The organism is Yinghuangia soli, from assembly GCF_021502675.1.
Lineage (GTDB): Bacteria > Actinomycetota > Actinomycetes > Streptomycetales > Streptomycetaceae > Yinghuangia > Yinghuangia soli.
This window is the reverse complement of record NZ_JAKFHA010000015.1, coordinates 115,283-170,168: the sequence shown is the minus strand read 5'-3', so window position 1 is coordinate 170,168 and position 54,886 is coordinate 115,283. Positions and strand designations below refer to the sequence as shown.

The 54,886-nt window shown below is 73.1% G+C and carries 55 protein-coding genes (1 of these 55 only partly in view); 23 read left to right on the top strand and 32 right to left on the bottom strand.

Going from position 1 to position 54,886, the window contains the following annotated elements; genetic code table 11:
- From LZ495_RS24350 to LZ495_RS24330, 5 genes are all read right to left on the bottom strand, one after another.
- Window positions 1–194: the 5' portion of a dihydrofolate reductase family protein gene (locus LZ495_RS24350; RefSeq protein WP_235054989.1), read on the bottom strand. 367 nt of this gene lie to the left of the window's left edge; the window shows 194 of its 561 coding nt (coding positions 1–194); the start codon lies at window positions 192–194; its stop codon lies off the left edge, out of view.
- Between the two features lie 64 nt (window positions 195–258).
- Window positions 259–1,008, bottom strand: a complete 750-nt coding sequence (locus LZ495_RS24345) for an SDR family NAD(P)-dependent oxidoreductase (RefSeq protein WP_235054988.1) — start codon at window positions 1,006–1,008, stop codon at window positions 259–261.
- Between the two features lie 217 nt (window positions 1,009–1,225).
- A complete protein-coding gene (locus LZ495_RS24340) occupies window positions 1,226–3,979 on the bottom strand; it encodes a helix-turn-helix transcriptional regulator (protein WP_235054987.1) in 2,754 nt (917 codons plus the stop codon).
- A gap of 9 nt (window positions 3,980–3,988) precedes the next feature.
- Complete coding sequence (locus tag LZ495_RS24335; protein ID WP_235054986.1) at window positions 3,989–5,080, bottom strand: IS630 family transposase; 1,092 nt, start codon at window positions 5,078–5,080, stop codon at window positions 3,989–3,991.
- Window positions 5,081–5,357: 277 nt separating this feature from the next.
- Window positions 5,358–5,786, bottom strand: coding sequence for a MarR family winged helix-turn-helix transcriptional regulator (locus tag LZ495_RS24330; RefSeq protein WP_235055026.1), 429 nt, complete (start codon window positions 5,784–5,786; stop codon window positions 5,358–5,360).
- Window positions 5,787–5,939: 153 nt separating this feature from the next.
- On the opposite strand from LZ495_RS24330, the gene LZ495_RS24325 reads away from it, so the two are divergent.
- Window positions 5,940–6,845: an alpha/beta fold hydrolase gene (locus LZ495_RS24325; RefSeq protein ID WP_235054985.1), complete on the top strand. Its 906-nt coding sequence runs from the start codon at window positions 5,940–5,942 to the stop codon at window positions 6,843–6,845.
- Window positions 6,846–7,003: 158 nt separating this feature from the next.
- Here the strand turns inward: LZ495_RS24325 and LZ495_RS24320 are convergent, their stop codons facing one another.
- Window positions 7,004–7,411 carry a DUF302 domain-containing protein gene (locus LZ495_RS24320; RefSeq protein WP_235054984.1) on the bottom strand — a complete coding sequence of 136 codons (408 nt, stop codon included), beginning with the start codon at window positions 7,409–7,411 and terminating at the stop codon, window positions 7,004–7,006.
- A gap of 164 nt (window positions 7,412–7,575) precedes the next feature.
- Between LZ495_RS24320 and LZ495_RS24315 the strand changes: the two genes are divergently transcribed.
- From LZ495_RS24315 to LZ495_RS24300, 4 genes are all read left to right on the top strand, one after another.
- Window positions 7,576–9,747: an MMPL family transporter gene (locus LZ495_RS24315; RefSeq protein ID WP_235054983.1), complete on the top strand. Its 2,172-nt coding sequence runs from the start codon at window positions 7,576–7,578 to the stop codon at window positions 9,745–9,747.
- A gap of 108 nt (window positions 9,748–9,855) precedes the next feature.
- Complete coding sequence (locus LZ495_RS24310) at window positions 9,856–10,125, top strand: metal-sensitive transcriptional regulator (RefSeq protein ID WP_235054982.1); 270 nt, start codon at window positions 9,856–9,858, stop codon at window positions 10,123–10,125.
- 102 nt (window positions 10,126–10,227) lie between these two features.
- Complete coding sequence (locus tag LZ495_RS24305; protein ID WP_235054981.1) at window positions 10,228–10,953, top strand: hypothetical protein; 726 nt, start codon at window positions 10,228–10,230, stop codon at window positions 10,951–10,953.
- A 47-nt stretch (window positions 10,954–11,000) separates the two neighbouring features.
- Complete coding sequence (locus LZ495_RS24300) at window positions 11,001–11,789, top strand: class I SAM-dependent methyltransferase (protein WP_235054980.1); 789 nt, start codon at window positions 11,001–11,003, stop codon at window positions 11,787–11,789.
- A 6-nt stretch (window positions 11,790–11,795) separates the two neighbouring features.
- Here LZ495_RS24300 and LZ495_RS24295 read toward each other — a convergent pair whose 3' ends face one another.
- The 5 genes from LZ495_RS24295 to LZ495_RS24275 all read right to left on the bottom strand — a co-directional run bounded on the left by LZ495_RS24295 (window position 11,796) and on the right by LZ495_RS24275 (window position 20,785).
- Window positions 11,796–12,620 (bottom strand): class I SAM-dependent methyltransferase, encoded by an 825-nt coding sequence (locus tag LZ495_RS24295; protein ID WP_235054979.1) that lies wholly within the window; start codon window positions 12,618–12,620, stop codon window positions 11,796–11,798.
- A 134-nt stretch (window positions 12,621–12,754) separates the two neighbouring features.
- A complete protein-coding gene (locus LZ495_RS24290; protein WP_235054978.1) occupies window positions 12,755–15,031 on the bottom strand; it encodes a molybdopterin oxidoreductase family protein in 2,277 nt (758 codons plus the stop codon).
- A gap of 111 nt (window positions 15,032–15,142) precedes the next feature.
- The gene (locus LZ495_RS24285) at window positions 15,143–15,694 is read right to left on the bottom strand and encodes a hypothetical protein (protein WP_235054977.1); all 552 of its coding nucleotides are present in this window, start codon (window positions 15,692–15,694) and stop codon (window positions 15,143–15,145) included.
- 116 nt (window positions 15,695–15,810) lie between these two features.
- Window positions 15,811–19,173, bottom strand: a complete 3,363-nt coding sequence (locus LZ495_RS24280) for a S1 family peptidase (RefSeq protein ID WP_235054976.1) — start codon at window positions 19,171–19,173, stop codon at window positions 15,811–15,813.
- Window positions 19,174–19,411: 238 nt separating this feature from the next.
- Window positions 19,412–20,785, bottom strand: a complete 1,374-nt coding sequence (locus tag LZ495_RS24275) for a pyridoxal phosphate-dependent decarboxylase family protein (protein ID WP_235054975.1) — start codon at window positions 20,783–20,785, stop codon at window positions 19,412–19,414.
- Window positions 20,786–20,922: 137 nt separating this feature from the next.
- Between LZ495_RS24275 and LZ495_RS24270 the strand changes: the two genes are divergently transcribed.
- From LZ495_RS24270 to LZ495_RS24260, 3 genes are all read left to right on the top strand, one after another.
- The gene (locus tag LZ495_RS24270) at window positions 20,923–22,284 is read left to right on the top strand and encodes an aminotransferase-like domain-containing protein (protein ID WP_235054974.1); all 1,362 of its coding nucleotides are present in this window, start codon (window positions 20,923–20,925) and stop codon (window positions 22,282–22,284) included.
- A 152-nt stretch (window positions 22,285–22,436) separates the two neighbouring features.
- Window positions 22,437–22,805, top strand: coding sequence for a GNAT family N-acetyltransferase (locus LZ495_RS24265; RefSeq protein ID WP_372498641.1), 369 nt, complete (start codon window positions 22,437–22,439; stop codon window positions 22,803–22,805).
- A 114-nt stretch (window positions 22,806–22,919) separates the two neighbouring features.
- The gene (locus tag LZ495_RS24260) at window positions 22,920–23,270 is read left to right on the top strand and encodes a hypothetical protein (protein ID WP_235054972.1); all 351 of its coding nucleotides are present in this window, start codon (window positions 22,920–22,922) and stop codon (window positions 23,268–23,270) included.
- A gap of 82 nt (window positions 23,271–23,352) precedes the next feature.
- Here LZ495_RS24260 and LZ495_RS24255 read toward each other — a convergent pair whose 3' ends face one another.
- Together LZ495_RS24255 and LZ495_RS24250 are read right to left on the bottom strand one after the other, a co-directional pair.
- On the bottom strand, window positions 23,353–24,255 hold the full coding sequence (locus tag LZ495_RS24255; RefSeq protein WP_235054971.1) for a 3-hydroxybutyryl-CoA dehydrogenase: 903 nt from the start codon (window positions 24,253–24,255) through the stop codon (window positions 23,353–23,355).
- A gap of 122 nt (window positions 24,256–24,377) precedes the next feature.
- Window positions 24,378–24,983, bottom strand: a complete 606-nt coding sequence (locus LZ495_RS24250) for a TetR/AcrR family transcriptional regulator (RefSeq protein WP_235054970.1) — start codon at window positions 24,981–24,983, stop codon at window positions 24,378–24,380.
- Between the two features lie 93 nt (window positions 24,984–25,076).
- Between LZ495_RS24250 and LZ495_RS24245 the strand changes: the two genes are divergently transcribed.
- The 4 genes from LZ495_RS24245 (at window position 25,077) to LZ495_RS24230 (ending at window position 28,743) form a co-directional block, all read left to right on the top strand.
- Window positions 25,077–25,898 carry an SDR family oxidoreductase gene (locus tag LZ495_RS24245; RefSeq protein WP_235054969.1) on the top strand — a complete coding sequence of 274 codons (822 nt, stop codon included), beginning with the start codon at window positions 25,077–25,079 and terminating at the stop codon, window positions 25,896–25,898.
- A gap of 95 nt (window positions 25,899–25,993) precedes the next feature.
- Entirely contained in the window at window positions 25,994–26,488 is a 495-nt protein-coding gene (locus LZ495_RS24240) for an SRPBCC domain-containing protein (RefSeq protein ID WP_235054968.1), read from the top strand.
- A 150-nt stretch (window positions 26,489–26,638) separates the two neighbouring features.
- Window positions 26,639–27,913: a hypothetical protein gene (locus tag LZ495_RS24235; RefSeq protein WP_235054967.1), complete on the top strand. Its 1,275-nt coding sequence runs from the start codon at window positions 26,639–26,641 to the stop codon at window positions 27,911–27,913.
- Between the two features lie 245 nt (window positions 27,914–28,158).
- Window positions 28,159–28,743 carry a hypothetical protein gene (locus LZ495_RS24230; protein ID WP_235054966.1) on the top strand — a complete coding sequence of 195 codons (585 nt, stop codon included), beginning with the start codon at window positions 28,159–28,161 and terminating at the stop codon, window positions 28,741–28,743.
- Window positions 28,744–28,764: 21 nt separating this feature from the next.
- Here LZ495_RS24230 and LZ495_RS24225 read toward each other — a convergent pair whose 3' ends face one another.
- On the bottom strand, window positions 28,765–29,412 hold the full coding sequence (locus LZ495_RS24225; RefSeq protein WP_235054965.1) for a hypothetical protein: 648 nt from the start codon (window positions 29,410–29,412) through the stop codon (window positions 28,765–28,767).
- A 109-nt stretch (window positions 29,413–29,521) separates the two neighbouring features.
- On the opposite strand from LZ495_RS24225, the gene LZ495_RS24220 reads away from it, so the two are divergent.
- Entirely contained in the window at window positions 29,522–30,178 is a 657-nt protein-coding gene (locus tag LZ495_RS24220; protein ID WP_235054964.1) for a PhzF family phenazine biosynthesis protein, read from the top strand.
- A gap of 41 nt (window positions 30,179–30,219) precedes the next feature.
- Here the strand turns inward: LZ495_RS24220 and LZ495_RS24215 are convergent, their stop codons facing one another.
- Window positions 30,220–31,647, bottom strand: a complete 1,428-nt coding sequence (locus LZ495_RS24215; RefSeq protein ID WP_235054963.1) for a dihydroorotase — start codon at window positions 31,645–31,647, stop codon at window positions 30,220–30,222.
- Between the two features lie 137 nt (window positions 31,648–31,784).
- Here LZ495_RS24215 and LZ495_RS24210 point away from each other — a divergent pair, with 137 nt between their 5' ends.
- The 6 genes from LZ495_RS24210 (at window position 31,785) to LZ495_RS24185 (ending at window position 38,296) form a co-directional block, all read left to right on the top strand.
- Window positions 31,785–32,990, top strand: a complete 1,206-nt coding sequence (locus LZ495_RS24210) for a CaiB/BaiF CoA transferase family protein (RefSeq protein ID WP_308268621.1) — start codon at window positions 31,785–31,787, stop codon at window positions 32,988–32,990.
- A gap of 165 nt (window positions 32,991–33,155) precedes the next feature.
- Complete coding sequence (locus tag LZ495_RS24205) at window positions 33,156–34,415, top strand: MmgE/PrpD family protein (RefSeq protein ID WP_235054962.1); 1,260 nt, start codon at window positions 33,156–33,158, stop codon at window positions 34,413–34,415.
- A complete protein-coding gene (locus tag LZ495_RS24200) occupies window positions 34,412–35,248 on the top strand; it encodes an HpcH/HpaI aldolase/citrate lyase family protein (protein WP_235054961.1) in 837 nt (278 codons plus the stop codon). The genes LZ495_RS24205 and LZ495_RS24200 overlap by 4 nt, the downstream gene beginning before the upstream one ends.
- Window positions 35,249–35,417: 169 nt before the next feature.
- Window positions 35,418–36,107 carry an alpha/beta hydrolase gene (locus LZ495_RS24195; protein WP_235054960.1) on the top strand — a complete coding sequence of 230 codons (690 nt, stop codon included), beginning with the start codon at window positions 35,418–35,420 and terminating at the stop codon, window positions 36,105–36,107.
- Between the two features lie 127 nt (window positions 36,108–36,234).
- Entirely contained in the window at window positions 36,235–36,594 is a 360-nt protein-coding gene (locus tag LZ495_RS24190; protein WP_235055024.1) for a cupin domain-containing protein, read from the top strand.
- A 175-nt stretch (window positions 36,595–36,769) separates the two neighbouring features.
- Complete coding sequence (locus tag LZ495_RS24185; RefSeq protein WP_235054959.1) at window positions 36,770–38,296, top strand: AMP-binding protein; 1,527 nt, start codon at window positions 36,770–36,772, stop codon at window positions 38,294–38,296.
- A 67-nt stretch (window positions 38,297–38,363) separates the two neighbouring features.
- Here LZ495_RS24185 and ligD read toward each other — a convergent pair whose 3' ends face one another.
- From ligD to LZ495_RS24170, 3 genes are all read right to left on the bottom strand, one after another.
- Window positions 38,364–39,272: a non-homologous end-joining DNA ligase gene (gene ligD, locus LZ495_RS24180; protein ID WP_235055023.1), complete on the bottom strand. Its 909-nt coding sequence runs from the start codon at window positions 39,270–39,272 to the stop codon at window positions 38,364–38,366.
- A gap of 113 nt (window positions 39,273–39,385) precedes the next feature.
- A complete protein-coding gene (locus LZ495_RS24175) occupies window positions 39,386–40,231 on the bottom strand; it encodes a hypothetical protein (protein WP_235054958.1) in 846 nt (281 codons plus the stop codon).
- Window positions 40,232–40,355: 124 nt separating this feature from the next.
- On the bottom strand, window positions 40,356–40,856 hold the full coding sequence (locus tag LZ495_RS24170) for a GNAT family N-acetyltransferase (RefSeq protein WP_235054957.1): 501 nt from the start codon (window positions 40,854–40,856) through the stop codon (window positions 40,356–40,358).
- A 311-nt stretch (window positions 40,857–41,167) separates the two neighbouring features.
- Between LZ495_RS24170 and LZ495_RS24165 the strand changes: the two genes are divergently transcribed.
- Both LZ495_RS24165 and LZ495_RS24160 read left to right on the top strand, forming a co-directional pair.
- A complete protein-coding gene (locus LZ495_RS24165) occupies window positions 41,168–41,848 on the top strand; it encodes a TetR family transcriptional regulator (protein ID WP_235054956.1) in 681 nt (226 codons plus the stop codon).
- A 113-nt stretch (window positions 41,849–41,961) separates the two neighbouring features.
- Entirely contained in the window at window positions 41,962–42,249 is a 288-nt protein-coding gene (locus LZ495_RS24160) for a hypothetical protein (protein ID WP_235054955.1), read from the top strand.
- A 65-nt stretch (window positions 42,250–42,314) separates the two neighbouring features.
- Here the strand turns inward: LZ495_RS24160 and LZ495_RS24155 are convergent, their stop codons facing one another.
- The 3 genes from LZ495_RS24155 to LZ495_RS24145 all read right to left on the bottom strand — a co-directional run bounded on the left by LZ495_RS24155 (window position 42,315) and on the right by LZ495_RS24145 (window position 45,096).
- Window positions 42,315–43,403, bottom strand: coding sequence for a porin PorA family protein (locus tag LZ495_RS24155; RefSeq protein ID WP_235054954.1), 1,089 nt, complete (start codon window positions 43,401–43,403; stop codon window positions 42,315–42,317).
- 113 nt (window positions 43,404–43,516) lie between these two features.
- On the bottom strand, window positions 43,517–44,560 hold the full coding sequence (locus tag LZ495_RS24150; protein ID WP_235054953.1) for a serine hydrolase domain-containing protein: 1,044 nt from the start codon (window positions 44,558–44,560) through the stop codon (window positions 43,517–43,519).
- A 215-nt stretch (window positions 44,561–44,775) separates the two neighbouring features.
- Window positions 44,776–45,096, bottom strand: a complete 321-nt coding sequence (locus tag LZ495_RS24145) for a nuclear transport factor 2-like protein (protein WP_235054952.1) — start codon at window positions 45,094–45,096, stop codon at window positions 44,776–44,778.
- Between the two features lie 209 nt (window positions 45,097–45,305).
- Here LZ495_RS24145 and LZ495_RS24140 point away from each other — a divergent pair, with 209 nt between their 5' ends.
- The gene (locus LZ495_RS24140; protein WP_235054951.1) at window positions 45,306–45,839 is read left to right on the top strand and encodes a GNAT family N-acetyltransferase; all 534 of its coding nucleotides are present in this window, start codon (window positions 45,306–45,308) and stop codon (window positions 45,837–45,839) included.
- Between the two features lie 263 nt (window positions 45,840–46,102).
- Here LZ495_RS24140 and LZ495_RS24135 read toward each other — a convergent pair whose 3' ends face one another.
- From LZ495_RS24135 to LZ495_RS24085, 11 genes are all read right to left on the bottom strand, one after another.
- Complete coding sequence (locus LZ495_RS24135; RefSeq protein WP_235054950.1) at window positions 46,103–46,318, bottom strand: hypothetical protein; 216 nt, start codon at window positions 46,316–46,318, stop codon at window positions 46,103–46,105.
- A 95-nt stretch (window positions 46,319–46,413) separates the two neighbouring features.
- Window positions 46,414–46,761, bottom strand: a complete 348-nt coding sequence (locus LZ495_RS24130) for a hypothetical protein (protein ID WP_235054949.1) — start codon at window positions 46,759–46,761, stop codon at window positions 46,414–46,416.
- Window positions 46,758–47,672, bottom strand: a complete 915-nt coding sequence (locus LZ495_RS24125) for an MvdC/MvdD family ATP grasp protein (protein ID WP_235054948.1) — start codon at window positions 47,670–47,672, stop codon at window positions 46,758–46,760. The genes LZ495_RS24130 and LZ495_RS24125 overlap by 4 nt, the downstream gene beginning before the upstream one ends.
- A gap of 1 nt (window position 47,673) precedes the next feature.
- Complete coding sequence (locus tag LZ495_RS24120) at window positions 47,674–47,892, bottom strand: hypothetical protein (protein ID WP_235054947.1); 219 nt, start codon at window positions 47,890–47,892, stop codon at window positions 47,674–47,676.
- A 107-nt stretch (window positions 47,893–47,999) separates the two neighbouring features.
- Complete coding sequence (locus tag LZ495_RS24115) at window positions 48,000–48,533, bottom strand: DUF6328 family protein (protein ID WP_235054946.1); 534 nt, start codon at window positions 48,531–48,533, stop codon at window positions 48,000–48,002.
- Window positions 48,530–48,853, bottom strand: a complete 324-nt coding sequence (locus LZ495_RS24110) for a plasmid stabilization protein (RefSeq protein ID WP_235055022.1) — start codon at window positions 48,851–48,853, stop codon at window positions 48,530–48,532. The genes LZ495_RS24115 and LZ495_RS24110 overlap by 4 nt, the downstream gene beginning before the upstream one ends.
- A 5-nt stretch (window positions 48,854–48,858) precedes the next feature.
- Window positions 48,859–49,101, bottom strand: coding sequence for an EF-hand domain-containing protein (locus LZ495_RS24105; RefSeq protein WP_235054945.1), 243 nt, complete (start codon window positions 49,099–49,101; stop codon window positions 48,859–48,861).
- Window positions 49,102–49,227: 126 nt separating this feature from the next.
- Window positions 49,228–50,451, bottom strand: a complete 1,224-nt coding sequence (locus LZ495_RS24100) for a DegT/DnrJ/EryC1/StrS family aminotransferase (RefSeq protein WP_235054944.1) — start codon at window positions 50,449–50,451, stop codon at window positions 49,228–49,230.
- Window positions 50,452–50,455: 4 nt separating this feature from the next.
- Complete coding sequence (locus tag LZ495_RS24095) at window positions 50,456–51,028, bottom strand: hypothetical protein (RefSeq protein ID WP_235054943.1); 573 nt, start codon at window positions 51,026–51,028, stop codon at window positions 50,456–50,458.
- Window positions 51,029–51,174: 146 nt separating this feature from the next.
- On the bottom strand, window positions 51,175–52,026 hold the full coding sequence (locus tag LZ495_RS24090; protein ID WP_235054942.1) for a nucleotidyl transferase AbiEii/AbiGii toxin family protein: 852 nt from the start codon (window positions 52,024–52,026) through the stop codon (window positions 51,175–51,177).
- A gap of 92 nt (window positions 52,027–52,118) precedes the next feature.
- The gene (locus tag LZ495_RS24085) at window positions 52,119–53,078 is read right to left on the bottom strand and encodes a helix-turn-helix transcriptional regulator (RefSeq protein WP_235054941.1); all 960 of its coding nucleotides are present in this window, start codon (window positions 53,076–53,078) and stop codon (window positions 52,119–52,121) included.
- A gap of 197 nt (window positions 53,079–53,275) precedes the next feature.
- On the opposite strand from LZ495_RS24085, the gene LZ495_RS24080 reads away from it, so the two are divergent.
- Entirely contained in the window at window positions 53,276–54,763 is a 1,488-nt protein-coding gene (locus LZ495_RS24080; RefSeq protein WP_235054940.1) for an MFS transporter, read from the top strand.
- Window positions 54,764–54,886 lie beyond the last annotated feature (123 nt).

Here is a 54,886-nt window from a genome sequence, read left to right as displayed (position 1 = left end):
GCTCCGGCGCGGCCGGACCAGGCGGACGCGAAGTTCTCGTAGGTCTCGCGGCCCATGAGCAGGGTGTCGGCGGCGAAGAGCTGCTTGGTGGCGAAGCGTTCGAGGTCGTCGCTCCAGTAGTCGAAGGACCACTGGTCCAGCTTCTCGATGTCGCCGTCGAGGGAGATGTAGGTCGAGTTCACGATCTTGCGCATGGCTGCGGAGCTCCTTGCGGGAATGTGCGGGAGTGTTCGGGTGGGAAGAGAAGCGGGCGGGGCGTCAGTCGCCGTGTGCGCCGGCGCTGATGTTGACCTGGGTGGCGGTCATCGTGCGGGCTTGGTCGGACGCGAGGAATGCGGCGACCCGGCCGACGTCGGCGAGCGTGGCCGCGCGCTTGAGCAGCGTGGCGTCCACGAGCGCCTGCTTGTACGGCTCCTGCTCGGGGCCCTCGGGGAATGTCTCGGGCACGCCGCCGGTCAGCAGGCTCAGCACCCGGACGCCGTGCGGGCCGAGTTCGACCGCCCACTGGCGGCGCAGCGCCTCGACCGCGTCCATGGCGATCTGGACGGTGCCCAGGCCGGGGATCTTGGCGCGGTAGTCCGAGCCGCCGAAGAACAGCAGGACGCCGGAGCCCTGCTTGGCCATGTGCCGGGCCGCGGCCTTGGTGGTGGTGAGTTGCGCGGTGAGGGTCCGGGCGATCGAGGTGCCGAAGTCCGGTACGGAGATCTCGGACAGCGGCTGGAAGATGGCGTCCGCGACGATCAGGTTCACCGAGATGTCCAGGCTGCCGGACCGGCCGGCCACGGCGTCGGCGTGGTCGTCGACCGCGCTCGTGTCGTGCGCGTCCAGCACCGCGGTCTCGACGTGGCCGCCGGCCTCGCGGATCCGGCGGGCCACCGCCTCCAGCGGTGCGGGCGTGCGGCCGACCAGGAAGCAGCGGGCGCCTTCGGCGGCGAAGGCCTGGGCCATCGCGCCGCCGACGGCACCGCCTCCGCCGTAGATCACAGCTGTCTTGTCGCGCAGCAGCATCGGGCCTCCATGAGTCCATGCGTTCTTGGTTCGGGTGGGATGCCATGAACGCTAGGGAGGCAGTCGGGGGCGGGGCATCGGTCGATCGACTGGCGCTGCCAGGGTGGGCGACTGGCGTTGCCGGGGGGGCGACTGGCGTTGCCGGGGTGGGCGACTGGCGGTGGCGCGGTCGGTCAAGTCGTCCGTGCCGGTGCGAAGTACGGACGGGCCGGTCAGCTCACCCGTTCGGGAGCTCGTGGGCAGCCACGAATCGGGCGAGCTCGGCGCGGCGCGAGACGCCGAGCTTCGGGTACGCCCGGTAGAGGTGGTGCCCGACGGTACGCGGGCTGAGGAACAGCCCTGCGCCGATGTCCTTGTTGCTCATGCCGGTCGCGGCGAGCTTGACGACCTGGTACTCCTGCGGGGTCAACCGGGCGAGCGGGTCGTCGGAGGCCTGGCGCCGGTGCGCGGGTTCGCCCAGGGCGGCGAGTTCGGCGGCGGCCCGGGCGGCCCAGCGTGCCGCGCCGACGTGTTCGAACGCGGTCAGCGCGGCGTCCAGTTCGGCGCGGGCCTCGGTGCGGCGGCGCCGGCGGCGCAGCCATTCCCCGTGCAGCAGGCGGGTGCGGGCCTGCTCGTAGCGTCCGCCGTGCCGGGTGTGCTGCTCGGCGGCGGCCCGGAAGTACTCGTCGGCGGTGTCCGCGTCGGTCTCCGACAGGGCACGGCAGCGCAGCGACAGGGCCGAGGCCAGCGGGCTGCCGGCGTGTTCGGCCCAGGTGTGCAGGCGTACGAGCGGGCCGGCGGCGCGGTCCGCGGTGTCGTTGCGCACCGCGGCTTCCAGCAGGTCGGGGACGGCCCGGACGAGCATGTCGTGCGCGACCGGGCCGGTGCACACCGCGTGCAGCGTGTCGACGGCTTCGGCGTACCGGCCGGCCGCGAGGTCGAGGAGGCCGAGGCCCCAGGACGCGATGGCTGCGCCGACCGGGTGGCGCTGCGCAGCGACCGGGATGGCCTCGGCGGCGAGGGCCCGGCAGCGGTCCTCGTCGCCGAGCAGGGCCGCGGTCCACACGCCGACCGTGCGCAGGACCGCGACCTCGGTGTCCATGCCGAGTTCGGTGCCGAGCGCGACGCCTTCCTCGACGCCGGCTTGGGCGTCGACCGCGTCGCCGCGCAAGGCCCTTCCGAGGGCGACGAGTTCGAGGGAGTACGGTATCCACAGCAGGGCGCCCGCGGCGCGGGCCTCGTCGAGCATGGTCTCCATGACGGCGAGTGCGGCGTCGTCGTCGGCGAGCATGAGGGCGCTGAATCCGGCGACGATGCGGTGCAGATAGTCGACGGGTTCGGCGGTCGCGGCGCGGATCAGCGCCCGCATCGGGGCGGCCGCCTCTGCGGGGCGGCCGGCGAGGAGTTCGCCCCAGCCGATCTGCGCATCGGCGGGCAGTGTCAGCGGGGAGCCGGAGGGCAGCTTGAGGTCGCGCAGGAGGCGGACGCCTTCGGCGACGAGGTCGGCCGCGGCGCCGTCGCGTCCGGCGCCGACCACCTCGGTGAGGATGGACACCGCGCCTTCCGGGTCGGTGTCCAGGACGACGCGGGCTGCGTCCAGCGCGAGGGCGGCGTCGGCGGCCGGGGAGGTCCTTTCGTACTCGACCTGGGCGCGCAGGTGCATCGCGGCGGCGACGGTGCCGGGGTCGGCGGTGAGGGTGATGACCTCGGCGGCCAGGCGGGCGGCGCGGTCCGGGCGCCCGGCGTCGTAGGCCGCGTGTGCGGCCTTGGCCATGCGGCGGGCGCGGGGGTCGGCGTCGGGGCTGAGGCGGGCGGCGTGCTCGTACGCGGCGGAGACGGCCATGGCGCCGCCGCGCTTCTCGGCGCGGCGGGCGGTGCGTTCGAGTTCGGACGCGACGTCTTCGTCGGGTTCGGCGGTGGCCACCGCGAGGTGCCAGGCGCGCCGGTCGGCGTCTCCGGCTGCGGCCAGTTCGGCGGCGAACGCGCGGTGTGCGGCGATGCGTTGGTGATGCGTGGCGCGCTGGTAGGCGGCCGAGCGGACCAGCGGGTGCCGGAACGCGATGCGGCCGGCCTCGGCGGTGACCAGCCCGGCGGCTTCGGCAGCGTCCAAGGCGGTCCCGTCGGCGCCGAGGGCACGGGCGACGCGCAGCACGGTGTCGAGGGGCGCGGTGCCGTCGGCGGAGGCGGCGAGCAGCACCAGTCCGGTGTCGGCGGGCAGCGCGGATATCTGGGCGCGGAAGGCGTCCTGGACGCGGCGGGTCGCGGGCAACGGCCCCACTTCGTGGACCTGTTCGGTGGTTCCGGCGCGCTGCGCGGACAGCCGCGCGGCGCCGAGTTCGAGAAGGGCGAGCGGGTTGCCCTGGGCTTCGTCCAGGACGCGTTCGCGGACCGGCAGGGCAAGTCCGGGCAGGGCTCCGTCGAGGAGTCCGCCGGCCGCGTCGCGCGGGAGTGCGGGGAGGCGGAGCCATTCGATGCCGGGGGTGGGGAACGGGACCGCGGTCTCGCGAACGCCGAAGACCATGGCGATCGGGTCGGCGCGGAAGCGGCGGGCGGCGAAGAGGAGGGCCTCGGAGGAGCCGCGGTCCAGCCATTGCACGTCGTCGACGATGCAGGCGACGGGGGACTCGGCGGCGAGTTCGGCGAGCAGGGTGAGGGTGCCGGCGCCGATCAGGAACGGGTTGGCGTCGCCGGTGTCGGCGAGCCCGAACGCGCCGCGCAGCGCCTCGGCTTGGGGTGCGGGCAGCTGCGGCAGGCGGTCGAGGAACGGGTAGAGCAGCAGGTGCAGGGCGGCGAAGGGGAGTTCGGCCTCGGACTCGAAGCCGACCGCGTGCAGGACGCGCATGCCGGTGCTGCCGCCGACCGCGTCCTGGATCAGCGTGGTCTTGCCGATGCCCGCCTCGCCGGCCACGACGAGGGCACCGCCCTGGCCGGCCTTCGCGTCGGCCAGCAGGCGTTCTATGCGGTCGCGCTCCGCGTCCCGTCCCAGCAGCATGATCACAATCTAGTGACGTGAGTCGGAGATTCGTTGGCAGTAGGTGGCGACTTTGTCGAGGATGTCGTCGGCGGTCTTGGTCCAGGCGAAGGGCCGTGGGTGGTCATTCCAGTCCGCGAGCCAGGTGCGGATGTCGCGTTCGAGGGCCTGGACGGAACGGTGGACGCCGCGCTTGAGCTTCTTCTGGGTGAGTTCGGCGAACCAGCGCTCGACCAGGTTCAGCCAGGACGACCCGGTCGGGGTGAAGTGCAGATGGAAGCGCGGGTGCGCGAGCAGCCATTTCCTGACCGCGGGGGTCTTGTGGGTGGCGTAGTTGTCCAGGATCAGGTGCACCTCGAAGCCGGCGGGCACTTCCCTGTCGAGTTTGGCGAGGAACTTCTTGAACTCGACGGCGCGGTGGCGGCGGTGCAGGGAGCCGATGACCTTGCCGGTGGCGACCTCGAGTGCGGCGAACAGCGTGGTGGTGCCCGCGCGGACGTAGTCGTGGCTGCGGCGTTCGGGGACGCCGGGCATCATCGGCAGCACCGGCTGGGAGCGGTCCAGCGCCTGGATCTGCGACTTCTCGTCCACACACAGCACCAGCGCGCGCTCGGGCGGGTCCAGATAGAGCCCGACGACGTCGCGGACCTTGTCGACGAAGAACGGGTCGGTCGAGAGCTTGAACGTCTCGGCGCGGTGCGGCGCGAGGGCGAACGCCCGCCAGATCCGGGAGACCGCCGACTGCGACATGCCGGTTGCCGCGGCCATCGAACGGGTCGACCAGTGCGTCGCGTTCGCCGGCTTCTCCTCCAGCGTCTTGACGATCACCCGCTCCACGTCCGCGTCGGTGATCGTCCGCGGGACACCGGGCCGCGGCTCGTCGGCGAGCCCGTCCGGACCGCGCTCGAGGAACCTGCGCCGCCACGTCCGGACCGTGTCCGCGGCCACACCCAGGCGCCGCGACACCTCCAGGATCGAGTGCCCGTCCGCGCACTCCAGCACGATCCGCGACCGCAACGCCAACGCCTGCGCCGTCGACCGACGGCGCACCCACCCCTCAAGCACAGCCCGCTGGGCATCCGTCAACGACAACGGCGGGATCTTCGGACCCGGACGACTCATACCCAACCAACGACGAATCTCCGACTCAGGTCACTAGGTCGTGTCTGTCGGATCTTGGTGCCGCTCGCGGTGTTCGGTGCCGTGCATCGCAAGGCGCAGGGCCGACGCTCGTACTCGGTCGTACTCGCAAGGCCCCGCAACGCCGCGAGGGAGCGCAGCGACCGAGGAGGGCCGCCAGGCCCGGATGCGGTGCCGGGCGCCGTGAGCGGTATCAAGATCCGGCAGACACGGCCTGGTGCGGCGGCCGGGGCGGCTCCCCGGATGCGGTGACGAGTAGTCAGTTCGCGTCGACCTCGACGTCGTCGAAGAGATCGAGCATGCGGCTCAGGACCTTGACGCAGGCCGTGACCTCGGCATCGGTGAGGTCGCCGCCGACCTGGCGCAGGAGTGCGTGCTCGCGTGCGGTGACCGCGCCGATGGCGGCCAGGCCGGGGTCGGTGAGCCGGATGAGCAGCGAGCGCTGGTGGGCCGGGTTCGGGATGCCCTCGACCAGCCCGTCGGCGGCCGCGTCGTTGACCATGCGCTGCACGAACTGGCGGCTGAGGGACTGGGCGCGGCCCATCTGCGGAACGGTCATCGGGCCGTGCTCGCGGAGCAGGTCGAGGACGGCTCGGACGCCGACGGACAGTCCTTGGCGCGGCGCGTCCTGCTCGACCTTGCGTTGGACGCGCCGGTACAGAGGGCCGACCAGGTCGAACACCTCCATGAGGCGGGGGGCGAGGTCGTCGGGGGCGAGCGGCTCGTTCGGCGGCTTCGGCGGTTGCGCCCTGGGTGCTCGGCGCGGTCGGTCGTGGGAGGTCACCACAGCATAATGACACCTAGGTTGCCATCTTGCCGAGGAGATGACACCTTGGGTGTCATGAGCCACGTCTTGGACACCACGAACCCGCCCACTGCGCCGACCGGCTTGCCCGCCGGCACGTCCGCACCGATCCCCGGCACGTCCGACCTCTTCGCCTTCGCGAGCGCCGACGGCCCGCTCGTCTACCGCGACGCAGGCCAGGGCCCTCTGGTCGTCCTGCTGCACGCCGGTTTCCTGGACCACACCATGTGGGACGCGCAAATAGCCGAGCTGGCACGCGAGTACCGCGTCATCGCCCCGGACGCCCGCGGGCACGGCGGCTCCGCCAACGCGTCGCAGCCGTTCCGGCAGGCCGACGACCTGGCCGCACTCGTCCGCCACCTGGACGCCGGGCCCGCAGTCCTGGCCGGCGTGTCGATGGGCGCCATGATCGCGATCGACACGGCGATCGAACACCCGGACGTCGTCCGCGGGTTGGCCCTCAGCGGGCGCGGCGCGCAGGAGCCGGACTATTCCGACCCGTGGAGCAATCGCGTCCAGGCCGCGCAGATGGCCGCACTGATGGCGGGCGACATCGAGGGCTGGATGTCGAACTTCCTTCTGTGGGCGTCCGGTCCGCACCGGCTGTTGGACGAGGTCGACCCGGCGATCGTGCAGCGGCTCGCCGCGATGGCCGCGCGTACGCTCGCGAAGCACACCCCGGGCGAGACGGACCACACCGTCCTGGTGACCGACACCGTCGCCCGCGCAGCCCGTATCGCCGTGCCGGTCCTGGGTCTGGACGGCACGCTGGACTCCCCCGACCTGATCGCGACCGTACGGCAGTTGCTCGGCAGCGTCGCCGACAGCCGGACCGTGGACATCCCGGGCGCGGCGCACTACCCGAACATGGAGCAGCCCGCGGCCTACAACCGCGCTCTCCTGGACTTCCTGCACGAACTGGACGCGCCGCCCGGCGCATAGGCGCCCGCGCCGCTGCGCTCAGGATGACGCCCCCCAGCGCAGCGCCCGGCCACGGACTTTCGACGCGAAGGGCCGACGGTGTGGATTGCCACCCGTCGGCCCTTCGGCTTGCCCGCGGTGCTCCTGGGCCGCTCGGCCGCGTGCGCCGGGGCGCGCGGCTACTGCGCGTCGCCGGCCGCCTCGACCACTGCCGCCAGTGCGGCGTCCAGGCGGGTGGCGGCTTCGTCGGCGACCGGGCGCAGGGCGTCGAGGCCGGTGAAGGTCACCATCGTGGCCGGGTCGATGGCCTGCACGAGCGTGCCGTCGCCGTCGCGGCGGACCACGACGTTGCAAGGCAGCAGCAGGCCGATCGACCGGTCGACACCGAGGGCGCGGTGCGCGAGCGGCGGGTTGCAGGCGCCGAGGATCAGGTAGTCCTCCATCTCCTCGCCGAGCTTGGCCCGCAGCGTTGCGGTGACGTCGATCTCGGTGAGCACGCCGAAGCCCTGCGCGGCGAGCGCTTCGCGGACCGTCGCCACGGTGGCGGCGAAGTCGGTGTGCACGCGGACGGTGCGGTCGTAGCTCATGGCGTTCTCCATCTGTCGTTCTGCCGTTCTGTCGTCGGCTCGGCTTTGCTGCCGTGCTCCGGTCGCGCCCAGCCGCCTCCGCGCCACGCATTCGTATACGGGTGGGGGTATGCGCTACCGTCGAGTACACATTACCCCCGGGGGTATATTTCTGGAGGCAGTACATGACCGTCGGCGGACAGATACCCGACACCGAAACCGGAGTCGGCCTCGCCAAGACACCCGCGGCGCGGCAGGCGGCAGCCGGATCCACGGCGGGCCCGGCGCCCGGCCCGTCCGGAGGCAGCCCGTCCGGCCCCGGCTGGTTCGGGCGCCTGGGACTGTGGTCCGCGGCACACCTGCGACTGGTCGTCGTGCTGTGGGTGGCGGTCGTCGCCGGGCTGGGCGCGTTCGCCCCGCAGGTGACGAGCGCCCTGGCCGGGGCCGGCTGGCATGCCGAGGGCAGCGAGTCCGTGCAGGTCAGGGACCTGGCCCGGGAGCACTTCGGGGGCAACGCGTCCACCGCGCTGCAGGTCGTCGTGCATGCCGACCGCCCGGTGTCCGACCCCGCGGTGCAGGACGTCATCGGCCGCGCGACCGCGCTGCTGACCGCGGACGCCCGCATCACGGGCGTCGTACCGCCGCAGCCGGGCGCGACGGTCAGCCCCGACGGCCGCACGGCGATCCTGCTGGCCGGGGCGGGTGCCGGCGCCGACGACATGGTCCGCGCCGCGGACGACCTCAAGGGCCCGCTCGGCGCGCTGTCCGGCGGCGGCATCGAGGTGACCGCGACCGGCTCGTCCGTCATGTGGAGCGACTTCAACACCGCGAACCACGACGCCATGATCAAGTCGGAGATGCTGTCCTGGCCGGTGACGATGGCCATCCTCGTGCTGGCGTTCGGCTCGCTGGTCGCCGCGGGGCTGCCGCTGCTCCTGACGCTGGCCGGCCTGGCCGCGTCCGCGGGCGCGCTGGTGCTGCTGGACCAGGTGACGCCGGTGTCCATCTGGGCGATGAACTTCGCGATGATGTTCGCCCTCGCGCTGGGCATCGACTACGCGCTCTTCCTGGTGGTCCGCTTCCGCGCCGCGCTCGCGCGGCACGGGGACGCGGTCCGGGCGGTACGCGAGACCATGGACACCGCGGGCAAGGCCGTCGCGCTGTCCGGGGCGACCGTGCTGGTCAGCCTGTCCGCGGTGATGCTCGTCCCGGCACCTGCGTTCCGCACGATGGCGCTCGGCATCATGCTGGCGGTCGTCTTCGTCCTGGCCGCGACCCTCACGTTGCTGCCGGCGATCCTCGCCAAACTGGGTTCCAAGGTGGACGCGGGGGCGCTGCCGTGGAGCAAGTCCCGCGGCAAGGAAGCCGGTTCGACGGTTGACGCAGGTGCGTCGGGCTCTCCGCGCTTCGCCGCCTGGGCCGACCGGCTGTGGCGGCACCCGGTTCGCTACGGCCTGCCCGCCCTGCTCGTCCTGCTGGCGCTGGCCGCGCCGCTGGCGGGGCTGCGTACCGCGATGCCGTCGATCACCGTGGTGCCCGAGGACGCATCCGCGCGGGTCGGGTACACGACGGTGCAGGAGGCCTTCGGGCCGGGCACGCCCGGCATGCTGCAGATCGTCGTGCCGACCGAGCAGGCCGCCCAGACCGCTGCCGACGCGGCGTCCGACCCCGCCCTCGGCGACACGCTCGACCGACTGCGGGCCGGGCTGCCCGAGGACGCCCTGGTCGGCGGCGCGGCCGCGGAGAACCTCGACCTGCAGACCGCATTGGATGCCAAGACGCCGCTGGTGATCGGCGTCGTCCTCGGACTCGGCTTCCTGCTGCTGGTCTTCGCACTGCGCGCACCGCTGGCCGCGCTGCTGGGCACCGTGACGAGCCTGCTGTCCACCGCGGCGGCGTTCGGCGTCGCGAAGCTGGTCTTCCAGGACGGGCATGGCGCTTCGCTGCTCGGGTTCACCCCGCAGGGGTTCCTGGACGGCTGGGCGCCGGTGTTCTTCTTCGCGATGATCTTCGCGATCGCGATGGACTACACCGTCTTCCTGCTCGCCTCCGCCAAGGAGCACTACGAGCGCACCGGCGACCCGCGGCGCGCGGTGACCGGGGCGCTGGCCGACTCCGGCCGCGTGGTCTTCGCGGCGGCCGCGGTGATGGTCGCCGTGTTCTTCACCTTCGCATTGTCGGGGCCGCTGCCGCCCAAGGAGATGGGCATCGTGCTGGGCACCGCGGTGCTGCTGGACGCGGCGCTGATCCGGCTGGTCCTGCTCCCGGTCCTGCTGCGGCTGACCGGCAACGCGGCGTGGTGGTGTCCGGCGTGGCTGCGCCGGATCCTGCCCGACGTGCGCTTCGCGCACGACTGAACGGGGATTCCGGGGGCGGGCGCACGATGCGGCCCGCCCCCGCCCCCGCCGTTCGCATACCCCCCGGGGTACCATTGCCCCGATGCTCCACGAGGAAAGGCCGTCGCCATGACCGTCGTCGACGAAGAGGCCAGCCGGGCCGTCCTGAACCGCCTGCGCCGCGCCCAGGGGCAGCTCGCCGCCGTCATCGCCATGGTCGAGGCCGGGCGCGACTGCAAGGACGTCGTGACGCAGCTCGCCGCGGTGTCCAGGGCGCTGGACCGGGCCGGCTTCAAGATCATCGCCAGCGGCATGCGCCAGTGCCTGTCCGAGACGGCCCCGGACGCCGCTCCCCTGTCCGAAGCCGAACTCGAGAAGCTGTTCCTCTCGTTGGCTTAAGGGCCCGACCGACCACCGACGCCGAAGCCCGGGGCGCCGATCCAGTCTCCGCGCAGGGGTAACCGAACGGGCGTAAGGCGCTTGCGGCTACCGTGCCTCCCTATGAGTGAGCAATGGACGGCGCCGGGGGACGGCGACCAGGTGGAGAAGGTGCCGACGGGCGGCGGCGGGGGTGCGGCCGGCGGCCCGCGGCGCGGTGGGTCCGGGGCCGGGGCGATGGCCAACGGGGTGATCGGGGCCCTGGTCCTGGTTCTCGTCGCGATAGGGACCTTCTTCTGGGTCAGAAGCACCGATGACGATGAAGCCGGCAAGTCGGGCTTCACCGCGCAGGAGTTCTTCGGGGACGACGGGGCGCGCAGCATCCAGGACGGCCAGTACCTGCAGCTCGCCAAAGACGACGCCGAATGCGCGGAGGGCGCGGAGCCCGGGCTTGCCGTGCTGCTGGACGAGGTGACGTGCGAGGGCGTCCTGCGGGCCGTGTCGGTCGACGCGGCCAAGAAGTACGTCGTCTCGGTCGCGGTCGTGTCGTTCGGCAACGAGACCGACGCGCAGCGAATCGCCGGGCTCATCAAGTCGGGCAACGCGGAGAAGGCCGGCGGCGTCCGCGCGCGGTTCCTCGTCCCGCCGCCTGCGTCCGGCGCGGTCTACCGGCCCGACCCGGGCAACCGTGCCACCGCCGTCGCGAACGGCCACTACGTACTGACCGTCGAGATCGCCCGCTTCGACGGCTCTCCCCTGGATGCCGCCGACCCCGCCGCCGCAACGGTCGGGCGCGACCTGATGTTCGTCCCGACCGACCACATCGTCGCGCTCAAGCTGCGCGACTGACCGCGCTACCGACGCGGGAGGGTGTGGCAGCCACATAGCGTGGGCGCATGGAACAGCATGAAGTCTCTTCTCTGAGCTCATCGTTCGGCTCGGCGGCGGCTGCGTACGCCGAGCACCGGCCGGACTACGCACCCGATGCCGTGCGTTGGGCGCTCGACCCGGCACCGAGGTCCGGACCCGTCCTGCGGGTGCTGGACCTCGGCGCCGGAACAGGCAAGCTGACCGCCGTACTTGCGGCCTCCGGCGTGGATGTCGTCGCCGTCGAGCCGGATCCGGCGATGCGCGCCGAACTGAGCCGGGAGCTGCCGGACGTCCGCGCGCTCGCCGGCAACGCGGAGAACATCCCGCTGCCCGACGGGTCCGTCGACGCCGTGGTCGCGGGCAACGCGATGCACTGGTTCGACATGGCCGCTGCGGGGCCCGAGATCGCCCGGGTCCTGGTGCCCGGCGGCATTCTCTCCGGGTTGTGGAACGTCCTGGACGACCGGGTCACGTGGATCACCGGTCTCGCCCGCGTCGCCGGGAGCGCTGCCGTCGGCCCGCGGGACACCGTCGGCGCCTGGCGTGCCGCGACCGCGGACCTCTACCTGCCGCGGACCGGCGCCGCGCGGTTCGGGGCAGCGGAGCAAAACGAGTTCGCGCACAGGCAGCAGCGCACCGCGGACTCGCTGGTCGCGGCGCTGGCCACCCGCGCGGGCATGCTCGTGATGCCGGACGCGGAACGCCGCTCGGCACTGGCACGCATCCGTGCCTACCTCGCGGCCCGGGAGGAGACCGCCGACGGGGAGTTCACGCTTCCCATGGCGACCGGCGTCCTGCGTACCCGCCGGCTGTAGCCCGCCTCACGACGTGGGTGCCACCGCCCGCAGGGAGTACAGCAGCGGCAAGTGCGTGTCGCCGTACGGGAGGCGGTAGGCGCCGTCGGGGCTCTGCGGCAGCAGTCCGCGCGGGTCGAACTCCGCGGAGACATGCTCGGTCAGCCGGTCGATCCGCAGACCCGCGCCGGCCGCGGCGGTGACGATCTCGCCGAGGGAGTACGGGTATTCGACCACGTCGTGGTCGGCCGTCTTCAGCGCCGGGTCGGCATAGCTGCCCGACTCGGTGGCGCGCTGCGGTTCGCCGCCGCCGTACGGCCAGTCCGCGACGAGCGGTTCGAAGCTCGCCAGGGTCTGGTACGCGGGGTGCAGGTCGACCAGGACGAGCATGCCGCCGGGGCGCAGGGCCATCGCCGCGCCGCGCATCCAGCCGTCGAGGTCGCCGATCCAGCACAGCACTCCGTACGTGGCCACCACCAGGTCGAAGCGGCCGGCCAGAGAGGCGGGCAGGGCCTGGGTGTCGGCTTCGATGAACTCGGCTTCGAGGCCTGCACGTTCGGCGAGGTCGCGGGCACGGGCCACGGCGACCGGGGAGAAGTCCACACCGGTGACGCGGGCGCCGCGGCGGGCCCAGCTCAGGGTGTCCATGCCGAAGTGGCACTGCAGGTGGAGCAGGTCGCGGCCGGCCACGTCCCCGGCGAGCTCCACTTCGGTCGCGAACAGCGGCTCGCGGCCGGCCAGGAAGGAGTCGACGTCGTAGAAACGGTCGTCGGGAGTACTTCCGTGCACGCGGGCACGCTCGTCCCAGAGCGAGCGGTTGGCAGGGGTGGCGGCGGGCTGGTCGGAGTGCATGGGAGCAGTCTCCCCCGACCGCCCGGAACGCGGCGAATGGAATAGCTCGCGGGGCGGCAGCCGCACGGGATGCTGTCCCGTGCGACCGCCTATCGGCAACCGGGCCCGGCGGCCCGGCACAAGCAATCAGCCGGTCAGACCGGGGTCACCGTCACCGGGATGCCGTTGACCGCCGCGTTGCCCGAGACCGGGTCGACGAACGTCCCCGGAGCCAGGACGTTCGAGTTGACGCCGGCGTGGGCGCGGGCCGTGGCCATGCGGGTGCCGGGCTCGTCGTGGCCCCAGCCGTGCGGCATGGACACGACGCCGGGCATCATCTCGTCGGTGATCTGGACGGCGACCTGGATGCTGCCCTCCTGCGAGGCGACTTCGGCCGCTTCGCCGTCGGTGAGGCCGGCGCGGGCGGCGTCGTCCGGGTGGACGAGCAGGGTGCACTTGTTGGTGCCGCCGACCAGCGCGGGCACGTTGTGCAGCCAGGAGTTCTTCGAGCGCAGGTGGCGGCGGCTGACCAGGAGCAGGCCGGACGGGTCCGCGGCGCGGTCGACGTGGGCGCGGAGCCGGGGCAGGTCGGCGGTGATGTATGCGGGGGCGAGTTCGACGAAGCCCGATTCGGTGTGCAGGATTTCGGCGACGCGCGGCTCCATCGGGCCCAGGTCGATGCCGTTGGGGGCGGCCTTGAAGTCGCTCAGCGTCATGCCGCCCTCGACGCGCCCGTAGCGGTCGCCCCACGGGCCGGTGCGGATCGACAGGTCGATGATGCGCTCGGGGCCGCCGCTCTCGTACTGCGGCAGGACTTCGGCGGGGTCGAGGCCGCACAGGCCGACGAGGGCGCCGAACCACATGTCGTCGAGGGCGGCGACGTCGACCTCGTCCCACTTCTGCCCGGCGAGGATGCCGGCCAGCCGCAGCACGATCTGCCACTCGGCGGGGCGGTCGGGGTCGGCGGGCGGCAGGACGGGCTCGGACCACTTGCCGGCGCTGCCGACCGCGAAGTTCCACATGAGGTCGTCGAAGTGCGGGGTCTCCAGCGGGCCGGCGCCGGGCAGGATGACGTTGGCGTGCCGGGTGGTCTCGTTGATCCAGTTGTCGATGCTGACCATCGCGTCGAGCTTGGGCAGCGCGTCGCGCAGCCGGGCCGCGCCGGGGGCGCTGACCGCGGGGTTGCCGGCGATGGTGACCAGGGCGCGGATCCGGCCCTCGCCCTCGGTGTCGATCTCCTCGGCGAGGCAGGATGCGGGGACCTGGCCGAGGACCTCGGGGGCCTGGCGTACGCGCGAGTGCCAGCGTCCGAACGGCGCGCCGTCGGCGGCCTTGCTGTGCTGGGTCAGGGTGGCCACCGACCAGTTCACCGGCTTGGGGAACATCAGGCCGCCGGGGGTGTCGAAGTGCCCGGTCAGGATGTTGACGACGTCCACGAGCCAGCTGGCGAGGGTGCCGAACTCCTGGTTGCAGAGCCCGATCCGGCCGTACACGACGGCCGAGCGCGCGGCGGCGATCTGGTGCGCGAGCTCGCGGATGCGCGCGGCCGGGATGCGGCAGGCGCCGGCGACCGACTCGGGCGTCCAGTCGGCGGCCAGCTCGCGGAGCGTGTCGGTGCCGGCGATGAGGGCGGCGGACGGGCCGAGGTCGACCAGGTCGTCCGCGAAGAGCACGTGGACGACGGCCATCAGCAGGGCGGCGTCGGTGCCGGGCACGATCGGCAGCCACTCGTCGGCGGCGTCCGCGGTGCCGGTGCGCCGCGGGTCGATCACGACGACCTTGCCGCCGCCGCGCCGGATGCGCTTGATCTCGCCCATGATGTCCGGGCAGGCGAGCAGCGAGCCCTGGGACGCCTGCGGGTTGGCGCCCATGACCACGAACAGGTCCTCGGTGCGGCGCAGATCGGGGACCGGGATGGTCCACATGCCGCCGTACATGAGGAGCGACGAGACGTTCTTGGGCCACTGGTCGACGGTGCCGGACGAGTAGATGTGGTGGATCTTGGCCATCGCGACGAGGATGCCGACGTAGCGGGCGAGCGCGACGTTGTGCGCGAGCGGGTTCCCGAAGAACGCGGTGAGCGCCTCGGGCCCGTGCTCCTCCAGAACGGGGCGCATGACGCGCTCGCACTCGGCGAACGCCTCGTCCCAGGTCGCCTCCCGCCACGTGTCACCGGTGCGGATCATCGGGGTGCGGAGCCGGTCGGGGTCCTCCTGCAGCGCGCCGAGCGTCGTGCCCTTGGGACATATGTGCCCCTTGCTCCAGACGTCGTCGCGGTTCGGCTTGATCTTGTGCACGCGGCCTTCGCGCACCTGTATTTCGAGCCCGCACATGGCCTCGCAGAGATGGCAGGTGCGGTGGTGCACCGTAGTGCCGCCGGTGGCATCAGCCGCCGCGCCGCTGCCGGTTTCCTCGACCCGTGCCGTACCCATGCGCCGACCGCCCTCTCTCCTTGCTCCGCCGAAGCGTCGCGACTATGGCAGAGATCGCGAACGGGAAGAAGGGCGACAACCAGTTTTCGTCAGACTGATCGCGCGGTACGGCTACGACGCGCAGAGGTTGCGACGGATCGCCTCGACCAAGCGGACCCCCTGATCGCGCGACAGCATGACGTCGTCGTTGGTGCCCACGCTGAGGATCGCCATCGTCAGAAGCTGCTGCGGGTCCCTTTGATTCGCCAGCGCCTTGCAGACCGTGAGGCTGTTGGACAGCAGCGAGACCCGGCTGGGACGCCGCCCGCCGAGGATGCCCGGGTCGATCGCGTCCAAGTCGGCGAAGTACGCCTCGACTGCGGCAAGGCTGGGGGCCGGCACACCGGCGAGGTCGGCAGCCTGCTGGATCGCGGCGGGCGAATCGGGGATCGACGCAAGAGGGGGACGCGAAGGGGTGAGACCCGCGGCAGGGCTCGCGGCGGTGTCGGCGGGTGCGGTCGCCGGTGCGCTTGCGGGTGTCCCCGCTCCGGTGGCACTCGGGGACGCGGCGGCAGGCGCAGCACCGGCCGACGCGTCCGAGCCGGACTCACTTCCGTCGCCGCATCCGGTGACCGCGAACGGCGCGGCAAGAGCAAGGGCGGCGAAGGCGAGGCGGGTGCGCATGGGTGGTCCTGGGGCGGTCGGCGGGCGGAGGGTGGGGCTGCGCCCCCGCGCATCCCGGCCGGAACCGTACCGTTGGCGCAGGCGGGTCTCGCTGTCGGGGTGCGGCTGAGGGGGTGTCAGGGGTTGACCGGGTCCCGGACGTAGGAGACCTGGCCGAACCAGCGGCGGACCGTGTCGGTCAGGATCCACATGCCCAGGCCCGCGACGACAGCTGCGGCGACGACCAGGAGCAGTCTCGGTGTGTCGGGGTTGTGCTCGACGCCGTACATCGCCAAGGACGTCGTGGTCACCGCGGTGGCCAGGAACTGGGCCGGGAGATCCGAGAATTCGGGTCGGCCTGGCCAGTGCCGCGCTTGGAGGGCCGCTTCGATGGTGACCAGCATGACCATCGGCGGGAACACCCACGCGGGCTTGCTGTCGGAGTACGGGCCGGTGAAGTAGAAGGTGTCGCACGCCGCGTACGCGACCAGCGCCAGGTAGCCCAGTGCCAGCAGCGTGAGCAGTGCGCGGGCCGGGCCCGGACGCGGGGAAGTGCGCGAGACGGGCCGGTAGCCGTGGGCGGGCGCGGCCCGGGGTGCGCGGTGGCGGTGCGGTGCGCCGCCGTGGCGCGGGCCGCCGCGGCCGGGGTCGGACGTTGCGGACGAGCGGTCGCGGGCGGAAGAGCGGCCGGACGCGCGGGCCGCGGAGCCGGCGGAAGCGGCGGAGGTGCGCGATCCCGCGGAGCCGCGCGCGGCGGTCGACGGGCGCGACGACGCTGCACCGCGCGCCTCGTTGCCGGTGGTCCGCGTTCCCGAGGGCGCGCGGGTCGCGGTGTCGGTGCGGGCACCACTGCCGGTTCCCGAGGAGCCGCTGGACAACGTGCCCTGGCCTGCGCGGGCACTGGGCCTCTGGCCGGAGCCGCGGCCGGCCCGGGTGCTCGAATCCGACCCGGACCGCGTACTGGATCCGGACCCGGTGCCCGATCCGGCCCCCGGCCCCGCCCCCGCCCTCGCCGCCGGTTCGCTCCGGCGGGCTGCCCCCTGGGCTGCGGCCAGGTCCGGGCTCCGCAGGTCGGCCGTGCGGGACAGCGCGGACAGCGCATCAGGCCGCCGCAGGTCCGCGGTCCGGGTGGTGTCGTGCCGCGGATCGGGCGAGCGCGGGTCGCGCGATTCGGGTTCGGGGACCGGTCTGGGGATGCCCTCGCCCGGCCGCATCGGCGCGGCGACGCGCACGCTGCCGCGCGGGCGCGGGACGAAACCGCCGTCGGGAGCGGACGGCCGGGACTCGGCGGCATCCGGCGCAGCGCCGGCCTCATGGTCGCCCTGGTATCCGCCTTCGTACCCGGTCCCGTACCCGGTTCCGTATCCGCCCGCGACTCCCCCGCGCGCCGCGGCCAGCCGCAGCAGGGCCGCGTCGACGGCGTTGGTCGCCCACGCGGCCGTGTCCGCGCCGATCGCGCCGTACGAGGCCCGCTCGACGACCGCGTCGCGGCACAAGTGCAGCCAGGTGGCGGCGCGTTCGGTGGAGCACTCCTCGGGCACCCACTCCGCGATGGGCAGCAGCAGTTCGGGGGCGGACGCGACGGCCCGGGCGGCCGCCGAGATCAGTTCCGGCTGGGTCGCCGCGGTGCGCACCAGGACCGACAGGGCCCGGTAGCGCTGGGCCGCGGACAGGTAGGGCTTGGGCAGCAGTGCGGCCAGGAACGTCCCGTCGCCCGACGCCTCGACCTCCGCGACCAGTGCCGCGCCGAGTGCTTCCGGCCCGATCGCGCCCCACCGCGCCCCGTCCCCGGAGGGGTACGCGGCGGCGAGGATCTCCTCGTAGGCGGCCAGCACCGGGGCCTGCGGTTCGGCGATGTCCCAGCGGCCGCGGTGGTGCACCTCGAAGCCGGCCCGGACCGCGCCGATCGCGTCGTCCGAGCTGCGGGCGCCGACGAGTTGCTGCACCGCGAGGAGGGTGCGCAGCAGGCCGGAGTCGACGAGCCCGGAAGGCATCCGTTCGGCGGCGATGCGCCGCACGTGGTCTTCCTCGCGGGCGAGCAGCACGTCCAGGGGCCGTTCGTGCACGGCGAGTGCGGGGTCGTACTGGCTGAGCACGTCGGCCAGCGCGGCCATGTGCAGCGAGGCGACGGGCAGCCCTGCGCCGTCGTCGGACGGCACCAAGTAGCGGCGGTTTCGCGCCGGTTCGGGGATCGCGCGGCCCGGCGAGTCGTCGTCGATGCCGGCGTCGCGCAGCCTGCGTATTCGGTCCGCGAAGGCCTTGGCCGCGCGCGTGTAGAAGCCTTCGGCGCCTACGTCGGCGTACGCGTCGGCGGTCTCCAGGTGGAACGACTCGCCGCGGCCCATGACCGTGCTGCCCGACCAGGCCTCGCGCAGCCGCGGCCACCAGTCCTCGCGGCCGCGGACGACGAGCAGCACGCGCACCGGCTGCCCGGAGCGGCGCGTGCCGAGCACGTCGAAGAGCGCGTGCAGCTGGTCGACACGGGCCTCGGCCTCGTCGACCACCAGCAGCAGGGGCTGCCGGACGGTGCTGAACAGCGCGTACCCGGGCTCCTCTTGACGGGGCGTGTCGGCCAGGAAGCCGCCCGTCCAGGCGGCCCGACCGCGGACCTCGCGGCTGAGGTGGCCGAGGAGTTCGTACGCCATGCGGGTCTTCCCGGAACCGTCGCCGCCGGTGAGCGCGGCCACGTCGGTGCGCCGCCCGTTGAAGCACCAGGCGCGCAGGGCCTGCATGGTGGCCGCGTCCCCGGACATGGGCACGACCGCCGCGGCGGGGTTCAGGAAGTACGAGGCGGACAGGTGCGGGTCGGGCTGGTCGGCGAGCAGCGGACCGAGGTCGGCGGAGCGCAGGCGCGGGCGCATGCCGGACGCATCCGCCACCGCGTCCGCGAAGCCGGGGGCGCCGAGCAGCCGGAACGCCGGGAGTACGAGGAGGGTTTCGCCGCGCCAGTAGTCGGCGGCGTTGGTGGCCACGCCCACGATGGCGTCGTCGCAGTAGACCACGGCACCCGACATGCCCTGCCACAGGTCGAAGGAGACCTCGTCGGGTTCGTCGAGTTCGAAGACGTACATCCCGGAGCGGGCCCGGCCGCGCGGCGCGATGCGGCCGTCGAGGCTCTTGGCCTGCGCGGCGGACCGCGGGCCGCCGGGGACCTTGAGGTGCAGCGCCTGCGGGAAGCCGATCGTCGTGCACACCGGGCGCTCGCCGGCGTGGTCGCAGGTCAGCGCGGCCCAGCGGGCGATGCCGAGGCCGGCGCCGAGGACGACCGGGTCGCCCTGCAGCAGGGCGACGTCCACGGACGGGTCGGTCCACAGCACCGCGGCCTCGTGCTCGGCGCCGCCCTCGAGGGCGCGGATGACGACGGGTCCGGCGTCCCGGTTGGGGCAGGCGACGTGCGCCGCGGCCAGCACCAGGCCGGGCGCGATGAGGCATCCGGAGCCGCGGACTCCGGCGCGCGGGTTGACGACTTCGACGGTGCGTTGCGGCGGCGTGCTGCCCATCCCCGCGCGGTTGTGCACACAACCCCCCCGATCGACGCACGAAACCGACGCCCGAAAACCGGAGACCAGTCTGCCGGATGCGGCCGATAAACGGTCTTGTTATCCGGCCATATTCCTCCGCTACGGCTTGATCATGTCTGCTGGCTTGATCACGTCCATGATCGCGTGCGGCGAAGTGCCGTGCCCCCGAACCGCCTTCGGGCGGGCCCAGGGCACGGCTCCAAAGGGCCTGAGGGGCCTACAGGGCTTTGCGCAGGGCGGCGATGATGCGCGCGACGTCCTCCTGGCCGGTCCGCCAATTGCTGAACGCGGCCCGCAGCGCCGGCACTCCGTCGAGCACCGTGGGGGTGAACAAGGCCTCGTCGGAGGCCCGTTCGACCAGTGCGGCGAGGCGTTCGGCGGTCGGCTCGTCGGCGAGGGTGAAGCACACCACGTTCAGGCGCACCGGGGCGAGCAGGCGGAGCGCGGGTTCCGCGGCGACGGCCTCGCCCAGCGCGCGGGCGGCGGCGATGTCGCGTTCGACGATGTCGGCGTGCCCGGCGCGGCCGTACGCGCGCAGCGTGAACCATGCGGCGAGGGCCCGCAGGCGCCGGGAGTTCTCCGGGGTCAGGTGCACGAAGTCCGGTTCGTCGCCGAGCGGTCCGAGGTAGGCGGCGGCGTTCCGGAAGACGTCGGTCTGCAAGTCGCGGCGGCGGGTGAACTGCACGGCGCTGTCGTACGGGACGTTGAGCCACTTGTGCAGGTCGACGCAGACCGAGTCGGCGGCATCGAGGCCGGCCACGAGGTGGGCGTGCTCGGCGGTCAGCGCGGCGAAGGCGCCGAAGGCGGCGTCGACGTGCAGCCAGAAGTCGTACCGGTCCTTGAGTGCGGCGATGGCCCGCAGGTCGTCGAAGTCGACGGTGTTGACGGTGCCGGCGTTCGCGACCACGATGCACGGGCCGCCGGCGGCGGCCAGGGCGGTTTCGAGGGCGGCGACGTCGACGGCTTCGCGGCCGGGCAGCGTGGCGACGGTGGTCAGGCTCTTGCGGCCCATGCCGAGCATCGCCATGCCCTTGGCGATGCTGGAGTGCGGCCGCCCGGACAGCACGCGGACCAGGCCGAGCGCGGCCAGGCCGTCCTCGGCGACCGAGATGCCGGCGCGTTCGCCGAGCCATTCGCGGGCCACCGCCAAGCCGACGGTGTTCGACATGGTCGCGCCGCTCACGAAGGCGCCCTGGTGCGCGTCGGAGAGCCCGAAGAGCTCGCGCAGCCAGCCGAGGGTGTGGCGTTCGAGATCCTGGCCCGAGCCGTCGAGGGCCGAGTTGGAATTCTGGTCGACGGCCGCGGTGATCCAGTCCCCGGCCACCCCGGCGGGCGTGACGCCGCCGGTCACGAAGCCGAGGTAGCGCGGTCCGGCGCTGCCGGACAGCGTCGGCTCCCAGTGCGCGGTGAAGTCGGCGAGCGCGCCGGCCAGCCCGGCGCCCTCGGCGGGCAGCGGGGTCGGGTCCGGGATCCGCGCGGCGGACAGCACCGGGCGGTCGGCCAGGCCGGCGAGGAACCCGACGGCCGTGCGGTGGGTGTCGTCCAGCAGCGCGGGCAGGTTCGCAAGGTCGTCGGCGAGACGGCGGTACATCGGGGCTCCGTTCGGGGCAGGGCGTCGTACGGGGGGGCGCGCGAGCGGGCGGGCACGCCGTCCCGCGCTTCCTCACCACCCGAAACTAACCGGGTAGCGACTGGCAGCGCCTGGGCCAATCCGCTACAACTGGCCCAGTGCATGTGACCGAGGACCAGCTCCTGGCGGCGCTGGGCGAATGGCGGCGGCCCGGCCTGCCGCTGATCGCCGCGATCGCCGCCGCCCTGCGCGACGCCGTCCTGGACGGGCGCCTGCGCACCGGCAGCCGGCTGCCCGCCGAACGCCGCGTCGCCGAATCGCTCGGCGTCAGCCGCGGCACGGTCACCGCGGCCTTGGCCGTCCTGCGCGAGGAGGGCTGGCTGGACACCCGGCAGGGCAGCGCCAGCACGCTGCGCCTCCCGCCGACCGCAGTCGAGCGCATCGCACCGCTCTCGGCCACCGGCGACACGGGCTCGATCGACCTGCGCCGGGCCGTCCCCGCGGCCCCGCACAGCGCGTACGTGGACGCCATGGCGCGCGCCGCGCACCGGTCCGACCCGGTCCTCGCCCAGGACGGCGACCCCGGTCCCGGCCTGCCCGAACTGCGCACCCTCGTCGCACGGCGCTACACCCAGGAAGGCCTGCCCACCCGCCCTGAGCAGATCCTGGTCACCGGCGGCGCCCGGGCCGCGCTCGCCCTGCTCTGCGCCCACCTGCGGCCGCGCGTGGCGGCCGTCGAGATCCCCTCGTACTTCGACGCCCTCGCGCTGATGCGCAGCTCCGGGATCCGCCTGGCGGGCTGCCAGGTCACCACCGCGGGCTGGGACCCGGACCAACTGGAGCAGGCGTTCCGCAGCGCCCGCGGCGGATTCGCCTACCTCGTACCGGACTTCCACAACCCCACGGGTGCGCTGATGGGGCAGGCCGCGCGCCGCCGCGTGGCCGAACTGGCCGCCGAGCACGCGGTCACCGTCATCGCCGACGAGACGATGCGCGACCTGGACCTGCGCGACAACCCCGAACCGCTGCCCCGCATCCGCGACGCGCTGCTCATCGGCTCGGGCAGCAAAACCGTGTGGGGCGGCCTGCGGGTGGGCTGGGTCCGCGGCCCGGCCGGGTTCATCGCCGAGTTGAGCCGCCACCCGCTGGCCATGCCGATGGCCGCGGCCCCGATCCAGCAGCTCGTCGCCGTCGAACTCCTGCGCGACCCCGCCCCGTTGCTGTGCCACCGCCGCCGCGAACTGCGCATCCAGCGCGACCACCTCGCCGCGGCGCTGGCCGGCGACGACCGCTGGCGCTTCACCGTCCCGCACGGCGGCCTCGCGCTGTGGCTGCGGCTCACCTCGGCGCGCGCCGACGACCTGGCCGCCCGCGCGCACCGCGCCGGGCTGGAGCTCACCCCCGGCCCGCGCTTCGCCGCCGATGCGACCCTGCTGCGCCACATCCGCATCCCCTTCACTCCGCCCGTGGCCGCCCTGGACCGCATCGCGAAAATCCTGGACGAGGCATGCACCCCATAGACCTCGGCCAGGCCGTGCGCCCCGACGACATGACACCCGGCCGCACGCGCGAACTCGTCGCCTGCTGGGCCGCCGTCGCCGACGCGGGCGGCGCGGTGGGCTTCGCGTTCCCGCCGGTGCGCATCGGGGAAGTCGAGGCCGCGGCAGAAGAGATGATCGCCGGGCTCGACCCCGAATACAGTCGGCTCGTGCTCGCCGCGACCGGCGGCAGGCTGGTCGGCTGGCTCCACGTCGGCCGCCACCGCGACCCGCTCGTCCGGCACTGGGGCACGGTCCGGCGCGTCCAGTCCCATCCGGAGGCCCGCGGCCTCGGCGTCGGCACGGCCTTGATGGACGGCGTACGCCAGATCGCGCGCGACGAGATGGGCATGGAGCAGCTGCACCTGGGCGCGCGGGGCGGGGAGGGGCTCGAGGAGTTCTACGGCCGCCTGGGCTGGCGGGAAATCGGCCGCCATCCGGGTGCGCTCCGCTTCGCGCACGGCGACCGCGACGAAGTCTTCATGCTGCTCAGGCCGTTGTGACGGCCGCGCGGACCGGGCAGTCCCGGAACCGTCGGCGGCCGGGCCTCGTCCCACCGTGAGGGCTCCGGCGGCAAGGTGCGGAGCGGAACTGGACGCACTACAAAGGCGGGGGCCATGTTGACGACGTTGTTCCGGGCGGCTCAGGCCGTCATCGTGGTGGCCGTCCTGGTCGCGATCGTGATGGTGTTCGACGATTGGGAGTACCGGGCGACGGCCGCGCTGGCCGTGTTCGGGCTCATCGCGACGCTGCTGCTGTTCATCCGGTGGCAGGACGACGAGAACAAGCTGGCCGGCAGACTGTGGCTGGTGTGCATGGCCTTGTGGGCCATCGCCTTCGGCATCGCGAAGTTCGTTCCCGGGGTCGTCCTGCAGGTCGCGATGGGTGCCGCCCTGGTGTTCGCGATCGTCGCACTGCTTGTCGTGTCGGTGCGCGAGAGCCGCGCACGCCGGCGTACTCCGGCCTGAACCGTGCCGTCCCCGGCCCGGCCGGGGGCACCGCAGGATCGGCTGCGGCACCCCCAAGGCCGGTACGCGACCGGCCGTGCGGTCAGGAGTAGTCGTGGAAGCCGCGGCCGGACTTCCGGCCCAGCAGGCCCGCCTCGACCATGCGCAGCAGCAGCGGCGGCGCGGAGTGCAGCGGCTCCTTGAACTCCTCGTACATCGACGCCGCGATCGCGGCGAGGGTGTCGAGGCCGATGAGGTCGGCGAGGCGCAGCGGGCCCATCGGGTGGGCGCAGCCCAGCTCCATGCCCGAGTCGATGTCCTCGGCCGAGGCGAAGCCGGACTCCAGCATGCGGATCGCGGAGAGCAGGTACGGCACCAGCAGCGCGTTGACCACGAAGCCGGCGCGGTCCTTGGAGCGGATGACCTTCTTGCCGAGCGAGCCGCCGACGAACTCCTCGGCCTGCGCCAGCGTCTGCTCGCCGGTCAGCAGCGAGGGGACGAGCTCGACCAGGTCCAGGACCGGCACGGGGTTGAAGAAGTGCACGCCGACGACCCACTCGGGGCGTCCGGTGGCCATGCCCAGCTTCATGATCGGGATCGAGGACGTGTTGGACGCCAGGATCGCGTCCTCGCGCATCACGGTCTTGTCGAGCGTCGAGAAGACGTCGGCCTTGAGGCCTTCGTCCTCGGCGATCGCCTCGACGACCAGGTCGCGGTCCGCGAACTCGGCCAGGTCGGTGGTGAAGCGCAGGCGCGCGACGGCGGCGTCGCGGGCCTCCTCGGTCAGCTTGCCGCGCTTGGCGGCCCGGTCGAGCGAGTCGGTGATGCGGCGCCGGCCGGCGGCCGCGGCGTCCGGGTTGATCTCGCGGACCAGGACGTCCAGCCCCGACCGCGCGCATACCTCGGCGATCCCCGAGCCCATGAGTCCGGCTCCGACGACGCCCACGCGCCGGACCGCCTCATGAGCGGTCGCGGAGGCCTGGGGCGCAGTTGTTGTCTCTGTCATGCCCCCATTGTCTCCCCGGCCCCGGCGGATCCCCGGGCGCCCCGCGATCTTCGTCGCGGGGTGGCATTCCCGTCCGCGTCCGCGGTACCGCGGGCGGCGAAGCGCCGCTGCCCGACGGCGCGTTACCGTCCGGCGTCCGGCGGCCAGGCCAGCATCGCGGCGTCGGCCACCGCCTCCAGGTCGCGGCGCGCCGCGCCGTCGCGGGCCTGCTGGGACATGCCCTGGACGACCGCGCCGGTGTAGACGGCCAGGGCGCGGGCGTCCGTGCCGGCCGGCAGGATGCCGTTGCCGATGTCGGTGCGGATGCGGCGTTCGATCTCGGCGACGTTCGCGTTGCGCCGGTCGCGCAGGGCCTTGGCGACGTCGTCGTCCGAGCAGTTCGTGGCCGCGGTGATGACCAGGCAGCCGCCCGGGTGGCCGGGGCCGGTGTACTGCGCGGCGGCCTCGCGGAGCATGCGGGCGACGCCGCGGCGGACGGTCGGCTCCTCGTCGAGGGCCACCCCGCTGAAGGCGCCCTCCTCGCGGCCGTAGAGCGCGACGACCTCCTCGAAGAGTGCGCTCTTGTTCCCGAACGCGGCATACAGGCTGGGCGCCCCGATGCCCATCGCGCCGGTCAGGTCGGCGATCGAGGTCGCCTCGTACCCCTTGTCCCAGAAGAGCGCGAGTGCGCGGCGCAGGGCGGCTTCGCGGTCGAAGGAGCGGGGGCGTCCGCGCGGCTTGGTGGTCACCGCCCAATTGTATAGCGCTCCCTACATAATCTGCTACGGTCCTTTCCATAGCGATCGATACAGAAGTCGGTCGGCGAAGCCATGGAGGCTGCCATGAACACGGTTGCGGGCGTCAAGAGCACGGCGAAGGCCGGCGGGAAGCTCACCGGCAAGGTCGCGCTGGTCACCGGATCGAGCCGGGGCATCGGCCGCGGCATCGCCGAACGCCTGGCCGCGGACGGCGCGTTCGTGGTGGTGCACTACGCGGGGAACGCCGCGGCCGCGGACGAGACCCTGGCCCGGATCACCGCCGCGGGCGGGCGCGCGGTGGCGATACGCGCCGAACTCGGGGTCCCGGGCGATGCGGAGGCGCTGTGGACCGCCTTCGACGACGCCGTCGCCGCGGCCGGCCCGGCCGCCGGGATCGGACCGGGCCTCGACATCCTCGTCAACAACGCGGGGATCAGCACCTACGGGCGCATCCACGAGGTGTCCGAGGCCGACTTCGACCGCGTCTTCGCGGTCAACGCCAAGGCCCCGTTCTTCGTGATCCGGCAGGGCCTGGAACGCCTGCGCGACGGCGGCCGGATCGTCAACATCTCGTCCGGGGTGACCCGCATCGCCTTCCCGTCGACCACCGCGTACTCGATGACCAAGGGCGCGCTGAACACCCTCACGCTCACCCTGGCCCAGGACCTCGGCCCGCGCGGCATCACCGTCAACGCGGTCGCCCCGGGCCTGGTGCACACCGACGCGGCCGACTGGCTGAACGACCCGGCCGCGGCGAAGCAGGGCGCCGCGTACTCCGCCTTCGACCGCCTCGGCGAGCCCGCCGACATCGCGGACATCGTCGCCTTCCTCGCCTCCGACGACGCACGCTGGATCACCGGCCAGTACATCGACGGCACCGGCGGCGCGCTCCTCGGCGTCTCCTGACCTCCGCCCGGCCTGCGGAACCGGCGCGCGGCGCGGCGCGCCGGTACCGGCGGGGCGGACCCGAGGGACCGGCCCGCCGGACGTAGGCTGGCGGCATGGCCAGGACCGACCGCGCCGAACGCACGATCGCCGCACCGCGGGAGGACGTCTACCGCGCCCTCGTCGAGCGGGACGCGCTGGAGGCGTGGCTGCCGCCGGAGGGGATGTCCGGGCGGATCGAGCGCTGGGACCCGCGGCCGGGCGGCGGGTTCCGCATGGTGCTCACGTACCTCGATCCGGCGGGCAGCCCCGGGAAGTCGTCCGACGCAACCGACGTGGTCGACGTCGAACTCGCCGACCTGGTACCGCCGGAGCGCGTGGTGCAGCGTGCGGTGTTCGAGGCCGAGGACCCGGCCTTCGCGGGGGTCATGACGATGACGTGGCAGCTGGCCGCGGCCGACGCAGTGACAGGGACAAGGGCTGGGACGGGGACGACGGTGACCGTCACCGCCGCGGATGTGCCGCCCGGCATCCACCAGGACGTGCACGAGGAAGGCATCGCCTCGTCGTTGGCCAACCTGGCCGCGTACGTCGAGCAGCGCGCGGGCTGAACCAGGGCGTCAGAGGAACCGGTCCGGGGCAAGCAGCGTCACGCACTGAAGGCCGCACTCGGCGAGCCGCTCCGCTTCACCCCGGCTCACCGGGACCTCGATGGTCGGCGGGACCGTCGATTAGCGTGGCCGTCGGGGAGGGGGACGGACATGACCAGCTTGCAAGGGCAGCCGCTGCTGCTCGGGGCCGCACCACCCGCGGTGATCGGGCCGGTGCTCGACCGCCTCGACGCGGAGGAACGCCACCGGCTCCTCGTCTTCCCCGAGCCGCCGAGCGATGGGCTCCTCGCGTACGCCGTGCGCCACGGCCCGCCCGAGGACCGGGCCGCGATCGCCGAGAACCCGGCCGCCGGTCCTGCGGCGCTCGCCGCGCTCCTCCCGGCTGCCGACCCGGACCTCGCGTGGCGGATCGCGGCCAATCCCCGCGCCAATCGGGACGTCGTGCTGCGGGCCATGCCGACCGCGGCGCGGGCGACCGGGCTGACGGACCGCCCCGGGGCCGACGTCCCGCAGCGCGAGCTGTACGCCCTGGTGGAGTCGCCGGACCCAGTGCACATCGCCTACGCGCTGCGCGAAGTCCTCATGGCCGACGGGCTCCTGGCCGGCAACGCGGTGTTCGTGCGCGGGCTGGTGAACCTGTGGCGTCTGGCCGGGCGCGAAGCGGCCGCGGCGGCGTTCGGCGCCGCCTTCTGGCCCGGGCGGAAGCTGCGCGCGATCGTGCAGGGCGCCCTCGAGAGCAGCGACGGCCTCGGCGTGCTGGAGCGCTTCGTGGCTGCCGAAGGCCATCCGCGTGTGGTGGTCGAGCGCCTGGTCCGGCTGTCCGGGCACGCCGGCGGCTGGCGCAGTGCACAGGTCGCCGCCAGCACGCGGCCCGCGCCGCCGGGCACCGGTCCGGACGCCCTGCCGCGCCTGGTCCTCCTCGCCCCGCACGCGCCGCTTTCGTGGCGGCACATCCTGAAGGGCGAGCGGACCCGCACGTGGCGGCGCGACATCATCGCAGCGCTGTGCGACCAGCCCGGCTGCCCCGACGCCCTGGTCGAGCGCAACGACCGCGGCGGGAAGGAGCCTTGGGGCACCGACGCCCGCTCCCGGGCCCGCCTCGCGGCAGCCACCCGCAACGCCCTGCCGCAGCTCCGCACGCTGCACCGGGGAGCGCACGACGACGAGTTGCGGCTGGCCTACCGCGAGGGGCTGGTCCCGGCGGACCGCATCCTGGCCGAGGCCCCGTCGGCGTATGCGGCCCTGTCGGTGGTGGGCGGCGGCGACGGAGCCGGCCTGCGGGCCGCGCGGGCAGCGGTACAGCGGCTCACCGACGCCGCGTTGGGCGGCGAACCCGAGGCCTGGACGGTCGCGCTGCGCCTGCTGCCGCAGTTCCACGGCTCGCTCCCCGAACTCCTGCGCACCGCGGGCGCGGTGGCCGCGTAGGGCGGGCCCGGACATCTCACCGCAATTCACGGCGCTCGGTCCGTACACCGGGTCCGCTGCGAACTACCCGGACACACCTCGGCGGGCGTGCGCCGGACACGCCTCGGGATCTCCGCGGCATCGCCACGACCCCGCCCGCGAGGCGGCAGCCGCAAGACTGGTCCTCGCTCCGCACTACATCGGCCGATCCCGGGCATCGCTAGCATCAGCGTCTTGTTCATGTCGTCGTCGGAACGGAGTGTCCCGTGCGGGTAGTGGCAGTGCCGGCAATCGCCTTGGCAGGACTCCTGGTACTGGCCGGGTGCAGCGGCGACGGGGGCGGCGATTCCGCGACGAATGCGGCCACGTCCGCTGCGCCGGGCACCCCGTCCGCGTCCGCGGCGCCCTCGTCGGCCCCGGCATCCAGCCCCGCACCGGCCGCCTCCACCACGGCCCCGCCCGCGACTTCGGCCGCGCCCTCGTCCGCACCGGCCGGGTCCGCGCAGACCAAGGAAGGCGCGATCGCCCGGTACGAGGAGTACCTGCACGCCATCGGCCGCGAAGACCTCGACACCGCGTGCGTCATCGCCGCCCCGGCCGCCAAGCAGGCCGAGGCCATGGGCATCGGGCCGTGCAAGACCTCGCTGGGGATGATGGAGCAGATGATCGCGCCCGCGCAGAAGAAGGCCCTCCAGACCGCGACGATCGATCCCGCCAAGGTCGACGTGCAGGGCCCCGCGAAGGTCGAGATCCCGGCCTCCGCGATCCGGACCGCGGTCACGTTCACCTCGCGCGACCTGGGCGACTCCACCCTCGAATACCTGAACGGCGCCTGGTACATCACGGACTGACCGGGCCCGGTCCGGGCGTTGTCAGCGCCCCAGGTCGGCGGCCCGGTCGGCCAGGTGGCGCAAGGTCTCCTGGACCGCGCGGGCGTCCTGGCCCACCCCGCTGTACGTGATGTACACGACGGTACGGCCGTCCCGCAGCGCCACAGTGGCCCGCATCGGGCCGTACTCGCCGCCCGGGTCGAAGCAGGTGGCGGCGGCCGTCACGCCCGGCGGTACCGGCGGCTGCGAGCAGGTGATGAGGACGCCCCGGGTCCGGGCCGCGTCGTAGGCCGCCCGGGCCCGGTCCTCGCCGGACGGGCCCTCGCCGCCCACGCCGCCGAAGCTGGTCCATTCGATGCGCAGCGCGGCCCAGTTCCCGGTGGCGGCGGCCGCGTCGCCCGCTGCCCCGGGCGAGGGCCTGCCCGGCGGCTGTGCGGTGCACGAGGCCGACGACTTGGCGTCCTCGTCGCGGGATTCGGCGGCCGCCGGGGCCGGGATGCCCAGAACCGTGCGTTCGGCCGGGGTGACGGCGGTGCACAGGTCCGCGGGCGCCGCGTGGGCCCCGTCGCCCTGCGGGTCCGTGCATCCCGGTGCGGCGAAGGCCACGGCGAGTGCCGCCGCGGCCGGCAGTGCCGACCGTGCCGCTCGTCCCGCTCCCCCGTGCAAAAGCCGTGCCTGCCTTGCGGTCATGCGGTGCACACGTCGGCGCATTCCTGGTCTTCCCCCTCCGAACCGACCAGCGGGAAGCATGCCAGGGTGCCGCCGCGCGGGGGAAGGATTCGCCTGATTGACTGCGCGGATGAGCCACTATGACGTCGTTCGTGTGTTCTGCACCCCCGACGGGCGGCTGGGCAACCCGCTCGGCGTCGTGCGGGACGGCTCCGCGGTGCCCGGCGACGCCGAGCGGGCGGCGCTGGCCCGGCGGCTCGGGTTCAGCGAGACCGTGTTCGTGGACGACGCCGCCGCGGGCGTCGTGGACATCTTCACGCCCACCGGGCGGCTGCCCTTCGCGGGCTATCCGTGCGTCGGCGCCGGCCGGCTGCTGGACGTGCCGCAGCTGACGACCCGGGCCGGGGTCGTGCCGGTGCGCCGGGACGCCGCCGGACTCACCTGGATCGCGGCGCCCGCGGCCTGGGCCCCGCCGCGCATCCTCCGGCAGTACGCCACCGCAGCCGAGGTGGACGCCCTGCAGGTGCCCGGTCCCGGCTCCTGGATCTACGCGTGGGCCTGGGAGGACGAGGCGGCCGGGCGGGTCCGGGCCCGCGGGTTCCCGGGGCGCGGCGACGGCATCGACGAGGACGAGGCCACGGGTGCGGCGGCCATGCTGCTGACCGCGGAACTGGGCCGCGGCCTGGTCGTCACGCAGGGCCGCGGCTCGCAGATGGCGACCGCGGTCCGCCCGGGCGGTGTCGTCGAGTTGGGCGGACGCGTGGTCCTGGCCGGGCCCGGTAGCTGAGCGACGGCACGGCACCTGGCCTTGTCGCACCGTGCCGTGCCTCAGATGCGGCGCAGGTACGAGCCGCCCGGTTCGCCGAGCACCTCGCCGTCCCGGAACGCCACGCGCCCGCCGACCACGGTCGCCACCGGCCAGCCGGTCAGCCGGACCCCCTCGAACGGGCAGTGGTCCTGGCCGGACAGCAGCATCTCGGCGGTCACCTCGCGCGCGGCGGCCGGGTCGACCACGGTGAGGTCGGCGTCGAAGCCGACCGCGAGGCTGCCCTTGCGGCCCCACAGGTTGTAGGCGCGCGCCGGGTTGGCCGAGGCCGCCTCGGCGATGCGGGTCAGCGGGATGCCGCGCCGCAGGTGCCCTTCGGAGAACAGCACCGGGTAGAGCAGTGCGGTACCGCCGAACCCGGGGCGGGCGGGCCACAGTTCGTCGCCTTTGTGCTCCTCCATGCAGCACGCGTGGTCGGAGGCCACCCAGTCGACGCGGCCGTCCGCGACGCCGGCCCACAGCGCCTCGTTGTGCGCGCGGGTGCGGATCGGCGGGTTGACCTTGGCGCCCAGGCCGCCGCGCGCGTCCAGGTCGTCGTGGTCCAGGCACAGGTGGTGCAGCGTGGTCTCCAGGCGGCTGCCGGGCGTGCGCGAGGCGGTGGCCTTGTCGAGTGCCTCGGCACTGGACAGGTGCAGGAAGTTGATGTCGACACCGGTGTGCGCAGCCAGTGCGGCGGCCTCGGCGATGGCGACCTGCTCGGTGAGCGGCGGACGTCCCTCGCTGTAGGCGCGCAGGTTCTGCGGCTTGCCGCTGCGCTGCACGCGGTCGATGAACACCCGCATCAGTTCGGACTGTTCGCAGTGCAGCGAGAGCGACAGGCGCTTGCCGGGGTGGGCGGTCTGCACCTCGGCGATCTTCTCCATGATGAGGAAGAGGTGGCCGAGGTCGTACTCGTCGCCCATCGTGAAGGCGCGCGCGTCGCGGCTGTTCGCGGCGAGGTCGAAGCCCTTGTAGAACATGTAGTACTTGAACGAGGTCACGCCGTGCTCGGCGACGAGCGCGGGGATCTCCTCGACCTGCTCGACGGTCATCGGGGCGAGGTGGAAGCCGTAGTCGGCGAAGCTGCGGCCCGCGACGGCGTCCAGTACCTCGGGGAAGATCTCCTTGTAGGGGCCGGTCTTCTCCAGGTAGTGCTGCCCGGTGCGGAAGTACGAGAGCACCGTGGTGGCGCCGCCGACCAGGGACGAGCGGGTCTCCTCGTACGCGTCCAGGCCCATGTCGCGGTAGATGCCGATGTGGAAGTGCGCATCGACGGCGCCGGGCAGCACGGCCTTGCCGCGCGCGTCGAGCACCTCGGCGGCCTGCCTGGCCGGGATGTCCTCGGCGACCGCGGTGATCCGCCCGGCGGCGATGCCCAGGTCCGCGTGCACCTCGCCGTGGTACGGCACCACCAGTCGCCCGCCCTTGACGAGCAAGTCATAGCGCTGCATGGGGGATTCCTCTCGACGACCGGCCCCGGCCAGATGCGTACCGCTGAACGTAACGCCGTTCCGCACAATGGACCAGAGGTGCGGACCGCTGTACAGTCCGGAACGCCATTCCGCGAACCGAAACGCCGGGGGTGCCTGTGGCTCAGCAATCCGCGGAAGGACCTCTGTCGGGCACGCTGGTCCTCGACCTCGCCACCTTGTTCGCCGGTCCGCTGGCCGCCACGATCCTCGGCGACTTCGGGGCCGAGGTGGTCAAGGTCGAGCACCCGCGGCACGGCGACCCGTCCCGCCGGCACGGGCACGCCAAGAACGGCGTCGGCCTGTGGTGGAAGATGCTGTCGCGCAACAAGAAGACCGTCACCTGCGACCTTTCCACCGACGAAGGCTCAGCCCTGGTGCGGCGGTTGGCCGAGCAGGCCGATGTGCTCATCGAGAACTTCCGGCCCGGCACCCTGGAGCGCTGGGGCCTGTCCCCCGAGGTGCTGCACGCCGCGAACCCGGGCCTGGTGATCGCCCGGGTCACCGGCTTCGGGCAGTTCGGCCCGTACGCGGGGCGCCCCGGCTTCGGCACCCTCGCCGAGGCGATGAGCGGCTTCGCGGCGATCACCGGGGAGCCCGACGGCCCGCCCACCCTGCCGCCGTTCGGGCTCGCGGACGGCATCTCGGCGCTCACCTGCGCCAACGCGGTGTCGATGGCCCTGGTCGAGCGGACCCGCTCGGGCCGCGGGCAGGTGATCGACCTGGCCATCGTCGAACCGCTGCTGACCCTGCTCGGCCCGCAGCCGCTGTGGTGGGACCAGCTCGGCGTGGTGCAGGAGCGCACCGGCAACCGCAGCGTCAACAACGCGCCGCGCAACACCTACCGGGCCCGCGACGGGCGCTGGCTCGCGGTCTCCACGTCCAGCCAGAACATCGCCGAACGCGTCATGCACCTGGTCGGCCACCCCGAGGTGACCGCCGAGCCGTGGTTCGCCAGCGGCGCCGGACGTGCCCGGCACGGCGACGAGTTGGACGCTTACGTGGGCGGCTGGATCGCGGCGCGCGACAGTGCCGAGGTGGTCGCCGCCTTCGAGGCCGCGCAGGCCGCGGTCGCCCCGGTGTACGACATCCGCGACGTCTTCGCCGATCCCCAGTACCAGGCGCTGGACTCCATCACCACGGTCGACGACGACGAACTCGGGCCGCTGCGCATGCAGAACGTTCTCGTCCGGATGTCCCGCACCCCCGGTTCGATCCGCTGGGCGGGCCCGCCCGCCGCCGCGCACAACGCCGAGGTGTACGGCACGCGGCTCGGCCTCACCGAGGACGACCTGGCCGGCCTGCGCGCGAAGGGCGTGATCTGACGTGGCCTCCGCGACCTACGTCCGGCAGCTCGCCGCCTTCGCGACCGGCTGCCGGGACGGCGCCCTGCCGGCCGCGATCACCGCCGACGTCGCCGGACGCGTCCTGGACACCCTCGGCAACTGCCTTGCCGCGCACGCCGAACCGGGCGCCGACGCGGCCCCGCCGTGCTGCGCGCCGTGCGCCGCTGGGGCGGCACGCCCGAGGCGACCGTCATCGGCACCGGCGAGCACCTGCCCGCGCCCGCCGTCGCACTGGCCAACGGCACTCTCGCGCATGCCCTGGACTTCGACGACACCCACCTGCCGTCGGTGCTGCATCCCAGCGCAAGCGTGGTTCCCGCGGCGCTCGCCGCCGCCGAGGCCACTGGTGCCGACGGTGCCGCCCTCACTGCCGCGGTGGCCGCCGGCATCGAGGTCTGCAACCGGCTCGGCATGGCGTCCTATCTGCCCGAAGCCCGCAACTCGCTGTTCTTCGCCCGCGGCCGGCACGCCACCTCGATCTGCGGCACCCTCGGCGCGGCCGCCGCGGCAGGGCTCCTGTACGGCCTGGACGCCGACGGCATCGCCCACGCGCTCGGCATCGCGGCCAGCATGGGCTCCGGCGTCATCGAGGCGAACCGCACCGGCGGGACCGTCAAGCGCGTGCACTGCGGGTGGGCCGCGCACAGCGGCGTCACCGCGGCGGTCCTCGCCGCGGAAGGCGTCACCGGGCCGCCGACCGTCCTGGAAGGCCGGTTCGGGTTCTTCGCCGCCTGGCTGGACGGCCGGTACGACGCCGGCGCACTGCTCGACGGCCTCGGCACCCGCTGGGAACTCCCGAGAACGGTCTACAAGCCGTATCCCGCCAACCACTTCACCCATCCGGCCGTCGACTGCGCACTCGCGCTGCGCGCCGACGGCCTCACCGCCGAGCGGGTGGCCGGCATCGACAGCATCGAACTCGGCGTCGCAGAACCGGTGCTGCGCACGATCGCCGAACCGCGCGAGGAGAAGACGCAGCCGCGGTCCGCGTACCACGCGAAGTTCTCCGGCCCCTACACCGTGGCCGCCGCGCTCCTCGGCGGGGGTGGACTCGGCCTGGCGCAGGAGGACTTCGCCGCACTCGACCCGCGCTGCCTGGCGCTCGCCGCGCGCGTGCGGGTCGTCGCGGACGAGAAGGCCACCGAGCTGTTCCCGACCGCGTTCGCCGCCGTGCTGCGGGTGCGGCTGGCCGACGGCACCGGGCTCGAACACCGCGTCGACTCGTCCCGGGGCAGCCCCGAACACCCGCTCTCCGCCGCGGAAATCGCCCTGAAATTCACCGGCAACGCATCCCGCGCCCTGCCCGCGGACCGCGTCCGCCTCCTGGCCGACACCGCCCGCAACCTCGCCGGGCTCGGCACCGCAACCGACCTGATGGCCCTCACGAAGGTCCCCGGCCGATGAGAAGCGCGCTGTACGTCCCCGGCGACCGGCCCGACATGCTGGCCGCGGCCCGCGCCCGCGGCGCCGACGCGCTGATCGTCGACCTGGAGGACGCCGTCCCGATGCCCGCCAAGGAAGCCGCCCGCGCCGCGGTCGCCGCCTGGCTGGGCACCCTCCCGCCCGACACCGACCTGCCGCCCCGCGCGACGCGCATATGGGTACGCGTCAACCCCGGCCCGCTCGGCAGCCTCGACCTGAACGCCGTCGCCCTGCCCGCGGTCGCCGGGGTATGCCTCGCCAAGACCGAGTCGGCCGCCGACGTCGCCGAGGTGGACCGCCTCCTCGCCGACGCGCCGCGGATCGCGGTGAACCCCTTGCTGGAGAGCGCCGCGGCGATCCTCGCCGCCCCCGAGATCGCCCGCGCGCCGCGCGTCGCCCGCCTGCAGGTCGGCGAGGCCGACCTGTGCGCCGATCTCGGCGTCACCCCGGGCCGCGACGAGCGCGAACTGCTGTGGGCCAGGTCCCAGGTGGTGCTCGCCTCCGCAGCCGCCAAAATCGCCCCGCCGCTCGCCCCGGTCCGCACCGACTTCCGCGACCTGGCCGCACTGCGCACCTCCACCGAGGCCCTCAAACGCCTGGGCTTCCACGGCCGCGCCTGCATCCACCCCGCACAGCTCGCGGTCGTCCACGAGGTCTTCACCCCCACGGCCGGGCAACTCGCCGAAGCCCGCGACCTGCTCGCCCGCTTCGAGTCGTCCCCCTCCGGCATCGTCCTCGACCCCGCCGGCCGCATGGTCGACGCCGCAGTCATCCGCCACGCCCGCCGCACGCTGGGAGAAGGGCAGTCCGGCTGACTCGGGCACCCGGCGAGCAGATGCGGGTGCGCCCCCTTGGCCCCGGCGCGTCGCCCCTCGATGCTCCGGCGCGTTCTCCCCCAGGGTTTCGCCGTCCCCCGCCGCGGCTACTCGCACCGGGGCCCCGGCCGTCGGGCGGGGTTGTCCCCTTGAGGCGAGGAGCAGGTAGATGGCGGTCAAGAATGTGGTTCTGGTGCATGGCGCCTGGGGCGGGGCGGCGCACTGGCGGGGTGTGATCCCGTTGCTGGCGGCGCGCGGCTATGAGGTCACCGCGGTGGAGAACCCGCTGACCTCGCTCGAGGACGACATCCACAAGACCCGCACTCTGCTGGCGTCCCAGGACGGGCCGACGCTGCTGGTCGGGCACTCGTACGGCGGTGCCGTGATCAGCGGTGCGGGGCACGCCCCCAACGTGGCGGGCCTGGTGTACATCGCCGCGTTCGCGCCGGACGAGGGCGAGTCCCTCGGTGCGCTGCTGGCCCGCGACGGCGCGCCGCCGCCGCCGGACGGCCTGCTCAAGCCGGACGCCGACGGGTTCCTGTGGCTCGACTTCGGGATGTTCCACGGCGGGTTCTGCCAGGACGTCGACGCCGGCGAGGCGCTGATCATGGCGCGTACCCAGAAGCCCATCGCGGCCCGCTGCTTCGACGACAAGGCCGGTCCCGCGGCGTGGCGCGGCAAGCCGAGCTGGTACCAGGTCTCGTCCGAGGACCACATGATCCCGCCGGGCACCCAGAAGTGGTTCGCGGAGCGGATGGAGGCCCGCGACACCCTGACCCTGGACGCGGGCCACGCCTCGCTCGCGTCCCGTCCGGACGACGTCGCCGCGCTGATCGACAAGGCCGCGCAGGCGCTGTGAGCGCGGCCCGAAGGTGAACCGTCAATCAACTCCGCGCCCCCGCGCGATCGGTACCAAACCCTGACCTTCATGCCCGCCGGCGCGGCGCACGATGGAAAGTGCGGGGGCAAAGGAGATGGTCGACATGATGCTCGCCGTACGCTCACTCGAGTCCGCGGACGAGGTCCGCGATATGCCTCATGGCCACCTGGACGCCCTGAATATCGAGGGCCTGGAGTTCGGGCGGGCCCAATTCGAGCCCGGATGGCGCTGGTCCCAGGACGTGGGGCCGATCGCCGGGACCGGCAGCTGCCAGTTCCACCACAACGGCTTCGTGGCCGAAGGCCACCTGCACATCCGCATGGACGACGGCACCGAGGCGGATCTCGGCCCGGGCGACGTCTTCGTGTGCGACCCGGGCCACGACGCCTGGGTGGTCGGCGACGAGACGGCCGTGGTCTTCGACTTCGGCGGAGAGATGACGCGCTACGCCAAGCCGGCCAAGTGACGGAGACCCCGATCCGGCGATCCGGAAGGCGGGACTCCTGAAGCAGTGCCGCGAGGGCGGAACCCTTCGCCCCGATCCGCGTTAGTCTGCGCAGCACGGCCGGAACGCGGACCGATCACGCGCGCCCCGGCGGTGGTACGACGGTGAGACGGCGATCCATCCGACCGGAGGTGCTGTGCACTACCCGCTGACCATCCGCGACTTCCTCGACCGTGCGGCGCATGTCTACCCGGACCGCACGGCGGTGGTCGACGAGCCGGACCAGCCCGCCGCATCGCTCGGCGAGCTGACGTACCGCGACCTGGACCGGCTGGCCCGCGCGCAGGCCGCGCATCTGGACCGGCTCGACGTGCCGGTCGGCGCCCGTGTGGCGGTGGTGTCGCAGAACTCGGCCCGGCTGCTGACGTCGTTCTTCGGCGTGTCGGGCTGGGGACGCGTGCTGGTACCGGTCAACTTCCGGCTGTCCCGGCCGGAGATCGAGTACATCGTGGCGCACTCGGGCGCCTCGGTCGTGTACGCCGACCCGTCGTGCGCCGCGGTCCTCGACGGGCTCGACGTGAAGCACAAATTCGTGCTGGGCGAGGACGAGACGCTGTTCCTTCCGGACACCGAGCCGCTGCCCTGGTCGCTCGCGGACGAGAACGCCACCGCCACCATCAACTACACCTCGGGGACCACCGCGCGGCCCAAGGGCGTGCAGCTCACCCACCGGAACCTGTGGCTGAACGCCACGGTCTTCGGGCTGCACACCACGATCACCGACCGCGACGTGTACCTGCACACCCTGCCGATGTTCCATGCCAACGGCTGGGGCATGCCGTACATCGTGACGGGCCTCGGCGGGCGGCACATCGTGCTGCGCCAGGTCGACGGCACCGAGATCCTGCGCCGGGTCGAGCAGCACGGCGTGACGTTCATGTGCGCGGCGCCGGCGGTGGTCAACGCGGTGCTGGACGCCGCGCCGCACTGGCACGGCGAGATCCCCGGCCGGGACCGGGTGCGGGTGATCTGCGCGGGCGCCCCGCCGCCGACCCGGACCATCGAGCGCATCCATGCCGAGCTGGGCTGGGAGTTCATCCAGATCTACGGCCTGACCGAGACCTCGCCGCTGGTCACCGTCAACCGGCAGCGCGCCGAGTGGGACGGCCTGCCCCCCGAGGAGCGGGCCCGGCGGCTCGGCCGTGCGGGCGTCCCGGCCCTGGGTGTGCGGGTCGAGCTGGACACCGACGGCGAGGTGCTCACCGCGTCCAACCACAACCTGGACGGCTACTGGGAGCAGCCCGAGGAGACCGAGAAGGCGCAGGCCGGCGGCTGGTTCCACACCGGTGACGGCGGCCATCTGGACGACGAGGGCTACCTGGCGATCACCGACCGCAAGAAGGACGTGATCATCTCGGGCGGCGAGAACGTCTCGTCGATCGAGGTCGAGGACGCGCTGACCTCGCATCCCGCGGTCCGCGAGGTCGCGGTCATCGGCACCCCGGACGAGAAGTGGGGCGAACTGGTGACCGCGCTGGTGGTCGCCGACCCGGCGGTCAGCGCCGTGGACCTGATCGCGCACTGCCGGACCCGCCTGGCGGGCTACAAGTGCCCCAAGCGGGTCGAGTTCGTGGACGCCCTGCCCCGGACGGCCACCGGCAAGCTCCAGAAGTTCAAGCTCCGCGAACCCTTCTGGGCGGGCCACGAACGCCAGGTGAACTGACCCGCGTACGGCGGTGCACGGACGCCCGGCGGTCTGCGGCTGCGCACCGCCGCCGGGCGTCCGCCGGTCAGCGGTTCGTCCGTGCCCCGAGCCGTTCCAGCCGGCGGGCGGCGGCACTTACCGCGTGGCCGCGCCAGGACATGTCGTGCCAGGGGTCGTCGTCGAGGCGGTCGAGGACGGACTTCACGGTCCAGCGGCGGGCGTTCATGCCGGGCTCGGCGACCTCGGACCAGGTGACCGGGGCCGCGACGGGGGCGCCGGGGCGGGCGCGGACCGCGTAGGGGGCGACCGCGGTCTGGGCGTACCCGTTGCGCTGGACGTCCAGGTAGAGGCGGTTGCCGCGGGCCTGTTTGCGGGCCGCGGTGGTGAGGGTGTCGGGGTGCCGCGCGGTGAGCAGCGACGCCACGTCGAGGGCGAACCCGCGGGCCGTGTCGAAGTCGGCGCTGCGGTCCAGCGGGACGATGACGTGCAGGCCGCGCGAGCCGGTGGCCATGACCGCGCTGCGCAGCCGCAGTTCGTCCAGCAGAGCGCGGAGCGCGAGGGCGGCGTCGCGGACCGGGGCGAAGTCGTCGCGCGGCGGGTCGAGGTCGAAGACGAGGCGGTCGGGCTGCTCGGGGCGGTCGACCCGGGACTGCCAGCGGTGCGGCGTCACGCAGGCCTGGCCGGCGAGGTACACGAGCGTGGCGGTGTCGTCGGCGACCGGATGCACGACGGTGCCGCCCTCCTTGGGGAGTTCGGCGCGGCGGATCCAGTCCGGGAAGTACTCGGGGGTGTTCTTCTGCATCAGGGGGCGGTCGCCGATGCCGTCCGGGTAGCGCTCCATCATCAGCGCCCGGCCGCGCAGGTGCGGGAGCATGCGCGGGGCGACGGCCCGGTAGTAGTCGGCCAGGTCGGCCTTGGTCAGGCCGTCGTCCGGGAAGAGCACCTTGTCGGGACGGCTGATCTGCACCGTGCGCCTTCCGGCGCGGATGTCCATGGTCGCGGTCACCTGCGTCGCGCCTCCCGCCGGGCAGTTGGTCGGGCCTCGGGGGTGCCGAGGGTTTCCCTGACCAACTGCCCGCTGTGCGGGGTTTTACGGCGGCCCGCCGGTCACCAGATCTCGTCGACGTACCGGTCGGTGCCGGGGTGGGTGCGGAAGAACGGGGCGGCCAGGCGCGCGTCGGCGAGGCCGGCTGCCTCGACGGCGTCGGAGTAGGCGCGCAGCGCGGGGAGCGTCTCGCGGACGTCGCCGTGGCAGAAGAACAGCTGGACGAGCCGCCCGGCGCCGCCCGGGGCGCTGCCCAGCGGCATCGGCTGCTTGGTGCGGACTTCTTCCTCGCCCGGCGAGGGCGCCCACGACGAGGCGATCTCCAGCGCGGAGCCCTTGAGCAGGCCGGGCAGGTGGTCCCGGTCCAGGTCGGCGAGCAACTCGGCGGCGGTCCGGCCGCCGCGGGCGTCCAGCCACAGGGCGACGATGCCGTCGTAGCCGTGGTCGAGCGCCAGGTCGACGGGGACCGGGTCGTCGTCGCGGTAGGACGCGCCGAGGTGGTCGAAGAGCACGGTGTGCACGTGGGTGCGCTCCGCGAAGCCGCGCCCGGCACCGTACAGTGCGGCGACCTGCGGCCGCGCCCAGTCGTCGAAGTGCTCCTTGTGGCGGCCCTTCTCGACCCAGTAGATGCCGACGTAGCTGCCCGCATCAGCGGGCTCGGCCACCGGCTCGGCGCCGTCCGGGCCGCCCGCCCAGCGCAGGTCCTTGAGGGGGCGCGTGGCGACCCACCGGCTGCCCGCGAACAGATGCGGGCCGACCATGCAGCCGCCGTAGTAGTGGTCGCGCTCGTACCAGCGGTTGTAGGCGCGCTCGAACCCGCGATGCGGGTCGACCAGGGTCAGCAACATGCTGCCCACCTTGACCGGGTAGTCGTCGACACCGCCGACTTCCAACGGCTGATACGTCATGCCGAACCTCCAGGCTGCCGCGTCTCGGGGACGCCGTGCCTGCCGCGCCCCGGCACCCGGAACCTAAACTGATGCACCGTCAGTTTCAAGACGCAGGCGCCGTCGGGACGCCGGCACGGCCTGGTCAGAGCCGCTGGTACATCACATGCAGGCCGACGTCGCCGAGCTCGGGGTGGTGGAACGCCCCGGGCACCGTGCCCACGACCTCGAAGCCGATCGACTTCCACAGCGCGACCGCATGCGTGTTCGACTCGACGACCGCGTTGAACTGCATCGACCGGTAGCCCTCCGCCCGCGCCCAGGCCAGCACGTGCTCGCCCAGTGCCCGCCCCACGCCGCGGCCGCGGGCCGCCGGGTCGACCATGAAGCTCGCACTCGCGACGTGCGAGCCCGGGCCCATCTGGTTCGGGTTCATCTTGGCGCTGCCGAGCACGGTCCCGTCCGCGTCGACCGCGACCACCGTGCGGCCCGGCGGGGCGAGCATCCACAGGACCCGCCCGAACTCCTCGTCGGTGTCCCGCGGGTAGGTGTACGTCTCGCCGGCCCGGACGATCTCGCGGAAGAACGGCCAGATCGCCGGCCAGTCCTCGGGCACGGCGTCGCGGATCTCCATGCTGATCTTCATCCGGCCCACTCTGCCGTATCCGGGGCGGGGCCGTCGCGGGCATTTTCCGGCCTGCCGAGCGCGGCGCGGCGCCGACGATGTCCTCGGGCGCACCGGTCGCTTCCGCGCCCTCGCCGACGTCCGCACCGGCCGCGCTCGGCGCTCTGGTGCCCTGCTGGCCCGGTGGACACGGGACGGGCTAGGCCGAATGTATACGGACGAAGTATATTTATCTCGTACATTTACGACGTACTTATACAGGCTTGCACCGCCCGACAGGTCCGTCAACAGGTCCGTCGACAGGTCCGCAAGATCCCGCCCGGGAGGACGCGATGCCCACCGAACGCGAGTCCGGCCGCGGCCGCCTGAGCCGCGAGATCGTGCTCACCACCGCGCTCGCACTCGTCGACCGGGAGGGGCTGGACGCGCTCAGCATGCGCAAACTGGCGGGCGAGCTCGGCGTCGAGCCGATGGCGCTCTACCACTACGCGGAGAACAAGGACGCGCTGCTCGACGGGCTCGTCGAGCTGATGTTCGACGAGACCCACCAGGCCCTCGACGCGGGCCCGGAGGAGACCGGCGTCCGGGCCGAGATGCACCGGATCGCCCTGGCGTTCTACCGCGCCGCGAACACCCACCCGCAGGTGCTGCCGCTCGTGGTGTCCCGCCTGCTGACCGTGCCGCTGGTCCGGCGGCCTGCGCCGGTCCTGCGGCTGCCCGAGCGCGTGCTCGCGCGGCTCGCCGCCGAGGGCGTCGACGGCCCGAGCGCCATAAGGGCCTACCGCGCGTGCAGCGCATGGGCGCTGGGCTTCGCCATCATCGACCTGCGCGCGGTCGTGGACGCGCCGGACGAGACCGACCCGGGTTTCCGACTCGGCCTGCACCGGCTGCGCAAGGACTACCCGATGCTGCGCTCGCTCGCTCCGGTCATGGCCGAGGGCGGCGGCGAGCCGGAGTTCCTGGCCGGCCTGGACGCCCTGCTCGACGGTCTCGGCATCATCGACGAGGACTGAGCACGGCCGCCGCCGCGGCCGTGCACTTGTGCCGCTCCCGGTTGGGGAGCAAATTGGATCGGGGGCCGCCGGGCCCGCCCGGGTCCGCGCGGACGGACATCCAGGAGAGCGTCATGGCCATTCTCATGCGCATCGAAATCCCGATCACCGCGCAGCAGTACGACGCGCTGTTCGCCCGGCTCCAGAAGGAAGGGCCGGAGATCTTCACCGGCTGCCTCACCCATGTCGCGGTCGCCAAGGACGGCGGCATGGAGATCACCGACCTGTGGAACTCCCAGGCCGACATGGAGGCGTTCATGGCCCGCATGATGCCGATCAGCGCCGAGGTGGGCATCACGCCCGCGAACGGCCCGGAACCGAGCATCGTCGAGGTCCACAACCACTGGGTGCCGGGCGCCTGAGTACGTCCCGGGGGCGTCCCAGGGGCGTCCGGCTCCGGTCCGGACGCCCCCGGTCCTTCTCCCTGTCAGCCGCTGCGCTCGCGGTCCGGATCACCTGATTCTTCGCGCTGCTGGGGCAGTTGGCCCGGCTCGGTGTCGGCTGCCGGGTCCTCGCCAGAGGTTCCGGGCGGCGCTGCGGCAGCGTCGCCGACCGCCGCGGGGGCGGTCCGGCGGGCCCGGCGCTCCAGCCACACGACGAGCAGCGCCAGCGCGAGGGCCAGCGCCCACAGGCCGTACGGTGCGGCGTCCGACAGGATCCAGAACACCAGGGCGGCGGTCGCCGCGGTGTCCGCCAGGTCGGCCTCGGAGGCCTTCGTGCTGGAGAGCTTGGCCTGGGCGACCGGGAAGACCTCGGCGCCCTGGACCGTCGCGGTGATGCCCTTCGCGGACTCCAGCGCGATCGTCACGCCGGTCTCGGCGTCGACGTAGCCGGTCATGTCGGTGGTCGAGCGGTATTCGAGCGGCACGGTGTCCGGCTGCCCGGCCAGCGGCGCCGCCGGATTGAGCGCCTGCAGGGCCGCCTTCGGGAGCGCAGGCGGGAGTGCGCCCTTGACCGCGGGGTCGGCGAGCGGGCCTGCGGCGATGATGCGGTACACGTAGACCGTGCGGCCCTGCCGCTTGCCGCTGCCCGCATAGACGGCAGGCACGGTGGTCCGGGTCTCGGAGTCCCAGAACGTGTAGTCGCGCTTTTCGGGGGTGAGCGGGAAGCCGGCGCTGAGCCCCACGTGCGGCTCGGCCGGGACGTCGCGCGGCACCGGGCGCTCCATCAGCGTCTCGCGGTGCACGGCGTACTGGTGCTCGCTGACCGACACGATCTGCCGGGTCGGGCCGAACACTTCGGTGCGGTCGTTGAGCACGATCGTCGAACCCGAGGTGTGCACCGCCTTGACCTTGCGGTCCGCGGTCACCGGCAGGTCGCGGATCACGGCATTGGCGAAGTCGCCTTTGCCCATGGCCTGCGGGTCGAGTGCGGTCAGCGTGCCCTGGAACTGCATCTTGCCCTCGGCGTCGTCCGGCATCTGGTGCAGGGCCGGATAGACGGCGAACTTGCCTACTGCTCCTGCGGCGACGAGCAGTATCGAAACCGAGCTGAGGATCCATGATGCGCGGCGCATGCGATCTCCTGTGGTTCTCGTCGGCTGATCGACATGATCCAAAGGAAGCACGCGCGGGTGAGCGGAATAGACGTTTCGGTCCGAACTTCAACCTTTCGTGGTACAGGTCCTGTTCATGCCGCGACCGCCTGCCGGTCCTCCAGGGCGGCGAGCAGGCCCAGGCCCGGCCGGTCCAGCGAGCGCGCGGTGTTGCTCAGCAGGACGACGCCCACGCCCGCGTCCGGCGTGCAGCCGACGAACGAACGGAAGCCGCCCGTACCGCCGTTGTGCCAGTACTGCCGGTAGTCCTTGCCGTGCCGCCCGGTGCTGATCCAGCCCATGTGGGTGCGCTGGAAGGCGCTGTTGCGGAACTCCACGTCCCGGGCCAGCCGCATTGCGTCCGCCAACTCCCCGCTTCCCGGGTCGAGTTGGGCCTGTACGAAGACCGCCATGTCGCGGGCCGTGGAGCGCAGTCCGCCTGCGCCGACCAGGTCGGCGAGGTTCCAGGGCGCGACCGGTTTGCGGTTCTTGCCGTGCCCGGCGGCCCAGCGGCCGGCCCGCTCGGCGTCCACGTCCACCACGGTGTCGGCCATGCCGAGCGGTTCGAGGATCTCGCGGCCGATCAGCTCGGCGTACTCCAGCCCGGACCGCTCGGCGAGGGCGAGGCCGAGCAGGCCGCCGCCCAGGTTCGAGTAGCGGAACCGCTGGCCGGGCACCGAGCCGAGCTTGGTCTCGGCGAGCCCCTTGAGGAGCTTCTCGGCGGTGCAGGCGGCGTACGGGTCGGGGGCGTTCGGGCGCAGCAGCGCGGGCAGCAGCATGCCCTTGGGCAGCCGGGGCAGGCCGGAGGTGTGGGTGGCCAGGTGTTCGAGCGAGATGTACTGGCCGTCGCGGGTGGGCACCCGGCTCCACGGCGGCAGCACGTCCGCGAGGGGCTCGTCCAGTGCCGTGCTGCCGGCCACCGCCATGCGGGCCAGCGCCAGGGACGTGAAGGTCTTGGTGACCGAGCCGATCTCGAAGAGCGTGTCGGCCTCCGGGCAGGCCTTGCTGCCGCCGCCGAGCCGTCCGGCGCCGCGGATCTCCACCCGGTCCCCGGCGACCGCGGCGACCACGACGCCGACATGCTTCTGCGCCGTGAGCCGGTCGGCGGTGTGGTGGACCAGGTCCGCAAGGTCTGTCATGGACGACCATCCTGGTCGACGGGTCCGGCGGCGGCTTCCCCCGCCCCGACGATTTCGGGGCGGGGGTCTCCTCCCCGCGGGCGGGTGTCGTCCTACGGCGGGAGTAGACGCGCGGTCCGGCGGGCTCCGGAAAGCTGCGTACCGCTCTGTACCGCTCCGTGCCGCTCCGGATGAGCCGGGAAGACCCGGGCCGATGCGGGACGATGCGGAACGGCTCAGGCCTGCCCGGTGTCGAAGCGGCTGATCTTGTCGCCGTGCACGGTGAAGCGCCACGCGGTGCGCATGCTGCCCCAGGTGTCGTTGCGGTAGTCCGCGACGAAGGCCCGGCCGCCGTCGGACTCCGACACGACGTCGATGTGCCCCCGGGTGGTGAAGATCTCGCGGTCCGTCCAGTCCGCGAGGTCGCGCTCGGTGCCGTCGTCCGTCATGGTCGCGTCCGGCGTGAGCAACGCCAGGAAGGCGGCCTTGTCGTGGGTGTTCACCGCTTCGACGAACGCGCGCACGGTCGGGTCGGACAGCTGCTTGGTGGCGACCATCGGGGTCACGCTCCTTGCCTGGTTCAGGGAACCGGACCGGCGCGGTCGGCCGGTGCGGCCACCTCAGTCGACCATGCGGCGGCCGCGCCGGCTCTGTCGGAGTACGCGGAACGGGTGACGCCCGGACCGCCCCGCGGGCCGCGGCGCCCGGCGCTCCACCGGGCGGAAAAATCCGGGCGGCCGCAGGGGTCCCTTGTCAGGATGGGGTGATGACCGAGTTGCGCATCGCCCATACCGCCGACTTCGAACCGCACGAACTGGCCCTGGCCCGCAAGCTCCTCGACGACGTGTTCGAGGGGGACATGTCCGACGAGGACTGGGAGCACTGCCTCGGCGGCCTGCAGGCCCTGCTGTGGGAGGACGGCGAACTGGTCGGCCACGCGGCCCTGGTCCAGCGCCGGATGCTGCTCGGCGGCCGGGCCCTGCGCTGCGGATATGTCGAGGGTGTCGGGGTGCGCGCCGACCGGCGCCGGCGCGGCCACGCCGGAACCATGATGGCCGGGCTGGAGCGGGCCGTGGAGCGGGCGTACGACCTGGGCGTGCTGAGCGCGAGCGACGAGGCGGTGCCCTTCTATCTGTCGCGCGGCTGGCTGCCGTGGCAGGGGCCGACCTCGGCGCTGACTCCCGAGGGCCTGGTCGCCACGCCGGACGAAGACGACTCCGTCTATGTGTTCGGGTCCGGCGGGCCGGCCGACCGCACGGCGCCGCTCGCCGCCGACTGGCGGGACGGCGACGTGTGGTGACATCGGGTGGCGTCCCGCCGAGTGGTGCCGGCAATCTCGCGGCACCGGTCGTACGAACCGCGCTCACCGGCGTGCCGGTATCGACCTATGCACATGGCGGCGCTCGCTGCACCACTCTGCGGGACACAACCTGATGCCGGCGTCCCCAATCGCCTGAGGCCGCGCCTCGCGACGGATGTCGCGGGGCGCGGCCTCGTTTGTGGCAGGTGTCGCAGGTACTGCGGGTTCAGCGTTCAGCGTGTGGTGCAGGTGGAGCCGGCCGGTCAGCCGATCGGCAGGCCGCCGCCCAGCGGGGCGACGCCGCCGCCGAGGCCGGCGAGGCCGGCGCCGCCGAGCAGGCCGGTCACCTGGCCCAGGGAGTCGGCCCCGGGCACGCCGGGGAGGGAGGTTCCGGCAGCCTGGGCGCTGCCGGAGAGAGCGATGACGGACGACGCGGCCGCAAGGGCGGCGCAGGCGAGGACACGCTTTGTGGTGGTCACGGCCGACTCAACGAGCCGGATCGCCCGGGGGTCACTGTCCGGGACGGGAGTCGCCCGACCGGCGCAAGCGGACGCGCCACCGCCCTGCCGGAGCGTCAGCGGTACAGGTCGAGCACGGTGTGGCCGCAGCGGTTGCAGCGGCTGTCGCCGTCGGGCGGCCAGTCGTGCGCGTCGTCCGGGCAGACCGCCTCGGCGCGGATCGTCACCCTCGCGCAGGCCGCGCACCGGGTCATGGCCACGCCGGGCACCGCCGCCCAGACGTGCCCGGCCACCAGGTCCGCGCCGCCCGTCGACGGCACCCGGGCGCAGACCGCGCGGCGGATGAAGGTCACTTCTGTGGCCGCGCACTTGGCGCAGGTCCACCGGTTGGTGTGCACGCCGTCCGCGGAGCGTCCCAGGAGCCGGTGCTCCCAGGTGTGCGCACATGCTGTCCGGCCGGTCATGTCCGCTCCTCCCCCTGAAGCCACTTGGCCAGCGTCGCAGTGATCGGGGCCCGGGTCGCCACCTCCTGGAAGCCGAATTCGGGATTGGCGTTGGCGTCCAGGAACCACAGCGTCCCGTCGGCGTCCTCGGCGAGGTCGAAGGCCGCCAGGCTGAGGCCGGCCCGTTCCCGGTAGGCGCACAGGAGCCGGGCCGTCGCCGGGTCCAAGTCCTCGGCGTGGTAGAGGCATTCGTGCGGTCGGATGCGCCAGTCGAGCCGTGCCGCGGTGATGCGGCAGGCGAAGACATCGTCCCCGACCACGGTCACCCGCCAGTCCGCGACCTTGGGGGCGATCTCGCGCTGCAGCAGGCACAGTGCGCCTTGCAGCCCGCCCAGGTCGTCGCCGGGCGCGATGCGGAAGACCGGGGCGAACTGGGTGAAGCGCTGCGTGGTGGGCTTCACCACGGTCGGGCCTTCGGCGATGAACGCCGAGGCCTCGCGGGAGTCGGTCGTCACCAGGCTGTCCGGCACGGCCAGACCGACCTGGCGGGCCAGCGCGAGTTGCACCGGCTTGGGCCGGATGCGGGCCACGGCGGGCGGGCTGTTCATCCAGCGCCGGGCCGCGGTGCTGTTGCGCAGCATGCCTTCCAGCAGGCTGGTCGTCTCGTCGGCCGCCCAGGCCTCGTCGGCGGCCATCAGCCGCGGCGGGGTGGGCTTGCGCCACCACACCGCGGCGGTCGGTGCGATGATCCGGCCGTCGACCCGGCATTCGCCGTCCGGTGTGGGGGCGTTCAGCAGGGCGCCGGGACGCAGGCGCCCCGGATCGAGGCGGACGAACGCCTCGCGCGGGAGGCCCCGTACGACCATGTCGGCCGTGTAGTCGTCGTCGCTGGTGACGACGACGATGCCGACCGGGCGCGGCCGCCGGGGCATCTCAGTCGTCGTCCTTCTTGGCGCCGATCGGCTGCGGGTGGTTCGTGATGGTGAACCCGAACATCGGCCCGTGGACCGCCTCGACGAGGACGGCGCCGCCGTCCTCGAGGACGTTCAGGCCGGCCAAGGGGTCGTAGCGGTGCGCCGGGAGCACGGCCGCGGCCCCGTCCGGCGGTGCGTCGTCGCCGCGGTGTCGCTCGCGGAGCGCGAGGTATCTCAAGGGATTCTCCGTCTCGGCACGGCTGTTGCCAGGACTTCGACGCTACCCGTCCGGGCCCGGGGTATGGGATCACCCGCGGCTCCCCCGGGCTCGGCCCCTGTCCGGGCTCAGTCCCCGTCGCCCTGGGCCCGCATCAGGACGGGCAGCACCACCCAGCACAGCAGGATCAGCCCGGCGACCACGGCGGTGATCACCGCGGCGGCGGTGTCGTCGATCGCGACGCGCAGCAGGAGCAGGAGGGAGCAGCCGACCGTGCAGGCCAGCAGCCCCATGCCGACCGCGACCATCACGCCTGCGGTCTGCACCAGTTGCGGCTTGACCCGGCGCCCGGAGACCGCGAGGTGGCAGGCCACGATGCTGATCAGTGCGCCGGTCGACAGGGCGCCGAGGACCACGGCGGCGACGTACAGCCCGCGGTCGAAGTCGCCGAGTTCGGCGAACCGGGAGGTGAAGACGACGCTGAGCAGGAAGCCGAAGAGGATCTGCGCGCCGGTCTGGACGACCCGGACTTCCTGGACCGTCTCGTGCCAGCGCCGGTCGGCCCGCTCCTCGCGGGTCTCGTCCCGGCCGTCCTTGCGGTCGTCGGCTCGGCCGTCCCGGGCGTGGTCGCCGGGGCGGCCGCCGGACTCGGCAATGCTCACCGGCCCAGCGCCTTCGCCAGTTCGGCCTTCCGCATCGACGAACGGCCCTTGATGTTGCGCCGCTTGGCCTCGGCGTACAGCTGGTCGTACGTCGGTCCGGCGGCACCGGAGTGCGAGCGCAGCCCGCCGCGCCGCGAGGACGAGATGTCGTGCGTCGAGGAGCGGCTCGCGGTACGCGACTCGCCGGCCCGCGCGCGTTCCTTGTTCACCGTGCGGGCGGCGATCTCCTTGGCGCGCTTCTCGCTCGCGCCGCGCTTCTTGACGCTGTCCTTGATGTGCTCGTACTGGCGTTCCCGCTTGGGGCTCGAACCCCGGGGCATGGCGATCACTGCCTTTCGGTGCGCTTGTCGACGTCCGCGACCAGGGCCACGAACTCGTCGAACTCGATGCGCCCGGAATCGTCCACGTCGAAGCCGCGCAGTAGTTGCTCGACGGCAGCGCCGGGCGCCGGAAGGCCGAGGTGGTCGAGGGCCGCGTTCAGCTGCCGGGTGTCCAGCCGCCCGTCGCCTTCGATGTCGAATTTCGCGAAGACCTCGGCGCAGCGGAACCGGTCGATCTGGGTGGCCATCGGGTGCCTCCTGGGTGCGGACGCTTCGTACATGCCGTCGCCCCCTGTGCGGCCGCTGCCCGATACGCCGCGGAGTACACCTGGGCACGGCACCCGTACGCCGGTCGGGTGCCGTGCCGGGGTGGTTCAGGACGTTGCGGTGCGTCCGGCGACGAAGGCGTCGATGTGGGTGCCGACGTGGTCGATCATCTCGTCGCTGAGGCCGTGGTTGCAGGAGATGAGCACGCCGTACTCCATGACCTCGTCGGCGCCCGGCAGGCCGCCGGCCGGCTGCCGGAACGCGGCGTCCTTCATGAACGGCTGGCGGGCCGCGTTGCCGGTCCACACGACGCGCGTGTCGATGCCCTGCGCCTCCAGGTACTGCTGGAGGTCGCTGCGGCCGAAGCCGGCGTCCGGCTTGACCAGGAAGCAGAACGACAGCCAGGCGGTGTCCAGGCCCTCGGTCTGCCGGGGCGGCGTGAAGTGCGCGGGGTGGCGGCGCAGGATCTCCGAGAAGCGCCGGAAGTTGTGCTGCCGGCGCTCGTAGTTGAGGGGCAGCTTCTTGACCTGCGGGACGCCGAAGGCCGCGCAGAGTTCGGTGGGCAGGAAGTTCCAGCCGGCCTCGTCGAAGATGAACATGTTGTCGTAGCTGATGCCGTCCAGGTCGGTCCAGAAGTCGCGGGAGCCGGCCTTGGAGCCGAACAGCTGCGTCTCGGAGCGGCGGCCCCAGCCGCGCAGGGTCAGGCAGCGGTCGCGCAGGTCGTCGTCGTCCAGCATCACCATGCCGCCGGTGCCGGCCGCGGTGATGATGTGCGACAGCGAGAAGCTGGTCACCGAGATGTCGGAGCGGGTGCCGGTGGGGGTGCCGTGCAGGGTGGCGCCGACCGCGTCGCACGAGTCCTCGATGACCTTGAGGCCGTGCCGGTCGGCGATCTCGCGGATGGCGTCCCAGTCGGGGGCGTTGCCGGCCAGGTTGGGGATGAGGACGGCGCCGGTCTTGTCGGTGACCATCTCCTCGATCTTCGTGACGTCGATCTGGAAGGTGTCCGGCTCGACGTCCACGAAGACCGGGATCAGACCGGCGCGCAGCAGCGAGGACAGGTCGGTGGAGAAGGTCAGCGGCGAGGTGATGACCTCGGTGCCGGGGGCGAGGCCGAGGAGTTCGACGGCGAGGAAAAGCGCGGCGGAGCCCGAGCTGACCATCACGCCGTGGCGCTTGCCGAACAGGTCGGCGACGCGGCGCTCCATCTCGGCCACGTTGGGGCCGATGCGCAGGCCGTTCTGGCCCTGGGTCAGGACGGCCATGACCGCGTCTATCTCGTCCTGGTCGTACACCGCGGTCGCGTAGACGACCTTCTTCTGCTCGGTCATGTGTTCAGGCCTTTCGGGTCGGGATGTGCCATTGCAGTTCGATGTGCTGGCCGAGGCCGAGGAGGCCGCAGGCGACTACGTCGGTGCGGACGAAGGCCTGCACCATCGCGTCGGTGGCGGCGCCGGGGTCGCCGGGGCGGAAGACCGCCGCGACCTCGATGCGGCCGGCGAGTTCGGGGTCGGTGCGGCCGGCTTCGCCGATGCGGTCGAGCGCGGCGTCCAGGGCTGCTTCGCTCGGCAGCCGCAGGCCGAAGTGGTACGAGAGCTGCGGCTCGGCGCGCATGCGCGCGGCCCAGGCATCCCGGGCCTCGGCGAGCGGCCCGGTGCCGGATGCCGCGTCGAGGGCCTGTTCGAAGGCCCACTGCTCGGGGGTCGCCTCGGAGGCGTACAGGACGTTGGTGAGGTAGTCGGAGACGTCCGGCTCGACGAACGCGGTGAAGAAGTGCCCGCCGCGGTCGACGACACGGCAGCCGAGGAGTTCCAGGACCCGTTGCGCGAGGGCGCGTTCACCGGGCCGGTGGACGAGCTCGGCGTGCGTGAGGCGCCGCAGTGCGGTGTCGTCCGGAACCGCAGGCATGGCGGTGCTCCTCGTCCTCGGGGTCCGGCCGGCTGGTACCGGCGGGGCTGACGCCCTGTCAGCTTTCATCACCATCATGGCTATCATGGCCATGATGGGGCTCGCAAGGCTCCGCGGCGAGGAGGGAGGTGGTGGCAGGTCGGGCGCTACAGGTCGTAGAGGATCGGGGCGACCGCACGGGCGAGGCGCCCGAGCCAGGCGTCGGCACCGCCGCGGACATGCGGGTGCGCGGCCTGGAACGCGCGCCAGTCCACATCCCAGCGGGAGATCGCGTCGGCGTCGAAGCATGTGGCGAGGCGGTCGGCGGCCTCGGCGCGCGGGATGCCCATGACCCGGGCGAGCAGCGCGCCGCTGAGGGTGGCGGCGTAGGCCTCGGCGAGGAGGACGGCGTCGTAGAGGTCCTTGCCCTGGGCGCGCGGAGCGGGCTGCCAGGGGTCGTCGGGATCGACGCGGGTGGCATCGCTTTGCAGCCACTGGAGCTTCCAGGCGAGCGAGAGCTCAGGGCTCGCCGCCTGGACGGTCGTCGGCGGGCCGCCGTCGCCGCGGGGAATGCGGGCCTGGACGGGCGGCTCGTGGATCGGCTCGTCGTGCGCAAAGTCGATCCGCGTCCAGCCGCGCTCGCCCGTTTCGGACGTCCACGGGATCGCGAGCCGCAGACCGGCGGGCCCGTCGAAGGGGGCAGTTCCGGCGGTGTAGTACTGCCCGAGGCCATCGAGGAGGCGCCGGTCGGGGTCGAAACGCACACCGGGCGCGGCATCCGGCCTCTCCCGCAGCAGGACGACGAAGTCGGCGACGGGGTCGGGCCCTTCCGCATCCTGCCCGGGCACCACGATCCAGTCCAGGTCGGCGGGTTCGCGGGCGCGGTCGCCTGCCCACGCGAGCATCGCCATGCTGCCTCGCAACACCAGCTGGTCCGCCCAAGGCGACTCCGCGATCAGCGCCAGGACGTGGTCCAGTGCGGCGCGCTGCGCTCCGCCCGAGCCCTGTGCGTCGGCCATCGCGTACCGCCTTCCCGTTGCCGTCGTGCCGCGCCGGGTCCTGCGGACCCGGCGGGCGCAACGTACCGCAGCGCGGCGGCGCCGGGCGGCGCTCAGTTCTCCGCGGCCCTGGCGTACCGCTCGGCCAGGAGCCGCAGGTGCTCGACCAGTTCGGGGGCGTTCTCCACGGTGAAGTCGCAGCCGAGCATGCCGAGCCACACTGCCAGGGTCTCCGGGTTGTCCGAACCGGTCGACAGGTAGCAGGAGTTCTCGTCGCGCGGCTCGACCGTGCCGACGAAGCCCGGGATACGCCCGGAGATCTCCGCCGCGGGCGCGTGCACGGTCACCCGGGCCCGGGTGCGCCACGGGGCTGCGGCGACCCGGCTGGAGACGTACTCGGCGATGTCCTCGGCCGGCAGGTCGCGCGGCGTGAAGCGGGGGCCGGTCGGCGTGCGCGGCGCGACCCGGTCGACCCGGAAGATGCGCCAGTCCTCGCGCTGCACGTCCCAGGCCACCAGGTACCAGCGGCGGCCCCAGTTGACCATGCGGTACGGCTCGACGTTGCGCAGCGTCTCGGCCCCCGAGTAGTCCCGGTAGTCGAACCGCAGGCGCTCGTGGTCGCGGCAGGCGGCCGCGATCGTGGTGAGCACCTCGGCGTCCACCCGCGGCCCGTCCTGGCCGGGCACCGGCACGGTGTACGTCTGCAGCGCGTTGACGCGGCGCCGCAGCCGGTTGGGCAGCACCTGTTCGAGCTTGGCGAGCGCACGCAGCGAGGTCTCCTCGATGCCCGCGACCGTGCCGCCGGCCGCGGTGCGCAAGCCGACGGCCACCGCCACGGCTTCTTCGTCGTCGAGGAGGAGCGGGGGCAGGGACGCCCCGGCGCCGAGGCGGTAGCCGCCCGCGGCGCCGCGCGTCGCATGCACCGGATAGCCGAGGTTGCGCAGCCGTTCGACGTCGTTGCGCACGGTCCGTGCGGTGACGTCGAGGCGCTCGGCCAGTTCGGTGCCGGTCCAGTCGCGGTGGGTCTGCAGCAGAGAGAGCAGACGCAGAAGTCGTGCCGAGGTCTCCAACATGATTTCGACTCTGCCCTTCCTTTAGGAACGAAGCTTGCCTAATAGCCTTCTAAAGTTCTAGCAGTGGAGGAAAGCGGTGGCCACCGAACTCCCGAAGTACCAGGTCAGAGCAGCTGCAGCCGGCTCGAACGGCGCAACGGCCCGGACCGCAGGACCCCGGTACGTCCCCTGTTCAGCGACCCCCAAGGAGCTCTCCCGTGAGCGCAGTCCTGGAGTCCGCGGCGATGCCCGCGGCCGCCGCCGGAACCCCGTCCGCCCCCGAGCGGACCGGCGCCGACCGCAAGTGGCTCGGCCTGGCCGTGATCCTCGCGGCCACCCTGATGAACCTGCTGGACGCCTCCATCGTGAACGTCGCCGCCCCGGCGATCCGCGCGGACCTGGGCGGTTCGTACTCCGCACTGCAGTGGATGGCCGCCGCGTACACCCTGGCGCTGGCCGCCGGGCTGCTGACCGGCGGGCGGCTGGGCGACGTCTTCGGCCGCAAGCGCATGATGCAGATCGGCATCGTCGGCTTCGTGGCCGCGTCGGTGCTGTGCGCGCTCGCGTGGTCGCCGGAGGCGCTGATCGGGGCGCGCGTGCTCCAGGGCCTGGCCGGCGCGATCATGATCCCGCAGGGCTTCGGGCTGATCCGGGACCTGTTCCCGCCGCAGGAGATGGGCAAGGCGTTCGCCGCCTTCGGCCCGGCGATCGGTCTCGCCACGATCCTCGGCCCGATCGTGGCCGGCGCGCTGGTGGACGCCGACCTGCTCGGCACCGGATGGCGCATGATCTTCCTGATCAACGTCCCGCTCGGCGCGTTCGCCCTGCTGGCCGGCAAGTACGCGCTGCCCGCGAAGCCGCCGGTCGCCACCACCGACAAGTCCTTCGACCTGGGCGGCATCCTGCTCGGCGGCGCCGGGATGTTCATGCTGGTCTACCCGCTGGTGCAGGGCCAGGAAAAGGGCTGGCCGCTCTGGATGTTCGGGATGCTCGCCGGTGCGGTCGCGGTGCTGGCCGGATTCGTCGCGCACACCCTGCGCCGCACCGCCCGCGGTGCGCAGGCCCCGCTGGTGCAGCTGAGCGTGTTCGCGAAGCGCTCGTACAGCTCGGGTGTGCTCTTCGTCATCGTCTTCTTCGGCGCGATCGTCGGACTCTCGCTCACCATCGGCCTGTTCCTGCAGCTCGGCCTCGGCTTCAGCGCGATGCGGGCGAGCCTGACGATGGGCGCCTGGGCGGCCGGCGCGTTCGTCGGCTCGGGCATCGGCGGCGCACTGATGACCAAGCTGGGCCGCAAGATCCTGCACATCGGCCTGGCCATCATGGCGGTCGGCATCGGCGGCCTGTACGCGGTCTTCGCGACCGCCACCCCGGACATGGGCAGCGGCATCCTGGTGGCGCCGTTCCTGGTCTTCGGGCTCGGCATGGGCATGATCTTCGTCCCGCTGTTCGACATCATCATGGGCGACATCAAGGACCACGAAGTCGGTTCGGCGTCCAGCGCGCTGGAGTCGATGCAGCAGCTCGCCGCAGCCCTGGGCGTGGCGGTGTTCGGCACGGTGTTCTTCAGCATGGACGGCGCCGCCATGCACCAGCAGTCGGCCCTGGACGCGGTGGCCATGGCCTCCCTGATCGCCCTGGCCCTGACCGCGGTGGCCTTCGTCCTCGGCTTCCTCCTCCCGAAGCACGCCCGCCAGGGCGGCCACTGACACGGCGCCCGAACAGGTGAACCGAACAGCACGACCGGGCCGAGGGTGGTGGCCAGTAGTTCTACGGATTCGGGAATCGGTGGGGGTGCCTAGCGTTGTGGTCAGCGACGAGGAGGGTGGGAA

Coding starts and splice junctions, on each gene's coding strand:
- LZ495_RS24255 (WP_235054971.1), bottom strand. CDS start 24,255: ATGACAGAGACAACAACTGCGCCCCAGGCCTCCGCGACCGCTCATGAG.
- LZ495_RS24285 (WP_235054977.1), bottom strand. CDS start 15,694: ATGCGCACCCGCCTCGCCTTCGCCGCCCTTGCTCTTGCCGCGCCGTTC.
- LZ495_RS24155 (WP_235054954.1), bottom strand. CDS start 43,403: ATGCGCCGCGCATCATGGATCCTCAGCTCGGTTTCGATACTGCTCGTC.
- LZ495_RS24245 (WP_235054969.1), top strand. CDS start 25,077: ATGAACACGGTTGCGGGCGTCAAGAGCACGGCGAAGGCCGGCGGGAAG.
- LZ495_RS24110 (WP_235055022.1), bottom strand. CDS start 48,853: ATGCCCCGGGGTTCGAGCCCCAAGCGGGAACGCCAGTACGAGCACATC.
- LZ495_RS24300 (WP_235054980.1), top strand. CDS start 11,001: ATGGAACAGCATGAAGTCTCTTCTCTGAGCTCATCGTTCGGCTCGGCG.
- LZ495_RS24140 (WP_235054951.1), top strand. CDS start 45,306: ATGACCGAGTTGCGCATCGCCCATACCGCCGACTTCGAACCGCACGAA.
- LZ495_RS24215 (WP_235054963.1), bottom strand. CDS start 31,647: ATGCAGCGCTATGACTTGCTCGTCAAGGGCGGGCGACTGGTGGTGCCG.
- LZ495_RS24315 (WP_235054983.1), top strand. CDS start 7,576: ATGACCGTCGGCGGACAGATACCCGACACCGAAACCGGAGTCGGCCTC.
- LZ495_RS24240 (WP_235054968.1), top strand. CDS start 25,994: ATGGCCAGGACCGACCGCGCCGAACGCACGATCGCCGCACCGCGGGAG.
- LZ495_RS24345 (WP_235054988.1), bottom strand. CDS start 1,008: ATGCTGCTGCGCGACAAGACAGCTGTGATCTACGGCGGAGGCGGTGCC.
- LZ495_RS24170 (WP_235054957.1), bottom strand. CDS start 40,856: ATGAAGATCAGCATGGAGATCCGCGACGCCGTGCCCGAGGACTGGCCG.
- LZ495_RS24335 (WP_235054986.1), bottom strand. CDS start 5,080: ATGAGTCGTCCGGGTCCGAAGATCCCGCCGTTGTCGTTGACGGATGCC.
- LZ495_RS24330 (WP_235055026.1), bottom strand. CDS start 5,786: ATGGAGGTGTTCGACCTGGTCGGCCCTCTGTACCGGCGCGTCCAACGC.
- LZ495_RS24105 (WP_235054945.1), bottom strand. CDS start 49,101: ATGGCCACCCAGATCGACCGGTTCCGCTGCGCCGAGGTCTTCGCGAAA.
- LZ495_RS24320 (WP_235054984.1), bottom strand. CDS start 7,411: ATGAGCTACGACCGCACCGTCCGCGTGCACACCGACTTCGCCGCCACC.
- LZ495_RS24275 (WP_235054975.1), bottom strand. CDS start 20,785: ATGTACCGCCGTCTCGCCGACGACCTTGCGAACCTGCCCGCGCTGCTG.
- LZ495_RS24095 (WP_235054943.1), bottom strand. CDS start 51,028: ATGCCTGCGGTTCCGGACGACACCGCACTGCGGCGCCTCACGCACGCC.
- LZ495_RS24145 (WP_235054952.1), bottom strand. CDS start 45,096: ATGGTCGCCACCAAGCAGCTGTCCGACCCGACCGTGCGCGCGTTCGTC.
- LZ495_RS24310 (WP_235054982.1), top strand. CDS start 9,856: ATGACCGTCGTCGACGAAGAGGCCAGCCGGGCCGTCCTGAACCGCCTG.
- LZ495_RS24260 (WP_235054972.1), top strand. CDS start 22,920: ATGTTGACGACGTTGTTCCGGGCGGCTCAGGCCGTCATCGTGGTGGCC.
- LZ495_RS24130 (WP_235054949.1), bottom strand. CDS start 46,761: ATGACCGGCCGGACAGCATGTGCGCACACCTGGGAGCACCGGCTCCTG.
- LZ495_RS24265 (WP_372498641.1), top strand. CDS start 22,437: ATGATCGCCGGGCTCGACCCCGAATACAGTCGGCTCGTGCTCGCCGCG.
- LZ495_RS24175 (WP_235054958.1), bottom strand. CDS start 40,231: ATGACGTATCAGCCGTTGGAAGTCGGCGGTGTCGACGACTACCCGGTC.
- LZ495_RS24225 (WP_235054965.1), bottom strand. CDS start 29,412: ATGACCGCAAGGCAGGCACGGCTTTTGCACGGGGGAGCGGGACGAGCG.
- LZ495_RS24280 (WP_235054976.1), bottom strand. CDS start 19,173: ATGGGCAGCACGCCGCCGCAACGCACCGTCGAAGTCGTCAACCCGCGC.
- LZ495_RS24090 (WP_235054942.1), bottom strand. CDS start 52,026: ATGGCCGACGCACAGGGCTCGGGCGGAGCGCAGCGCGCCGCACTGGAC.
- LZ495_RS24150 (WP_235054953.1), bottom strand. CDS start 44,560: ATGACAGACCTTGCGGACCTGGTCCACCACACCGCCGACCGGCTCACG.
- LZ495_RS24195 (WP_235054960.1), top strand. CDS start 35,418: ATGGCGGTCAAGAATGTGGTTCTGGTGCATGGCGCCTGGGGCGGGGCG.
- LZ495_RS24165 (WP_235054956.1), top strand. CDS start 41,168: ATGCCCACCGAACGCGAGTCCGGCCGCGGCCGCCTGAGCCGCGAGATC.
- LZ495_RS24290 (WP_235054978.1), bottom strand. CDS start 15,031: ATGGGTACGGCACGGGTCGAGGAAACCGGCAGCGGCGCGGCGGCTGAT.
- LZ495_RS24200 (WP_235054961.1), top strand. CDS start 34,412: ATGAGAAGCGCGCTGTACGTCCCCGGCGACCGGCCCGACATGCTGGCC.
- LZ495_RS24325 (WP_235054985.1), top strand. CDS start 5,940: ATGAGCCACGTCTTGGACACCACGAACCCGCCCACTGCGCCGACCGGC.
- ligD (WP_235055023.1), bottom strand. CDS start 39,272: ATGGACATCCGCGCCGGAAGGCGCACGGTGCAGATCAGCCGTCCCGAC.
- LZ495_RS24305 (WP_235054981.1), top strand. CDS start 10,228: ATGAGTGAGCAATGGACGGCGCCGGGGGACGGCGACCAGGTGGAGAAG.
- LZ495_RS24295 (WP_235054979.1), bottom strand. CDS start 12,620: ATGCACTCCGACCAGCCCGCCGCCACCCCTGCCAACCGCTCGCTCTGG.
- LZ495_RS24235 (WP_235054967.1), top strand. CDS start 26,639: ATGACCAGCTTGCAAGGGCAGCCGCTGCTGCTCGGGGCCGCACCACCC.
- LZ495_RS24125 (WP_235054948.1), bottom strand. CDS start 47,672: ATGCCCCGGCGGCCGCGCCCGGTCGGCATCGTCGTCGTCACCAGCGAC.
- LZ495_RS24085 (WP_235054941.1), bottom strand. CDS start 53,078: ATGTTGGAGACCTCGGCACGACTTCTGCGTCTGCTCTCTCTGCTGCAG.
- LZ495_RS24190 (WP_235055024.1), top strand. CDS start 36,235: ATGCTCGCCGTACGCTCACTCGAGTCCGCGGACGAGGTCCGCGATATG.
- LZ495_RS24220 (WP_235054964.1), top strand. CDS start 29,522: ATGAGCCACTATGACGTCGTTCGTGTGTTCTGCACCCCCGACGGGCGG.
- LZ495_RS24340 (WP_235054987.1), bottom strand. CDS start 3,979: ATGCTGCTGGGACGGGACGCGGAGCGCGACCGCATAGAACGCCTGCTG.
- LZ495_RS24160 (WP_235054955.1), top strand. CDS start 41,962: ATGGCCATTCTCATGCGCATCGAAATCCCGATCACCGCGCAGCAGTAC.
- LZ495_RS24100 (WP_235054944.1), bottom strand. CDS start 50,451: ATGACCGAGCAGAAGAAGGTCGTCTACGCGACCGCGGTGTACGACCAG.